This window comes from Nocardioides pantholopis, from assembly GCF_003710085.1.
Classification (GTDB): Bacteria; Actinomycetota; Actinomycetes; order Propionibacteriales; family Nocardioidaceae; genus Nocardioides; species Nocardioides pantholopis.
Genome location: NZ_CP033324.1, coordinates 1,644,376 through 1,700,722, shown reverse-complemented (window position 1 = coordinate 1,700,722; position 56,347 = coordinate 1,644,376). Strand labels below are relative to the sequence as shown.

At 72.6% G+C, this 56,347-nt stretch carries 53 protein-coding genes and 1 tRNA gene (2 of these 54 running past the window's edge); 12 read left to right on the top strand and 42 right to left on the bottom strand.

Translation table 11 applies throughout. The annotated features are described in order from the left end of the window. Window positions 1–1,527 carry the 5' end (the start) of an alpha-(1->3)-arabinofuranosyltransferase gene (locus EBO35_RS08145; protein ID WP_164477868.1) on the bottom strand. 2,619 nt of this gene lie to the left of the window's left edge, so 1,527 of the gene's 4,146 nt are visible here — the first part of the coding sequence; the start codon lies at window positions 1,525–1,527; its stop codon lies off the left edge, out of view. After that, window positions 1,524–2,276, bottom strand: a complete 753-nt coding sequence (locus EBO35_RS08140; RefSeq protein WP_122817272.1) for a class I SAM-dependent methyltransferase — start codon at window positions 2,274–2,276, stop codon at window positions 1,524–1,526. The genes EBO35_RS08145 and EBO35_RS08140 overlap by 4 nt, the downstream gene beginning before the upstream one ends. Before the next feature lie 65 nt (window positions 2,277–2,341). On the opposite strand from EBO35_RS08140, the gene EBO35_RS08135 reads away from it, so the two are divergent. Then, entirely contained in the window at window positions 2,342–3,508 is a 1,167-nt protein-coding gene (locus EBO35_RS08135; RefSeq protein WP_122817271.1) for a glycosyltransferase family 4 protein, read from the top strand. A gap of 55 nt (window positions 3,509–3,563) precedes the next feature. Here the strand turns inward: EBO35_RS08135 and EBO35_RS19420 are convergent, their stop codons facing one another. Together EBO35_RS19420 and EBO35_RS08130 are read right to left on the bottom strand one after the other, a co-directional pair. Further along, a complete protein-coding gene (locus EBO35_RS19420; RefSeq protein ID WP_164477867.1) occupies window positions 3,564–3,740 on the bottom strand; it encodes a hypothetical protein in 177 nt (58 codons plus the stop codon). Between the two features lie 56 nt (window positions 3,741–3,796). Then, entirely contained in the window at window positions 3,797–5,524 is a 1,728-nt protein-coding gene (locus EBO35_RS08130) for a hypothetical protein (protein WP_164477866.1), read from the bottom strand. Window positions 5,525–5,608: 84 nt separating this feature from the next. Here EBO35_RS08130 and EBO35_RS08125 point away from each other — a divergent pair, with 84 nt between their 5' ends. Next, window positions 5,609–6,880 carry an oligosaccharide flippase family protein gene (locus EBO35_RS08125; RefSeq protein WP_122817269.1) on the top strand — a complete coding sequence of 424 codons (1,272 nt, stop codon included), beginning with the start codon at window positions 5,609–5,611 and terminating at the stop codon, window positions 6,878–6,880. Window positions 6,881–6,889: 9 nt separating this feature from the next. Here EBO35_RS08125 and polA read toward each other — a convergent pair whose 3' ends face one another. Further along, complete coding sequence (polA, locus tag EBO35_RS08120; protein ID WP_122817268.1) at window positions 6,890–9,574, bottom strand: DNA polymerase I; 2,685 nt, start codon at window positions 9,572–9,574, stop codon at window positions 6,890–6,892. An 86-nt stretch (window positions 9,575–9,660) separates the two neighbouring features. Between polA and EBO35_RS08115 the strand changes: the two genes are divergently transcribed. Next, a complete protein-coding gene (locus EBO35_RS08115; protein ID WP_122817267.1) occupies window positions 9,661–10,101 on the top strand; it encodes a PaaI family thioesterase in 441 nt (146 codons plus the stop codon). 24 nt (window positions 10,102–10,125) lie between these two features. On the opposite strand, the gene EBO35_RS08110 is transcribed toward EBO35_RS08115, so the two are convergent. Next, complete coding sequence (locus EBO35_RS08110; protein ID WP_241153922.1) at window positions 10,126–10,701, bottom strand: GNAT family N-acetyltransferase; 576 nt, start codon at window positions 10,699–10,701, stop codon at window positions 10,126–10,128. 156 nt (window positions 10,702–10,857) lie between these two features. On the opposite strand from EBO35_RS08110, the gene EBO35_RS08105 reads away from it, so the two are divergent. Both EBO35_RS08105 and EBO35_RS08100 read left to right on the top strand, forming a co-directional pair. Further along, on the top strand, window positions 10,858–11,586 hold the full coding sequence (locus EBO35_RS08105; RefSeq protein WP_241153921.1) for a DUF554 domain-containing protein: 729 nt from the start codon (window positions 10,858–10,860) through the stop codon (window positions 11,584–11,586). Window positions 11,587–11,785: 199 nt separating this feature from the next. After that, window positions 11,786–13,015: an ABC transporter substrate-binding protein gene (locus EBO35_RS08100; protein ID WP_241153920.1), complete on the top strand. Its 1,230-nt coding sequence runs from the start codon at window positions 11,786–11,788 to the stop codon at window positions 13,013–13,015. A 409-nt stretch (window positions 13,016–13,424) separates the two neighbouring features. Here EBO35_RS08100 and EBO35_RS08095 read toward each other — a convergent pair whose 3' ends face one another. The 5 genes from EBO35_RS08095 to EBO35_RS08075 all read right to left on the bottom strand — a co-directional run bounded on the left by EBO35_RS08095 (window position 13,425) and on the right by EBO35_RS08075 (window position 18,255). Continuing rightward, a complete protein-coding gene (locus EBO35_RS08095) occupies window positions 13,425–14,207 on the bottom strand; it encodes an ABC transporter ATP-binding protein (protein ID WP_122817265.1) in 783 nt (260 codons plus the stop codon). Continuing rightward, window positions 14,204–15,109 carry an ABC transporter ATP-binding protein gene (locus EBO35_RS08090; RefSeq protein WP_122817264.1) on the bottom strand — a complete coding sequence of 302 codons (906 nt, stop codon included), beginning with the start codon at window positions 15,107–15,109 and terminating at the stop codon, window positions 14,204–14,206. The genes EBO35_RS08095 and EBO35_RS08090 overlap by 4 nt, the downstream gene beginning before the upstream one ends. After that, window positions 15,099–16,094 carry a branched-chain amino acid ABC transporter permease gene (locus EBO35_RS08085; protein WP_122817263.1) on the bottom strand — a complete coding sequence of 332 codons (996 nt, stop codon included), beginning with the start codon at window positions 16,092–16,094 and terminating at the stop codon, window positions 15,099–15,101. The genes EBO35_RS08090 and EBO35_RS08085 overlap by 11 nt, the downstream gene beginning before the upstream one ends. Before the next feature lie 9 nt (window positions 16,095–16,103). Continuing rightward, window positions 16,104–17,489, bottom strand: a complete 1,386-nt coding sequence (locus tag EBO35_RS08080) for a branched-chain amino acid ABC transporter permease (RefSeq protein WP_164477865.1) — start codon at window positions 17,487–17,489, stop codon at window positions 16,104–16,106. A gap of 139 nt (window positions 17,490–17,628) precedes the next feature. Then, window positions 17,629–18,255: an ANTAR domain-containing response regulator gene (locus EBO35_RS08075; RefSeq protein WP_263457647.1), complete on the bottom strand. Its 627-nt coding sequence runs from the start codon at window positions 18,253–18,255 to the stop codon at window positions 17,629–17,631. A 47-nt stretch (window positions 18,256–18,302) separates the two neighbouring features. Between EBO35_RS08075 and EBO35_RS08070 the strand changes: the two genes are divergently transcribed. After that, window positions 18,303–18,375 (top strand) — tRNA-Leu (locus tag EBO35_RS08070). A 203-nt stretch (window positions 18,376–18,578) separates the two neighbouring features. Here the strand turns inward: EBO35_RS08070 and pyk are convergent. From pyk to gltB, 3 genes are all read right to left on the bottom strand, one after another. After that, window positions 18,579–20,042, bottom strand: a complete 1,464-nt coding sequence (gene pyk / locus EBO35_RS08065; protein ID WP_122817261.1) for a pyruvate kinase — start codon at window positions 20,040–20,042, stop codon at window positions 18,579–18,581. An 83-nt stretch (window positions 20,043–20,125) separates the two neighbouring features. Then, complete coding sequence (locus EBO35_RS08060) at window positions 20,126–21,592, bottom strand: glutamate synthase subunit beta (protein WP_122817260.1); 1,467 nt, start codon at window positions 21,590–21,592, stop codon at window positions 20,126–20,128. Continuing rightward, complete coding sequence (gene gltB / locus EBO35_RS08055) at window positions 21,585–26,138, bottom strand: glutamate synthase large subunit (RefSeq protein WP_122817259.1); 4,554 nt, start codon at window positions 26,136–26,138, stop codon at window positions 21,585–21,587. The genes EBO35_RS08060 and gltB overlap by 8 nt, the downstream gene beginning before the upstream one ends. Before the next feature lie 294 nt (window positions 26,139–26,432). Between gltB and EBO35_RS08050 the strand changes: the two genes are divergently transcribed. Then, entirely contained in the window at window positions 26,433–27,299 is an 867-nt protein-coding gene (locus EBO35_RS08050) for a M14 family zinc carboxypeptidase (protein ID WP_122817258.1), read from the top strand. A gap of 45 nt (window positions 27,300–27,344) precedes the next feature. Here the strand turns inward: EBO35_RS08050 and lgt are convergent, their stop codons facing one another. From lgt to trpC, 5 genes are read right to left on the bottom strand one after another with little or no spacing between them, the layout of a single operon-like run. Continuing rightward, window positions 27,345–28,238: a prolipoprotein diacylglyceryl transferase gene (gene lgt / locus EBO35_RS08045; protein WP_206422709.1), complete on the bottom strand. Its 894-nt coding sequence runs from the start codon at window positions 28,236–28,238 to the stop codon at window positions 27,345–27,347. After that, entirely contained in the window at window positions 28,235–28,846 is a 612-nt protein-coding gene (locus EBO35_RS08040) for an SCO family protein (protein WP_122817257.1), read from the bottom strand. The genes lgt and EBO35_RS08040 overlap by 4 nt, the downstream gene beginning before the upstream one ends. After that, the gene (gene trpA / locus EBO35_RS08035) at window positions 28,839–29,636 is read right to left on the bottom strand and encodes a tryptophan synthase subunit alpha (protein ID WP_122817256.1); all 798 of its coding nucleotides are present in this window, start codon (window positions 29,634–29,636) and stop codon (window positions 28,839–28,841) included. Before trpA ends, EBO35_RS08040 begins: the two co-directional genes overlap by 8 nt. Then, on the bottom strand, window positions 29,633–30,910 hold the full coding sequence (gene trpB, locus EBO35_RS08030; RefSeq protein ID WP_122817255.1) for a tryptophan synthase subunit beta: 1,278 nt from the start codon (window positions 30,908–30,910) through the stop codon (window positions 29,633–29,635). Before trpB ends, trpA begins: the two co-directional genes overlap by 4 nt. Further along, window positions 30,907–31,689, bottom strand: coding sequence for an indole-3-glycerol phosphate synthase TrpC (gene trpC, locus EBO35_RS08025; protein WP_122817254.1), 783 nt, complete (start codon window positions 31,687–31,689; stop codon window positions 30,907–30,909). The genes trpB and trpC overlap by 4 nt, the downstream gene beginning before the upstream one ends. Before the next feature lie 142 nt (window positions 31,690–31,831). Here trpC and EBO35_RS08020 point away from each other — a divergent pair, with 142 nt between their 5' ends. After that, the gene (locus EBO35_RS08020; RefSeq protein WP_164477864.1) at window positions 31,832–32,176 is read left to right on the top strand and encodes a DUF4190 domain-containing protein; all 345 of its coding nucleotides are present in this window, start codon (window positions 31,832–31,834) and stop codon (window positions 32,174–32,176) included. A gap of 55 nt (window positions 32,177–32,231) precedes the next feature. Here the strand turns inward: EBO35_RS08020 and EBO35_RS19955 are convergent, their stop codons facing one another. The 6 genes from EBO35_RS19955 to EBO35_RS07990 form a co-directional block, all read right to left on the bottom strand. Beyond that, window positions 32,232–32,666: a DUF2752 domain-containing protein gene (locus tag EBO35_RS19955; protein WP_241153919.1), complete on the bottom strand. Its 435-nt coding sequence runs from the start codon at window positions 32,664–32,666 to the stop codon at window positions 32,232–32,234. A 15-nt stretch (window positions 32,667–32,681) separates the two neighbouring features. Further along, on the bottom strand, window positions 32,682–32,882 hold the full coding sequence (locus tag EBO35_RS08010) for an HGxxPAAW family protein (protein ID WP_122817253.1): 201 nt from the start codon (window positions 32,880–32,882) through the stop codon (window positions 32,682–32,684). Between the two features lie 69 nt (window positions 32,883–32,951). Beyond that, a complete protein-coding gene (locus EBO35_RS08005) occupies window positions 32,952–33,548 on the bottom strand; it encodes a Trp biosynthesis-associated membrane protein (RefSeq protein WP_164477863.1) in 597 nt (198 codons plus the stop codon). After that, window positions 33,545–33,910 carry a phosphoribosyl-AMP cyclohydrolase gene (gene hisI / locus EBO35_RS08000; protein ID WP_206422708.1) on the bottom strand — a complete coding sequence of 122 codons (366 nt, stop codon included), beginning with the start codon at window positions 33,908–33,910 and terminating at the stop codon, window positions 33,545–33,547. The genes EBO35_RS08005 and hisI overlap by 4 nt, the downstream gene beginning before the upstream one ends. Before the next feature lie 8 nt (window positions 33,911–33,918). Then, window positions 33,919–35,748, bottom strand: a complete 1,830-nt coding sequence (locus tag EBO35_RS07995; protein WP_122817250.1) for an ABC transporter ATP-binding protein — start codon at window positions 35,746–35,748, stop codon at window positions 33,919–33,921. Then, window positions 35,745–37,535, bottom strand: coding sequence for an ABC transporter ATP-binding protein (locus EBO35_RS07990; RefSeq protein WP_241153918.1), 1,791 nt, complete (start codon window positions 37,533–37,535; stop codon window positions 35,745–35,747). The genes EBO35_RS07995 and EBO35_RS07990 overlap by 4 nt, the downstream gene beginning before the upstream one ends. A 250-nt stretch (window positions 37,536–37,785) precedes the next feature. Between EBO35_RS07990 and EBO35_RS07985 the strand changes: the two genes are divergently transcribed. Both EBO35_RS07985 and EBO35_RS07980 read left to right on the top strand, forming a co-directional pair. Further along, entirely contained in the window at window positions 37,786–38,421 is a 636-nt protein-coding gene (locus EBO35_RS07985; RefSeq protein ID WP_122817249.1) for a TIGR03085 family metal-binding protein, read from the top strand. A 37-nt stretch (window positions 38,422–38,458) separates the two neighbouring features. After that, a complete protein-coding gene (locus EBO35_RS07980) occupies window positions 38,459–38,842 on the top strand; it encodes a VOC family protein (protein ID WP_122817248.1) in 384 nt (127 codons plus the stop codon). A 39-nt stretch (window positions 38,843–38,881) separates the two neighbouring features. Here EBO35_RS07980 and hisF read toward each other — a convergent pair whose 3' ends face one another. The 6 genes from hisF to hisD all read right to left on the bottom strand — a co-directional run bounded on the left by hisF (window position 38,882) and on the right by hisD (window position 44,107). Then, on the bottom strand, window positions 38,882–39,643 hold the full coding sequence (gene hisF, locus EBO35_RS07975; protein WP_122817247.1) for an imidazole glycerol phosphate synthase subunit HisF: 762 nt from the start codon (window positions 39,641–39,643) through the stop codon (window positions 38,882–38,884). Continuing rightward, window positions 39,640–40,374, bottom strand: a complete 735-nt coding sequence (priA, locus tag EBO35_RS07970) for a bifunctional 1-(5-phosphoribosyl)-5-((5-phosphoribosylamino)methylideneamino)imidazole-4-carboxamide isomerase/phosphoribosylanthranilate isomerase PriA (protein WP_122817246.1) — start codon at window positions 40,372–40,374, stop codon at window positions 39,640–39,642. The genes hisF and priA overlap by 4 nt, the downstream gene beginning before the upstream one ends. A gap of 93 nt (window positions 40,375–40,467) precedes the next feature. Continuing rightward, a complete protein-coding gene (hisH, locus tag EBO35_RS07965) occupies window positions 40,468–41,106 on the bottom strand; it encodes an imidazole glycerol phosphate synthase subunit HisH (RefSeq protein ID WP_122817245.1) in 639 nt (212 codons plus the stop codon). Then, window positions 41,103–41,711, bottom strand: a complete 609-nt coding sequence (gene hisB, locus EBO35_RS07960) for an imidazoleglycerol-phosphate dehydratase HisB (RefSeq protein WP_122817244.1) — start codon at window positions 41,709–41,711, stop codon at window positions 41,103–41,105. Before hisB ends, hisH begins: the two co-directional genes overlap by 4 nt. Further along, window positions 41,708–42,805: a histidinol-phosphate transaminase gene (locus EBO35_RS07955; RefSeq protein ID WP_122817243.1), complete on the bottom strand. Its 1,098-nt coding sequence runs from the start codon at window positions 42,803–42,805 to the stop codon at window positions 41,708–41,710. The genes hisB and EBO35_RS07955 overlap by 4 nt, the downstream gene beginning before the upstream one ends. Window positions 42,806–42,808: 3 nt before the next feature. Continuing rightward, window positions 42,809–44,107: a histidinol dehydrogenase gene (gene hisD, locus EBO35_RS07950; RefSeq protein WP_122817242.1), complete on the bottom strand. Its 1,299-nt coding sequence runs from the start codon at window positions 44,105–44,107 to the stop codon at window positions 42,809–42,811. A gap of 70 nt (window positions 44,108–44,177) precedes the next feature. Between hisD and EBO35_RS07945 the strand changes: the two genes are divergently transcribed. Together EBO35_RS07945 and ybaK are read left to right on the top strand one after the other, a co-directional pair. Further along, window positions 44,178–44,843 (top strand): LON peptidase substrate-binding domain-containing protein, encoded by a 666-nt coding sequence (locus tag EBO35_RS07945; protein ID WP_122817241.1) that lies wholly within the window; start codon window positions 44,178–44,180, stop codon window positions 44,841–44,843. 52 nt (window positions 44,844–44,895) lie between these two features. Beyond that, window positions 44,896–45,405 (top strand): Cys-tRNA(Pro) deacylase, encoded by a 510-nt coding sequence (ybaK, locus tag EBO35_RS07940; protein ID WP_122817240.1) that lies wholly within the window; start codon window positions 44,896–44,898, stop codon window positions 45,403–45,405. Between the two features lie 63 nt (window positions 45,406–45,468). On the opposite strand, the gene EBO35_RS19415 is transcribed toward ybaK, so the two are convergent. The 11 genes from EBO35_RS19415 to EBO35_RS07875 all read right to left on the bottom strand — a co-directional run. After that, window positions 45,469–47,229 carry a DUF3352 domain-containing protein gene (locus EBO35_RS19415; RefSeq protein ID WP_164477862.1) on the bottom strand — a complete coding sequence of 587 codons (1,761 nt, stop codon included), beginning with the start codon at window positions 47,227–47,229 and terminating at the stop codon, window positions 45,469–45,471. Between the two features lie 225 nt (window positions 47,230–47,454). Beyond that, entirely contained in the window at window positions 47,455–48,018 is a 564-nt protein-coding gene (locus EBO35_RS07920; protein WP_122817239.1) for a hypothetical protein, read from the bottom strand. Further along, window positions 48,018–51,572 carry a DNA polymerase III subunit alpha gene (dnaE, locus tag EBO35_RS07915; RefSeq protein ID WP_122817238.1) on the bottom strand — a complete coding sequence of 1,185 codons (3,555 nt, stop codon included), beginning with the start codon at window positions 51,570–51,572 and terminating at the stop codon, window positions 48,018–48,020. Before dnaE ends, EBO35_RS07920 begins: the two co-directional genes overlap by 1 nt. 209 nt (window positions 51,573–51,781) lie before the next feature. Beyond that, on the bottom strand, window positions 51,782–52,252 hold the full coding sequence (locus tag EBO35_RS07910; protein ID WP_206422707.1) for a GNAT family N-acetyltransferase: 471 nt from the start codon (window positions 52,250–52,252) through the stop codon (window positions 51,782–51,784). Further along, window positions 52,239–53,174: an RluA family pseudouridine synthase gene (locus EBO35_RS07905; RefSeq protein WP_122817237.1), complete on the bottom strand. Its 936-nt coding sequence runs from the start codon at window positions 53,172–53,174 to the stop codon at window positions 52,239–52,241. The genes EBO35_RS07910 and EBO35_RS07905 overlap by 14 nt, the downstream gene beginning before the upstream one ends. Then, entirely contained in the window at window positions 53,174–53,758 is a 585-nt protein-coding gene (gene lspA, locus EBO35_RS07900; protein ID WP_122817236.1) for a signal peptidase II, read from the bottom strand. Before lspA ends, EBO35_RS07905 begins: the two co-directional genes overlap by 1 nt. After that, window positions 53,731–54,324, bottom strand: a complete 594-nt coding sequence (locus EBO35_RS07895; protein ID WP_122817235.1) for a TraR/DksA family transcriptional regulator — start codon at window positions 54,322–54,324, stop codon at window positions 53,731–53,733. Before EBO35_RS07895 ends, lspA begins: the two co-directional genes overlap by 28 nt. Window positions 54,325–54,517: 193 nt before the next feature. Then, window positions 54,518–55,270, bottom strand: coding sequence for a DivIVA domain-containing protein (locus EBO35_RS20160; protein WP_263457646.1), 753 nt, complete (start codon window positions 55,268–55,270; stop codon window positions 54,518–54,520). 94 nt (window positions 55,271–55,364) lie between these two features. Beyond that, window positions 55,365–55,616 carry a YggT family protein gene (locus EBO35_RS07885; protein ID WP_241153917.1) on the bottom strand — a complete coding sequence of 84 codons (252 nt, stop codon included), beginning with the start codon at window positions 55,614–55,616 and terminating at the stop codon, window positions 55,365–55,367. 88 nt (window positions 55,617–55,704) lie between these two features. Beyond that, on the bottom strand, window positions 55,705–56,244 hold the full coding sequence (locus EBO35_RS07880; protein WP_122817232.1) for a cell division protein SepF: 540 nt from the start codon (window positions 56,242–56,244) through the stop codon (window positions 55,705–55,707). Between the two features lie 61 nt (window positions 56,245–56,305). After that, window positions 56,306–56,347, bottom strand: the 3' portion of a protein-coding gene (locus EBO35_RS07875; RefSeq protein ID WP_122817231.1) for a YggS family pyridoxal phosphate-dependent enzyme. Its footprint extends 690 nt past the window's final position; only the last 42 of its 732 coding nucleotides appear in the window; its start codon lies off the right edge, out of view — the gene reads right to left on this strand; the stop codon is at window positions 56,306–56,308.

Below are 56,347 nucleotides of genomic sequence, written 5' to 3'. Positions count from 1 at the left end.
CTCCACCCCGTCGAGCATCCGGATGTTGCCCGCCCGGGTCAGCGGGATGACGTTGCGAACCGCCCAGGGGGACTCGGCGAGGTACTGCAGCGGCTCGTCCTTGGGCGAGCCCCACAGGTACTCGCCGAAGGGCGCGCCGGGCACCAGCAGCGCGGTGGTCTCCTCGCCCTCCTCGGCGAGCCAGTCAGCGGTCTCGCTCCAGTAGTCGGGGACCTCCAGGTGGGCGCCCGCAGGCGTGACCCGGCCGGAGACGACCGGCAGCGTGGAGCCGAGCAGGGCGGTCAGCGCCATCGCCACGACCGCCACCCGGTTCACCCGCTCCAGCGTCATCGTGCCGCGGTCCGGGGCGCCGGCCGCGCTGGTGGAACGGGCGACTCGGCGGGCGAGGACCCGGTCCAGGACGACCGCGAACCCGATCACGAGCGGCAGCCGGACCAGCGGGTCGAACTTGTGGACGTTGCGCAGGGGCGCCAGCACCCCGTCGAGCAGGCCCCGCAGGTCGGCGGAGAACCAGCCCTCGACGGCACCCGCATGGCCGGCCCCGACCATCAGCACGCCCGTCAGCAGCGAGAGGACCAGGAACCGGCGGTGCGGGCACCACCGCCCCAGGAGCCCGACCAGCCCGAGCCCGAGCACGACCGCGCCGTTGAGGATCAGGTACGGCGTACGGAGCAGGTCGTTGCCCGCGCGCGATCCCGCGTCGACGTACGGAACCCAGTTCGAGGTGCCGCGCAGGACGTCGAAGAGCGTCGTCGGGAACGTCGTGACCGAGGTCGTCTCGATGTAGTCCAGGAACGGCGGGCTGTAGGCGCCCATCACGAAGAGCGGCACCAGCCACCACAGGGTCCCGAGCACCGTGAACACCGGCCACCACAGCATCAGCGCCCGGCGCCGCGGGCCGGGGGTGCGGGTCAGCAGCCAGATGGCGCCCATCGGGATGACCGCGAACGTCGCTGCCGCGTTGACGCCGCCGACCATCGCGACGGCCAGCGCCGAGAGCGCCGCCGCCCGGCGCGCCGAGCCGCGCTCGGCGCCGATCACCAGCGGCAGCAGGACCCAGGGCGCCAGCGCGCTGGGCCACGCCTCGATCGAGATCGGGCCCAGCGTCGTGAGCATCCGGGGCGAGAGCGCGAAGGCGAGGCCGGCCGCGATGCAGGCCAGGTCCGAGCGGACCCCCAGGGCGCGGGCGACCTTCGCAGCGCCCGTGAACGCGACGGTCAGCACCAGCGCCATCCACAGCCGCTGGACCACCCAGGCCGGGAGGCCGGCGGAGATACCGAGCCAGAAGAACGGGCCCATCGGCCACAGGTAGCCGTAGGCCTGGTTCTGCAGCTGCCCGAAGGCCCCCTCGCCGTCCCACAGGTGCAGCGCCCGGGAGAGGAACTCCCCCGGTGCGACCACCAGGTCGAACTTCGTGTCCGGGACGAGGAAGCCGGGGTCCTGGACGAACGCGAGGCCGACCAGCAGCGCGCACGCTGCCGCGATCCGGAACCGGAACCGGGTGCGCTCGTCCGTGGTGTCGCTCACCGCTTGCGGAGGACCAGGACGAGGTTCCATGTCACCAGCTCTCGCACGACCGGGACGCGCAGCAGCCACCACGACCAGCGCGGGTTGTAGCGCGGCAGCGTGGCGACCACCTCGGCGTCCCGCTGGGCCTCGACCCACCGCAGGCCGTCGCGCACCGTGACCGCGAAGAGCGACTCGCCGTACCGGTTCTTCGGCTCGTGCCCGTGCTTGCGCGCGTAGCGGCGGCGCGCGCGGCTGCCGCCGAGGAAGTGCCACGGGGCGGTCTCGTGGCCGCCCCACGGCCCGTACCAGACAGTCCAGCTGAGGAAGACCGTGCCGCCGGGCCTCGTCACCCGGACCATCTCCTCGGCCATCCGCCAGGGGTCGGGGACGTGCTCGAGGACGTTGGAGGAGTAGCAGACGTCGACGGAGTCGTCGGCGAACGGCAGGTTCATCCCCGACCCGACGACGGTTCCCGGCGCGATCTCGCCCAGTCCGGCCAGCTCTCCGGCGTCCGCGTCCAGGGAGTAGTAGGTGGCACCGGCGGCCGCGAAGGCGTCCCGGAAGTACCCGGGCCCGCCGCCCACGTCGAGCAGGGTCGCCCCGCGCAGGTCGACGAAGTGCGCGAGCTGGGCCGCCGAGTCCTCGGCCAGCGCGGTGTAGAACAGCGCCGGGTCGGACTGCTCGTGACCGAAGGCCCGGAACAACCGCACCGAGCGGCGCAGGGTGGGTCGCCACGGACCACGAACGGGAGTCTCCGGCCTCAGCACGCCGCGACCCTACCCGCTGGTACACACCGGTGGTGACAGGCCGAAGCGTCCTCTAGTCTTCGTCGATGCACGACCTGGCTGAGCTGTCCGGCAAGCACGTGGTGTTCCTCAGCTGGAGGGACACCCACAACCCCGAGGGCGGGGGCGCCGAGCGCTACCTGGAGAAGATGGCCCAGGGGCTCGTCGAGCGCAGCTGCACCGTGACGGTGTTCTGCGCGGCGTACGCGTCGGCGCCTCCCGAGGAGGTCGTCGACGGGGTCCGCTACGTGCGTCGCGGGTCCAAGCTCTCGGTGTACGCCGAGGGCATGCGGGCCCTGCGTCGCGGCCTGCTGGGCGCCCCGGACGTCGTGGTGGACGTGCAGAACGGGCTGCCGTTCTTCAGCCGGCTGGTGACCCGCCGTCCGGTGGTGGTGCTGGTCCACCACGTGCACCGGGAGCAGTGGCCGGTGGTCTACCCCGGCGCCCCCGGACGGATCGGGTGGTGGATCGAGCACCGGCTCGCCCCGTGGCTCTACCGCCGGTGCCAGTACGTCGCGGTCTCCCGCGCCACCCGTGGCGAGCTGCGCGACCTCGGGGTGCGCGGACCGCGGATCGCGGTGGTCCACAACGGCACCGACCCCTACGTCCCGGTGAACCCGGGGAAGTCCCCTGACCCGCTCGTCGCGGTGGTGGGCCGGCTGGTGCCGCACAAGCAGGTCGAGCACGCGGTCGACGCGGTCCTCGCCCTGCAGCCGGAGCTCCCGGGCCTGCGCCTGGCGGTCGTGGGGAGCGGCTGGTGGGAGGCGAAGCTGCGCGAGTACGTCGAGGAGCGCGGCGCCGGCGGCCTGGTCGACTTCCACGGCCACGTGGACGAGGAGACCAAGCACGAGCTCTACGAGCGCGCCTGGGTGCTGGCGCTGCCCTCGCTCAAGGAGGGCTGGGGCCTGGTCATCGGCGAGGCCGGCATGCACTCGACGCCCGCGGTCGCCTACCGGACCGCCGGCGGCACCCGCGAGTCGATCGCGGACGGCCGCTCCGGCCTCCTCGTGGACAGCCCGGACGAGCTGGTCGCGGCGCTGCGGCGGGTGCTCACCGACGCCGAGCTGCGCGACCAGCTGTCGGTGGGGGCGCTCGCGATGAGCAAGGAGTTCACCTGGCAGCACGCCCAGCAGTCCTTCGCCCTGGTGCTGGGCGCCGCCATCGCGGGGGTCTTCACCGACACCCAGGACCCCGAGGAGCCCCCCGAAATCTGACGACGGCCCGACCGGATGGTCGGGCCGTCGTCGACGGTGGTGCGGAACTGCTGGGTCAGCTGTTCGAGCCGTACTCGATCACCGAGCTGCGCGCCGGTGATTCCGACGGCTCCGGTGCCGCAGTCTGGCTGGACACGACGCCGATGATGGTCGCGGTCGCGACCACCCCGCCGAGCCCCACCGAACCGACAGTCGTGAGCAGTGTCGTTCCAAGTCCAAGTCCAAGTGCCACGCGTAACCCCTCCCTGAGTCGCCCAGAGCGTAGCAGCCTGTGACACCACACACACGTCAACAGGCTTTTCGGCCGGCCCGGCCTCGACCGGCGGGCTGCGTGACCCGGCTCCGGAGCCGACGCGACCGCACCAGCCAGCCCGCCAGGGCCACGACGAGGGGGCTCCCCCAGGCCAGCAGCGCGAGCGCCATGGCCACGGTCCACGAGGCGGGCAGGTCCCGCCGTGCCGGGTCGGCGAGCTCGAGCACCTGCAGGTCGGGTGACTCCCACAGCGTGCGGGCCTCGAGCGGCGGCGCGGTCCCGGGGGCCTCCCGGTCCACGACGACGACGCGGATGCCCAGCTCGGCCAGGCGCGCCGATCTCTCCCGCGCCGTCGGCAGCGCCAGAGCCTCCCCGGCCGCACCGGCCCGGGGGTCCTCGCCCGCGACGACGGTGCCCGACACGACGAGCTCGTCACCGGCCACGTAGTCGGGGGTCAGGTAGCGCCCGAGCGGGTCCAGCACCTTGACCCCGCCGTTCCACCCCGGCTGCCGGTAGCTGGACAGCGGCAGCAGGAGCACGTCTCCCGGCTGCCGGTCCACGGATCCGGACACCACCTGGCGCGCAGCCGCCCAGGTGTCGGGGAACGAGACCGCACGCAGGCTCGACGATGCGCCCCACGCGGCCGCGGGCAGCGCGGCCACCGGGGCGAGCACCAGCGCCAGCCCCAGCGCCGCCCGCGGCACCGCGGCTCCCGGCCGGTGCCGCCACAGGGTCGCCGCGCCGTCCGCCGCGGCGACGGCCAGCAGCGGCGCGCACAGGGCCAGCAGCCGGGCCCCGTCGCGGACCAGCCCGGCGCCGGGAACGGTGGCGACGAGCCAGCCGACCGCGTCCGGCGAGAGCCAGGTCAGCACGGCCAGCAGCCAGCCGGCGGACCAGCACCCGAGGTACGCCGCACGCTCACGGCCGTCGTGGCGACGCCACCAGCCCCGGGCGCCGATCCCGGCGAGCACCAGCAGGACGACGACGCCGAGCGCGGCGGCGGTCCCCCCGCCGGAGCCAGGCACGACCTCGGAGTTCCAGATGCCGCCGAGGCCGAGCGCGGCGACCGGCCCGGGGAGCCAGCCCTGGTCGTGCAGCGCGAACACCGACGCCCCGGCAGCGTCAGTGGTCGCGGTCGACGCATGCAGCAGCCCGGCCACCAGCCAGGGCGCGTTGCCGGCCGCGGCCAGCAGGACGGCGGGCAGCGTGCGCCGGCCGCCCGCGGCGAACGCGAGGAGCACGACAGCGGTGACCAGGCCGGCGCCGGCGCTCAGGCCGCCGAGCGGCACCAGCCACAGCAGCCGCAGCGGGAGCCGGCCCCCGCGGCGCCAGGCGGTGCCCGCCTCGATCACCCACGGCAGGACGGCGTACCCGACGAGCACCGGCCAGTGGCCGATCACGAGCCGCTCGACCACGAACGGGTTCCACACGTAGACCGTGACCGCGACCAGCCGGGGCACCAGCCCGGCCGGAGCCAGGCGGGACGCGCCGATCCCGGCACCGACCAGGGCGCCGAGCAGCACCAGCTTCTGGAGCATCATCCCGGGCACGATCTCGTCCGCGAGCGCGACGACCAGGTCCGACGGCACCGCGCGCGGCAAGCCGGACCCGAGCCCGAGGAAGCCCGGCCGCAGGGCCAGGTCGGGGACCCAGACCATGTCGTAGCTGAGCACGTATCCGGGCGCCAGGGCCGGCCCGAGGAGCAGCACGGCGAGGACCGCCGCCCACAGTTCGGGGACGCGGCGCCGCAGTGTCAACGCCACCCCTCCTCTTCTTGGGCCGTAGAGTGCGATGGGACAAACTACCGACGTCCCGCACCCCGATCACGCCAGACGCCGGAGGAACGTATGACCGCCCCCACCACGCCGGATCCCGGAGGGGCCCGCGGCGGCGGCTCGGTGGCGGTGGCCATGGGCGTGATGAGCGTGGCCTCCTACGCGTTCACGATCGTGGCCGCCCGGGTCCTGGGCACCCAGTCGTACGGCGCGTTCGCGGCCCTGATGGGCCTGCTCCTCGTCGTCAACGTCCTCGCGCTCGGGCTCCAGGCCACGGCGGCGCGGCGGATCTCCTCGGTGCCCGAGCACGCCCGCGAGATCGAGACCGTGATCATGCGGGTCAGCCGCCGCGCCGGCCTGGTCCTGGCGCTCGCCTGCCTGCTGCTCTCCCCGGTCACCGACGCCGTCCTGCGGCTGGACAGCCTGCCGACGGCGGCCCTGGTCGCCCTGGCGGCGTTCCCGCTCACGATGATGGGCGGCCAGGCCGGGATCCTCCAGGGCGAGCGGCGCTGGACCCAGCTGTCACTGCTCTACCTCAGCAGCGGCCTGGGCCGGCTCGCCGTCGGCGGCGTGCTGATCGCCTGGCGGCCCAGCGAGTTCGCCGCGATGCTCGGCGTCGCCCTCGCGGCGTACCTCCCGGTGCTGCTGGGCTGGTGGGCGCTGCGCCGGGGCGGGCCGCACGTGGACCCGGGCTCGGACGCGCCGGGCGCGCGGGAGCTGATCTCGGAGACCGTGCACAACTCCCACGCGCTGCTGGCGTTCTTCGCACTGTCCAACCTCGACGTGGTGCTCGCCCGCGCGATGCTCGACGGCCACGACGCCGGCCTGTACGCCGCCGGGCTGATCATGACCAAGGCGGTGCTCTTCCTGCCGCAGTTCGTGGTCGTCATCGCGTTCCCCGACATGGCCGCCTCCCGCAAGCGCAACGCGCACCTGCCGGCGCTGGGGGCGATCGCCCTGCTGGGCCTGCTGGTCACGGCGGGCACCGCCGTCCTCCCGGGCCTGGCCCTGATCTTCGTCGGTGGCGCCGACTACGAGGAGATCAAGCCGCTCATCTGGGCGTTCGCCGGCCTGGGGACCCTGGCCTCGATGCTCCAGCTGATGGTCTACGAGGCGGTCGCCCGGCAGCTGCGCAGCGCCCCGTTCGTGATGTGGGTGGCGCTCGGGGTGCTCGCGCTCGGCGCGCTGGCCGTCGACAGCGAGCGCCAGCTCGTCGTGGTCGTCGCCGCCGTGTACGCCGTGTGCCTGGCCGTCCTGATCGTGTTCACCGCCCGCCGCTCCCGGGCGGCGGCGGCCAACCGGGTCGACGAGCCCGCCGTCCGCGGAGTCTCCGCGGACGGCTGAGCCCCGCCCCTAGTGGGCGGCCTCGTGCCAGCTGCGGCCGGTGCCGACGGAGACGTCGAGCGGCACTGTCAGCTCGGCGGCGGCACCCATGTGGCGGCGCACCAGGGCCTCGAGCTCCTCGCACTCGCCGGGGGCGACCTCGAGCACGAGCTCGTCGTGGACCTGGAGCAGCAGCCGCGAGCGCAGCCCGGCCGCCGCGATCGCGCGGTCGACCTCGAGCATCGCGATCTTGATCAGGTCCGCGGCCGAGCCCTGGATCGGCGCGTTCAGCGCCATCCGCTCGGCCATCTCCCGGCGCTGGCGGTTGTCGCTGGTCAGGTCGGGCAGGTAGCGGCGCCGGCCCTTGATGGTCTCGGTGAAGCCGGTGCGACGCGCCTCGTCGACGACGCCCGCGAGGTAGTCGCGGATCCCGCCGAAGGTCTGGAAGTACTCGTCCATCAGCCCCCGGGCCTCGGCCGGCTCGATCGCGAGCTGCTGGGCGAGCCCGAACGCGGAGAGGCCGTAGGCCAGGCCGTAGTTCATCGCCTTGATCTTGGCCCGCATCTCGACCGTGACGTCCTCGGCCGGGACGTTGAAGACCCGGGCCGCGGTGATCGAGTGGAAGTCCCGGCCCGAGCGGAACGCCTCGATCAGCAGGGCGTCCTCGGACAGGTGGGCCATGATCCGCATCTCGATCTGGCTGTAGTCGGCAGTCATCAGCGACTCGTAGCCGGGGCCGACCACGAAGCCCTCGCGGATCCGCCGGCCCTCCTCGGTGCGGACCGGGATGTTCTGCAGGTTCGGGTCGGTGCTGGAGAGCCGCCCGGTGGCCGCGATCGTCTGGTTGAACGTCGTGTGGATCCGGCCGTCGCCGGCGACTGTCTTGAGCAGCCCCTCGATGGTCTGGCGCAGCCGGATCACGTCGCGGTGGCGCAGCAGGTGCAGCAGGAACGGGTGCTCGGTCTTGACGTAGAGGGCCTGCAGCGCGTCGGCGTCGGTGGTGTAGCCGGTCTTGGTGCGCTTGGTCTTGGGCATGCCGAGCTCGTCGAAGAGCACCACCTGCAGCTGCTTGGGCGAGCCGAGGTTGATCTCCTTGCCGATCACCGCGAACGCCTCGTCGGCAGCGCGGCGGACCTCCTCGCCGAAGTGCGCCTCGAGCGTCTCGAGGTGCTCGGCGTCGACGGCGATGCCGGTGCGCTCCATGGTCGCCAGCAGGTCGACCAGCGGCAGCTCGATGTCGTTGAGCAGGTCGGTGCCGCCGCGCTCCTCCAGCTCCTCGTCCAGGGCCGCCGCCAGGTCGAGCACGGCGCGGGCGTGCAGCATCTCCACCTCGCCGCCGGTGCCGCCGTCCTCGTCGAGGCCGAGGCTGAGCTGGCCGTCGTCGGCGCTGCCCTGCTTCAGCTCGCGCTTGAGGTAGCGCACGGTCAGGTCGGCCAGGTCGTAGGAGCGCTGGTCGGGGCGCGCGAGGTACGCCGAGAGCGCGGTGTCGCGCGCCAGCCCGGCCAGCGGCATCCCCCACGCGGCCAGCGCGTGCATCGGGCCCTTCGCGTCGTGGAGCACCTTCGGCTGGGCCGGGTCGGCCAGCCAGGCGGCCAGCGCGGTCTGGTCGGCCTCGACCAGGTCCTCGGCGAGAAGCCACGCGGCCGTGCCGTCGGTGGTCGCCAGCGCCACCGAGGTGACATCGCCGGTGCCGGCGCCCCAGCGGCCCGCGACGTGCACCCCCACGCGTTCGCCCGCGGCGCCGTGCTGGGCCAGCCAGGCGGCGAGCCCGCCGGGCTCGAGCGCGGTCATCGTGACGTCGAAGCCCGACTCGTCGACCTCCTCCTCCGAGGTGAGCGTCTCGAAGAGCCGGTCGCGCAGGACGCGGAACTCCAGGCCGTCGAAGAGCGTGTGCACCTCCTGGCGGTCCCAGGGCTGGAGGGCGAGGTCGTGCGGGCCGAGCTCCAGGTCGAGGTCGCGGACCAGCGCGTTGAGGTGCCGGTTGCGGATCACGTCGCCCAGGTGCGCGCGCAGCGCCTCACCCTTCTTGCCGGTGATCTGGTCGGCGTGCGCGATGACGTTGTCGAGGCCGTCGAACTGGTTGATCCACTTGGCGGCATAGCCCTGCCCCACGCCCGGCACGCCCGGCAGGTTGTCGGAGGTCTCCCCCACGATCGCCGCCAGCTCGGGGTAGCGCTGCGGCGGCACGCCGTACTTCGCCTCGACCGCCTCGGGAGTCATCCGGGCCAGGTCGGAGACGCCGCGCATCGGGTAGAGGACCGTCGAGCGGTCGGTGACCAGCTGCAGCGAGTCGCGGTCGCCGGTGAGCACCAGGACGTCCATGTCCTCAGCGAGCGCGCGGGTCACCAGCGTGGCGATGATGTCGTCGGCCTCGAAGCCGTCCTTCTTCAGGAACGGGATCCGCAGCGCGGTGAGCACCTCCTCGATCAGCGGGAGCTGGCTCTTGAACTCGTCGGGCGTCTTGTTCCGCTTGGCCTTGTACTCGGCGTACTCGGCGAGGCGGAAGGTCTGCCGGGAGACGTCGAACGCGACGGCGACGTGGGTGGGCTGCTCGTCGCGCAGGACGTTGATGAGCATCGAGGTGAAGCCGTAGACGGCGTTGGTGTGCTGGCCGGTCGTGGTGGAGAAGTTCTCGACCGGGAGCGCGAAGAAGGCGCGGTAGGCCAACGAGTGGCCGTCGAGGAGGAGCAGTCGCGGGGAGGTCGGCTCGGGCACCCGGCGACTCTATCCGGCGCCGGGGACAGCCCGCGCGTCGGCGACGGTGCGGGACAGCGCCGCCGCCGGGGGCGACAATGGGCGCCATGACGACCCAGGACACCACCCCGAGCATCGCCGAGTTCGTGGCGAGCCTGCCGCACGGCATGGGCCACCTCAACGACAAGATGGGGATCGAGCTCGTCGAGCTCTCCGCGGAGCGGGTGGTCGCGACGATGCCGGTCGCCGGCAACACCCAGCCGTACGGGCTGCTGCACGGCGGGGCCTCGGTGGTGCTCGCGGAGTCGCTGGGCTCCATCGGGGCCGGCCTGCACGGCCACCCCGACCGGGCGCCGGTCGGCGTCGACATCAACGCCACCCACCACCGCTCCGCCACCAGCGGCACCGTGACCGGGACGGCCACCGCGATCCACCTCGGCCGGACCAGCGCCAGCTACGAGATCGTCATCACCGACGAGCGCGGCAAGCGGGTCTGCACCGCGCGCATCACCTGCGCGCTGGTGCCGCTGGAGCGCGTCGGGCTCTAGCGGCGCCCACGGCTGGCGCCCTGCTCAGGCCTCGCGGGCGGCGTGCGCCCGGCGCATCGAGCGCCGCGCGGCCAGCACGTGCCCGAGCTGGCGCCCGCCGTGGCGCTGCAGCCCCGGCTGCTGGGCGGTGAGCCGGGCGCGGACCACGTGGGTCGGCGCCACCCGGAGCACCGCCAGCGGCCCCAGGGCCAGGCGCGCCATGAAGCGATTGGCGTCGCGGGACCCGGACGCGGCCGCAGTCGCGACGTGGTGCACGCCGACCTCCTCGGCGAAGGAGACCGCGGCCTCCATCAGGTGTCGGCCGATGCCGCGGCGCCGGTGCTCCGGCAGCACGTGCGGCGAGACCGCCTGCACGATCGGCTCGAGGTTCAGCCCGCTCATCGTCGTCACCCGCAGATACACGGCGCCGGCCGGGCACGCGTCGAGCTCGGCGACGAGCAGCCGGCACTCCGCGGACTCCTCGGCGGATTTGATCACGAGCTCGATGTCGGCGAGCTGCTCCTGGCGGTCCACGCGACGCAGGGTGTCCTTCCACAGCGTCGTCAGGAACGGGGCATCCGCCAGCGCGGCCTCACGCAGCGTCACGAGGGTACGGGTCACTGCTCTCTGCCTCCTGGCTCCAAGCTCGGTGCGCGACCGGTCCCGTGGCCGCGCATGCGGGTCGAGACTACGCTCAGCTCGCTGCGGATGGCAGGGGCGTGTGGCAAAGATCGGCGAGGCGCGAGGAGCGATGTGATCCCCGGTACAGGCACCGTCGTGAACGTCGCAGCCGTGCTGCTCGGGGCGCTGCTCGGCGTACTGCTCGGCAACCGGCTGCCGCAGCGGACCCGGGAGGCCGTGACCGACGGCCTCGGCCTGGTGACGCTGCTGATCGCGGGGACCTCCGCCGTCGCGGTCCTCTCCCCCGACCTCGCGGCCGAGGTCGGCGACAGCGCCCCGATGCTGATCGTCCTGACCTCCCTGCTCGTCGGCGGCATCGTGGGCAGCCTGCTGCGCCTCGAGGAGCGGGTGGAGTCGCTCGGCGGCCGGCTGCAGCGGCGCCTGGCCGGGGGCGCGGGGTCCGTGGAGCGCCGGCGCTTCGTGGAAGGTTTCGTGGCCTCCTCCCTGCTGTTCTGCACCGGCCCGCTCACGATCCTCGGCTCGCTCAACGACGGGCTCGGCAACGGTGCCGACCAGCTGCTGCTGAAGTCGGCCCTCGACGGGTTCGCGGCGATCGCGTTCGCGGCGTCGTTCGGCTGGGGCGTCGCCGCGAGCGCCATCACCGTCGTGGTGGTCCAGGGCTCGCTGACGCTGGTGGGCCTGGGCCTCGGCGACCTGCTGCCCGACGCGCACCTGGACGCGGTGACCGCCGTGGGCGGGCTGCTGCTCGTCGGGGTCGCCCTGCGGCTGCTGCGGATCCGCGACGTGCCGGTGGCCGACCTGCTGCCCGCCCTCCTGGTGGCCCCGGTGCTGGTGGCCGTCCTCGCGCCCGTGCTGGGCTCCTGACCGGCCCGTGCGGTGGAGTGTTGATAACGGAACGGCCACAAAAATCCCACGGACGTGAACCCGGTCACCAAACCCGCCACGGCCGACTAGGTTCTCCCTTATCCAAGGCTCCACCTGGCGCCCTGTGAGAACCGGAGGACAGATGAAGCGCAATTCGACGACTCTTCGCCTCGCCGCTGTCGCTGCTGCAAGCGCCCTGGTGCTTTCGGCCTGTGGCAGTGACGACTCGGGCGACGACAACAACGACGAGAGCGAAGCCCCGGCGGCCGCCGCCAAGGGCGACGGCACCTTCACCGTCGGCTCGCTGCTCCCCGCCACCGGCAGCCTGGCGTTCCTCGGCCCGCCCGAGTTCGCGGGCGTCGACCTCGCGGTCGCCGACATCAACGCCGCCGGCGGCGTGCTCGGCAAGGACGCCGTCCACGTGCGCGGCGACTCCGGCGACGCGGACAACGGCATCGCCCCCGCCGAGACCGACAAGCTCCTGGAGAAGAAGTCCGACGTCATCGTCGGCGCCGCTGCCTCGGGCGTGTCGCTGACCGTCATCGACAAGATCATGTCGGCCGGCGCCGTCATGTTCTCCCCGGCGAACACCTCGACCTCGTTCGACGAGGGCGACTACGCCGAGCCGGACAACTACTTCCGCACCGCTCCCTCGGACATCCTCCAGGGCGCCGTGCTCGCCAACCTGCTGCTGCAGGACGGACGCTCGAACGTCGCGATCATGGCCCGCCAGGACGCGTACGGCGAGACGCTGGCCTCCGAGGTCTCCAAGAACCTCGAGAACGCCGGCAGCGCCGTCGCCGCCACCGTGTTCTACGGCGAGAAGGCGCAGTCCTACGACTCGCAGGTCTCGGAGATCGCCGGTGCCGGTGCCGACTCGCTGGTGCTGATCGGCTTCGAGGAGACCACCACGATCATCCCGCAGCTGGTCCAGGCCGGTGCCGGCCCGAAGGACCTGCCGACGTACTTCGTCGACGGCAACACCTCCGACTACAGCAAGGACGGCACCACGTCGCTGCCGGCCGGGATGCTCGCGGGCACCAAGGGCACCATCCCGGGTGCGGACTCCGGTGAGGAGTTCAAGAAGCGGCTCGCGACTGTCGACCCGAACCTGAAGGACTACTCCTACTCGGCCGAGTCCTACGACGCCGTGATCGTCTCCGCCCTGGCGGCCATCGCGGCCGAGAACGACAACGGCGACGCCATCGCCAAGGAGATCCCGGGCGTGACCAAGGACGGCACCGAGTGCACGACCTTCGAGGAGTGCGCCGGCCTGCTGGCCGAGGGCGAGGACATCGACTACAACGGCATCTCCGGCCCGATCGAGCTCGGCGAGACCGGTAGCCCGACGGCCGCGTCCATCGGCATCTACGAGTACGACGCGCAGAACAAGATCAGCCCGGTCGACTACATCGCCGGCGAGATCTGATCCAGCACCACCACACGTTGGGCCCCGGAGCGACTCGCTCCGGGGCCCAATCTGTTGCCGGCCCGCCCGCGTCGCCCGCTCAGCCGACGACGACCGTGACCGTGCCGAGGGCGACGGGCTCCCCGTCGGCCGTGATCGTCAGCGTGACGGTGGTGCGGCCAGGCGCCACGGCCACCCAGGAGTGCGGGTGGCTCGGCCCCTGCGTCCAGTCGTCGACGGCCAGGGAGCCACCGTCGAGCGCACCGGCCAGCGGGTTCGCGGCGAGGTTCCGTCGCTCGGGCCGAGCCGGGCCTGATCCGACCCGGGGTCGCCCGCACGAAGCACGAAGCGCGCCCCCGGGAACCCGGGGACGCGCTTCGGTGCGCCGTTCGCGCCGTACCCGCACGAGAAGCCGAGCGGGGCGGCTGGCTCAGCCGGCCTTCTTGCCCAGCGTGCCGAGGTAGAGCTCGATGACCTTCGGGTCGTCGGCCAGCGACTTGCCGGTGCCGGTGTAGGCGTTGCGACCGGCGTCCAGGACGTAGCCGCGGTCGCAGATCTGCAGGCAGCGGCGTGCGTTCTGCTCGACCATGACGATCGAGACGCCGGCCCTGTTGATCTTGCGGGTCTGGACGAAGACCTCGTCCTGCATCACCGGCGACAGGCCCGCGGACGGCTCATCGAGGAGCAGCACGCTGGGGTCCATCATCAGGGCGCGGCCCATGGCCACCATCTGCCGCTCGCCACCGGAGAGCGAGCCGGCCCGCTGCTTGCGGCGGGTGCCGAGGGTCGGGAACAGGTCGGTGACGAACTCGAACCGCTCGTTGAAGGACTTGGGCCGCTGGTAACAGCCCATCTCGAGGTTCTCCTCGATGGTCAGGCTCGGGAAGACGTTGTTGGACTGCGGGACGAAGCCGATGCCCTGGGCGACCAGCTGGTCGGCGCGCAGGTTGGTGATGTCGTGCTCCTTGAGCAGCACCGTGCCCGTGTGCACCTTCACCAGCCCGAACATGGCCTTGAGCAGCGTCGACTTGCCGGCGCCGTTCGGGCCGATGATGCCGACCAGCTCCCCGGGCATGCAGTACAGGTCGGCGCCGTTGAGGATGTTCACGCCGGGCAGGTAGCCCGCGATCAGGTTGTCGGCGCGCAGCACCGCACCGTCCGCCGCCGCCAGGTGCGCGTCGCGCTCCGGGGTGTTGCCCGCCTGCTCGCTCATGCCTGCTCCCCCTCGATCTCGGCCAGTGCCTCGTGCTCGATCTCGGCCTCGTCGATCTCGGAGAGGTCGGTGTCGTGGTGGGCGCCGAGGTAGGCGTCGATGACCCGCGGGTCGGCCATCACCGACTCCGGGCGTCCCTCCGCCACGATCTGGCCCTGCGCCATCACGATCACCCAGTCCGAGATGTGGCGGACCATGTCCATGTCGTGCTCGACGAACAGCACGGTGCGGCCCTCGTCGCGCAGCGACTGCACGTGTCCCAGCAGCGACTGCTTCAGGGCCGGGTTCACCCCGGCCATCGGCTCGTCGAGCATGATCAGCTCGGGGTCGACCATCAGCGCGCGCGCCATCTCGAGGAGCTTGCGCTGGCCGCCGGAGAGCGACCCCGCGAAGTCCTCGCGCTTGGCGTCGAGCTTGAACCGCGCCAGCAGCTCGTCGGCGCGGGCGGTGATCTCCCGCTCCTGCCCGGCCCAGAGCCACTTGAACGGCGCCGTCCAGAACCGCTCGCCGCGCTGGCCGGTGGCGCCCATCCGCATGTTCTCGATCACGGTGAGCTTGGCCAGCACCTTGGTGAGCTGGAAGGTCCGCACCATCCCGAGCCGGGCGACCTTGTACGCCGGCACCTTCTGCAGCGGGCGGCCGTCGAAGCTCCACTCGCCGCTGTCCGGGGTGTCGAACCCGGTCAGCAGGTTGAACAGCGTCGTCTTGCCGGCACCGTTGGGCCCGATCAGCGCGGTGATGACGCCGCGCTGGATCTCGATGTGGTCCACGTCGACGGCCTTGAGGCCGCCGAAGGACCGGGTGATCGAGCTGCCGACGATCAGCGGGTCGGGCTTGCGCGCACCGGGGTCGGTGGGCACGTCGGCGAGCGCCGCCTGCGCGGCGGTGATTTCAGCGGCCATCGATCGCCAGCTCCCTTCGGTCGCCGAAGATCCCCTGTGGTCGGTAGATCATCAGCAGCATCAGCGCCAGTCCGGTCACGAGGAAGCGCACCAGGCTGGCCTGGGTGTCGTCCATCGCCCAGGTCGGCAGCAACGGGTCCTCCCCGCTGGTCGCCTGGGCGAAGAACGCGCCCAGGGCGGAGAGCAGGAACCAGTAGATCACCGCGCCGAGCACCGGGCCAAGGACCCGGGCGGCGCCGCCGACCAGGAGCGCGGTGTAGGCGAAGAACGTGAGCTGGGTGTTGTACTGGCTGGGCACCACGGAGGCCTGCTTCAGCGCGAAGTACAGGCCCGCCATGCCGCCGAACATGCCGCCGAGGATCAGCGCCTGCATCTTGTAGGCGAACACGTTCTTGCCGAGCGAGCGCACGGCGTCCTCGTCCTCGCGGATCGCGCGCAGCACCCGGCCCCACGGGCTGCGCATCAGCGCCCAGACCACCAGGCAGCTCAGCGCCACCAGGGCCCAGCCGACCGTGACGTTCCACAGGTCGTCGCGGCTGAAGCTGATCGCGCCGAGGTCGAGGCCCTCGGAGTAGGGGTTGAGGTCCTTGTAGGCGCTGGAGTAGCCGGTGAGGCCGTTGGAGCCGCCGAAGGTGTCCTTCATCTCGACCGACCCGAAGACCAGCCGGAGGATCTCCGCGGCGGCGATCGTCGCGATCGCCAGGTAGTCGGCCCGCAGCCGCAGGGTCGGGAACCCGAGCACCAGCGCGAGCGCGAACGCCGCGAGGAACGACATCGCCACGCCCGCCCAGAAGGGCAGGCCGACGATCACGACCGTGACCGCGAGGCCGTAGGCCCCGACCGCCATGAACCCGGCCTGGCCGAAGTTCAGCAGGCCGGTGTAGCCGAAGTGGATGTTGAGCCCGATGGCCGCGAGTGCGTAGACGATCGCGTTCGGGCCGAGCGCCTGGTTGAGCGCCGTTGTCAGGATGTCACCGAAGTCCACGTCTACCCCTTAACCGATCCGCTCACGACGACCGAGGATGCCCTGCGGCCGAACCAGCAGGATGAGGATCAGGATCACCAGCGCGCCGACCTCCTTGATCGAGGACGGGACGCCGAACAGCGGACCCATCTCGACCACGATGCCGATCACCATCGATCCGAACAGCGCTCCCCAGATGGTGCCGAAGCCGCCGAGCGTCACGGCCGCGAAGACCAGCAGCAGCAGCTTGAAGCCCATCTGGAAGTTGACCTGGCTGTTGACGGCGTACAGGACGCCGGCCAGGCCGGTCAGCGCGGTGCCGAGCACCCAGGCGGCGCTGATCACGCCGTCCACCCGCATGCCGGAGGACGCCGAGAGCGCCGGGTTGTCGGAGACCGCCCGCATGGCCTTGCCGAGGCGGGCCCGCATCATCGCCACGCAGGTCACCGCGATCACGACGACGGCGACCAGGATGATCGCGATCTCCTTGTCGGCCAGGGAGACCGGACCGAAGTCCCGCCGCTCCTGGTTGGTGTACTGCGAGAGCGACCTCGTCGAGCCGCCGAAGAGGTACTGGTAGATGCTGCGCAGGAACAGTCCGAAGCCGATCGAGACGATCATCATCGCGATCACGCCGGTGCCGCGGTGCCGCAGCGGGCGCCACAGCAGCCGGTCCTGGCCGTAGCCGAAGACCCCGCTCAGGATCGTGGCGACCACCCCGGCCAGGATCACCGAGAGGCCGAGGCCCTGGTTGAACACGTAGGTGAGCAGGCCGCCGAGGGTGATCAGCTCGCCGTGGGCGAAGTTGCTCAGCCCGGTGGCGCCGAAGATCAGCGACAGGCCGAGCGCCGCCAGGCCCACGATGAGGCCGAACTTCACACCGGAGACCAGTGCATCGCCGAACTTGTCGCCGAACGAGGCGGTGTCGGCGCTGACGACGCCGATCGGGAAGACGCCGAAGTTGTTGGGGCCGTCGAGGCGGACCGCGATCTCGATCTCCGTGCGCGCGCCCGAGTCGAGCTCGACGCCCTCGGGCAGCGTCGACTCGTCCAGGCTGACCGTGTAGGTGCCCTTCGCCGGCACCGCGATGATCGCGCGGCCCTGGGCGTCGGTGACCCCCTCGCCGACGTCGCCGCCGCCGTCGTCGGTGACCGTCAGCGTCACGCTGGGCACCGGGGTGGGGTTGCCCTCGTCGTCGAGGTTGGACTCATCGCGCAGCACCACGTTGATCGCGGTGACGTTCGGGTCGACCGGCGCCGCGGAGGGCGATGCCCCCGGGCTCGCCGCCCCGCTCGGGGTGGGGCTGCTGCTGGGTGTCTCGGTCACGCCGTCGGAGGCGTGGGCGGCCAGCGGTAGCGCGAGCGCCACCAGTGCCACCAGCAAGGACGCCAGGAGCGCCAACAATCGCGAACCCACACACACTCCTCGTTGTCGGGCCGGCCCCGTCGGGGGTCGGTCCAGGTCGGGCCGGTCAGCAGAGCACGGGCAGTCTAGGGGCACGTTGCGCAGATCACGTCGCCGGACGCGGACCGACACCAAACGGTTACACGGGAGATCAGGAACCGGCCCCGGCGACGCCCGGGCCGTGGGTGACGACGCCCTCGGCGACCTGCCGCATCGAGAGGCGCAGGTCCATGGCGGTCTTCTGGATCCAGCGGAACGCGTCGGGCTCGGAGAGGTTCAGCTGCTCCTGCAGCACGCCCTTGGCCCGGTCGACGGCCTTGCGGGTCGCCAGCCGCTCGCTGAGGTCGGCGACCTCGGCCTCGAGCATGCTGAGCTCGGCGAACCTGCTCACCGCCATCTCGATCGCCGGCATCAGGTCGGACTGGGTGAACGGCTTGACCAGGTACGCCATCGCGCCGGCGTCGCGGGCCCGCTCGACCAGCTCGCGCTGGGAGAACGCGGTCAACATCACCACCGGGGCGATCCGCTGCCGGGCGATCGCCTCCGCGGCAGCGATCCCGTCGAGGACCGGCATCCGGACGTCGAGGATGACCAGGTCGGGCCGCAGCTGCTCGGCGAGCTCGATCGCCTTGGCCCCGTCGCCGGCCTGGCCGACGACGTCGTACCCCTCCTCGGTCAGCATCTCCGCGAGGTCCATCCGGATCAGCACCTCGTCCTCGGCGATGACGACGGTGCGGGTGCTCGGGAAGGCTGAGTCGGAGGCCGGTGCGTGGGTCACGCCCACAGGTTATCCGCGTCACCGGGTCCGGTACGGTTTGGGCGCTCGCCCCGGTAGTCCAACGGCAGAGACACGGTGCTCAAACCACCGCCAGTGTGGGTTCGAATCCCACCCGGGGCACGTTGATCCACGGGCTCGTCCCCGGCTGCGGTGAGCCTGCCACCGTTCCGACCGGCACGCGCCGGGCAGCGGTGAGCCTGCCACCGTTCCCGTACGCCGAACCGTGGCACGCTCACCGCTGGCCAGGCGGACGCCCGCCAAACCGTGGCAGGCTCACCGCTGGCCCAGGCCAGCCCAGACCCGCAGGCCCGGGGCGGAGCGACCTACTGCGGGCGGCGGTACGCCGGGGCGACGCCCTTGATCGCGTCGCCCATCCGGTGGATGCGCAGGGCGTTGGTCGAGCCGGGGATGCCGGGGGGCGCGCCGGCGATGATGACCACCAGATCGCCCTCCTGGACGCGTCCGATGCGCAGCAGCTGCTCGTCGACCTGGCGGACCATCTCGTCGGTGTGCTCGACGGTGGAGGTCTTGAAGGTCTCCACGCCCCAGGTCAGCGCCAGCTGGGAGCGCACCGCCGCCTGGGGGGTGAACGCGAGCAGCGGGACGGGGCCGCGCAGGCGGGCCATCCGGCGCGCGGAGTCGCCGGACTGCGTGAACGCCACGACGTACTTGGCACCGGCGCGCTCGGCCACCTCGCCGGCTGCCTTGGCGATGATGCCGCCGCGGGTGTGGGGGTCCCAGTCGATCTCCCGCACGCCGCCGACCTTCTCACCGGACATGGCATGGCGCTCGGTGGCCTCGATGATGCGGGACATCGTCTCGACCGTGTGGACGGGGTACTCCCCCACGCTGGTCTCGCCGGAGAGCATCACGGCGTCGGCGCCGTCGAGCACGGCGTTCGCGACGTCGGAGGCCTCGGCCCGGGTCGGGGCGGGGTTGGCGATCATCGACTCCAGCATCTGGGTCGCCACGATCACCGGCTTGGCGTTGAGCCGGGCCTTCTCGATGACCTGCTTCTGCAGGAACGGCACGTCCTCCAGCGGGCACTCCACGCCGAGGTCGCCGCGCGCCACCATGACGCCGTCGAAGGCCGCCACCACCTCGTCGAGGTTCGCGATCGCCTGGGGCTTCTCGATCTTCGCGATGACCGGGAGGTGCACGCCCTCCTCGTCCATGATCTTGCGGACGTCGGCGGCGTCCTGGGCGTCGCGCACGAAGCTGAGCGCGATGAAGTCGACGCTCAGCCGCAGCGCGAAGCGCAGGTCGGCGATGTCCTTCTCCGAGAGCGCCGGCACCGAGACGGCGACGCCGGGCAGGTTGATGCCCTTGTGGTTGCTGACCTTGCCGCCGACCAGCACCTCGGTGAGCACGTCGGTGTCGTCGACCGACACCACGCGCAGCCGCACCTTGCCGTCGTCGATGAGCAGCGGGTCGCCGGGGGCGACGTCACCGGGCAGCCCGTGGTACGTCGTGCCGCACTCGGTGGCGTCGCCGGGGACGTCGCGGGTCGTGATCGTCCACTGCTGGCCGCGGCGCAGCTCGACCGGGCCGTCGGCGAAGGTCCCCAGGCGGATCTTCGGGCCCTGCAGGTCGGCGAAGATCCCCACGCCGTGCCCGCTGGCGTCGGCGGCCTCGCGGACCAGGCGGTAGGACTCCGCATGGTCGGCGTGGCTGCCGTGGCTCATGTTCAGTCGGGCGACGTCCATCCCGGCGTACACGAGCTCGCGGATACGGCGCGCGGACGCAGTGGCCGGGCCGAGGGTGCAGACGATCTTGGCTCTACGCACACTTCGAGCCTACCGGCCTTTAGATCGTTCCAACACCGGCCACCCGCGGGCGGGTGGCCGGTGCCAGAAGTGTCACATCGTGCTCAGACGACCAGCGGGCGCTCGGTCGGCTTGATCGGCGCCGGGAGCGTCGTGGAGCCGGTCAGGTACGCGTCCACGGCGGCGGCCGCGGCGCGCCCCTCCGCGATCGCCCACACGATCAGCGACTGGCCCCGCCCCGCGTCCCCGGCGACGAAGACGCCCGGGACCGAGGACATGTAGGAGTCGTCGCGGGCGACGTTGCCGCGCTCGTCGAGGTCGACCCCGAGCTGGTCGACCAGGCCGGCCCGCTCCGGACCCACGAACCCCATCGCGAACAGCACCAGCTGGGCCGGGATCTCCCGCTCGGTGCCCTCGAGCTCGACCAGGCGGCCGTCCTCGAAGCGCACCTCGACGATCCGCAGCGCCGCGACGTTGCCGTCGTCGTCGCCGAGGAACTCCTGGGTGGAGGCGGCGTAGACACGCTCGCCGCCCTCCTCGTGCGCCGAGGAGACCCGGAAGACCATCGGGTACGTCGGCCAGGGCTGGCCACCGGGCCGGTCGGTGGGCGGCTCCGGCATGATCTCCAGCTGGGTGACCGAGCGGGCGCCCTGGCGGATCGAGGTGCCGAGGCAGTCCGCTCCGGTGTCGCCACCGCCGATGATCACCACGTCCTTGCCGGCCGCGGTGATCTGCCCCTCGACGCTCTCCCCGAGCGCCGAGCGGTTCGCCTGGGGCAGGAACTCCATCGCCTGGTGGATGCCCCCGAGCTCGCGGCCCGGGACGGTGAGGTCGCGGGCGACCGTGGAGCCCATGGCCAGCACGACCGCGTCGTACCGGTCGCGCAGCCGCTCGGCGGTGAGGTCCGCGCCCACGTCGACCCCGGCCCGGAAGACGGTGCCCTCGCGACGCATCTGCTCCAGGCGCCGGTCGAGGTACTTCTTCTCCATCTTGAACTCGGGGATGCCGTAGCGCATCAGCCCGCCGACCTTGTCGGCGCGCTCGTAGACCGCGACCGTGTGCCCGGCCCGGGTCAGCTGCTGGGCCGCAGCCAGCCCGGCGGGGCCGGACCCGATCACCGCGACCGTGCGGCCCGAGAGCCACTCGGGCGGCTCCGGCCGCACGAACCCCGACTCCCACGCCTTGTCCGCGATCGCGACCTCGACGTTCTTGATGGTCACCGCAGGCTGGTTGATGCCCAGCACGCACGCGGTCTCGCACGGCGCCGGGCACAGCCGGCCGGTGAACTCCGGGAAGTTGTTCGTCGCGTGCAGCCGCTCGATCGCGTCCTCCCAGTCGTCGCGCCAGACCAGGTCGTTCCACTCGGGGATGAGGTTCCCCAGCGGGCAGCCGTTGTGGCAGAACGGGATGCCGCAGTCCATGCACCGACCGGCCTGCTCGGTGATGATCGGGAGCAGGGCACGCCCGGCGCTGCCGGGGTAGACCTCGTTCCAGTCGCGGACCCGCTCCTCGACGGGGCGGCGCTCGGCCACCTCGCGGGTCTTCTTCAGGAACCCCTTGGGGTCAGCCATGGAGCGCCTCCATCATCGCGTGTGCGGTCTCGTTCTCGTCCAGCCCGGCGGCCTCGGCCTTGGCCTTGGCCTCCAGGACGATGCGGTAGTCGCGCGGCATCACCTCGGTGAAGCGGGCCAGCGACGACGTCCAGTCGGCCAGCAGCTCCTCGGCGACCGGCGAGCCGGTCTCCTCCAGGTGGCCGCGGACCAGCTGCTCCAGCTCGAGGGCCGCCTGGCCCTCCACCGGCCCGAGCTCCACCAGCTCGGGGTTGACCCGGCGCTCGTCGAGGTCGAGCACCCAGGCGATGCCGCCGGACATGCCCGCCCCGAAGTTGCGCCCGGTCGGGCCCAGCACGGCGACCCGGCCGCCGGTCATGTACTCGCAGGCGTGGTCGCCGACGCTCTCGGTGACCGCCCACGCCCCGGAGTTGCGCACGGCGAACCGCTCGCCCGCGCCACCGCGGATGAACAGCTGGCCGGACGTGGCGCCGTAGGCGATGGTGTTGCCGGCGATGGTCTGGTCCTGGGACCGGAACGACGCCGCACGGTCGGGACGGATCACGATGCGACCGCCGGAGAGGCCCTTGCCGACGTAGTCGTTGGCGTCGCCCTCCAGCCGCAGCGTGATGCCCCGCGGCACGAACGCGCCGAAGGACTGGCCGGCCGAGCCGAGGAAGGTGATGTCGATCGTGCCGTCGGGCAGACCCTCGCCGCGGTAGCGCTTCGTGACCTCGTGGCCCAGGATCGTGCCGACCGTGCGGTGCACGTTGCGGATCGCCACCTGGGCCCGGACCGGCTCACCCCGCTCGAGGGCCGGCTGGGCCAGCGGCACCAGCTCGGTCAGGTCCAGCGACTTCTCCAGGCCGTGGTCCTGCGCGGTGACGTTGCGCAGCGCGGCGTCCTCGGGCAGGTCCGGACGGTGCAGGACCGGAGTCAGGTCGAGCCCCGCGGCCTTCCAGTGGTCGACGGCGCGCTCGACGTCGAGCATCTCGACCTTGCCGACCGCCTCGTCGATGGAGCGGAAGCCCAGCTCCGCGAGGAGCTCGCGGACCTCCTGCGCGACGTACTCGAAGAAGTTCACGACGTACTCGGCCTTGCCGGAGAACCGCTCCCGCAGGACCGGGTTCTGCGTGGCGACGCCCACCGGGCAGGTGTCGAGGTGGCAGACCCGCATCATGATGCAGCCCGACACGACCAGCGGCGCGGTCGCGAAGCCGAACTCCTCGGCGCCCAGCAGGGCGGCGATGAGGACGTCGCGGCCGGTCTTGAGCTGGCCGTCGGCCTGCACCACGATCCGGTCGCGCAGGCCGTTGAGCAGCAGCGTCTGCTGGGTCTCGGCGAGGCCGAGCTCCCAGGGTCCGCCGGCGTGCTTGAGCGAGGTCAGCGGGGAGGCCCCGGTGCCGCCGTCGTGGCCGGAGATCAGCACCACGTCGGCGTGCGCCTTCGACACCCCGGTCGCGACCGTGCCGACGCCGACCTCGGAGACCAGCTTGACGTGCACGCGGGCCGCCGGGTTGGCGTTCTTCAGGTCGTGGATCAGCTGGGCCAGATCCTCGATCGAGTAGATGTCGTGGTGCGGCGGCGGGCTGATCAGGCCGACGCCGGGCGTGGAGTGCCGGGTCTTGGCCACCCACGGGTAGACCTTGTGGCCCGGCAGCTGCCCGCCCTCGCCGGGCTTGGCACCCTGGGCCATCTTGATCTGGATGTCGTCGGCGTTGGTCAGGTACTCCGACGTCACGCCGAACCGGCCGCTCGCGACCTGCTTGATCGAGCTGCGGCGCTCGGGGTCGTAGAGCCGCTCGGGGTCCTCGCCGCCCTCGCCGGTGTTGGACTTCGCGCCCAGCCGGTTCATCGCGATCGCGAGGGTCTCGTGCGCCTCCTGGGAGATCGACCCGTAGGACATCGCCCCGGTGGAGAACCGCTTCACGATCTCGGAGACCGGCTCGACCTCGTCGATGTCGATCGGGGTGCGCCCGATCGCCCCGGCGTCCTTGAAGCGGAACAGGCCGCGCAGCGTCATCAGCCGCTCGGACTGCTCGTCGACGCGGGCGGTGTACTGCTTGAACACGTCGTAGCGGCCGGCGCGGGTGGCGTGCTGGAGCCGGAAGACCGTCTCGGGGTCGAAGAGGTGCGGCTCGCCGTCACGGCGCCACTGGTACTCGCCGCCAGTGGGCAGCGCGCGGTGCGCCGGGGAGATCCCGCCGCGGGGGTACGCCCGGGCGTGGCGCCGCGCGACCTCCTCGGCGATCGTGTCCAGCTCGATGCCGCCGAGCTTGGAGGTGGTGCCGGTGAAGTACTTGTCCACGACCGACTGGGAGAGCCCGACGGCCTCGAAGATCTGGGCGCCGGTGTAGGAGGCAACCGTGGAGACGCCCATCTTCGACATCACCTTGAGCACGCCCTTGCCGAGCGACTTGACCAGGTTCTTGACCGCCGCCTCCGGGTCGGCCTTGACGAAGTAGCCCTCGCGGGCCAGGTCCTCGACCGACTCCATGGCCAGGTAGGGGTTGACCGCGGCGGCGCCGTACCCGACCAGCAGGGCCACGTGGTGGACCTCGCGGACGTCGCCGGCCTCGACCAGCAGCCCCACCTGGGTGCGGGTCTTCTCCCGCACCAGGTGGTGGTGCACCGCGCCGGTGAGCAGCAGGGACGGGATCGGGGCCAGCTCGGCCGTGCAGTGCCGGTCGGAGAGCACGATGATCCGCGCACCCTCGGCGATCGCGGCGCTGACCTCGGCGCAGATCTCGTCGATCCGGGCCGCCATCGCCGCTCCCCCGCCCTCGACCTCGTAGAGGCCGCGGGAGACGTGGGTGATGAACCCGGGCATGTCGCCGTCGTGGTTGATGTGGCGGATCTTGGCCAGGTCGTCGTTGGAGATCACCGGGAACGGCACCACGACCTGGCGGCACGACGCGGGGGTCGGCTCGAGCAGGTTCGCCTCCGGGCCGATGGTGCCGTTCAGCGAGGTGACGAGCTCCTCGCGGATGGCGTCCAGCGGCGGGTTGGTGACCTGGGCGAAGAGCTGGCTGAAGTAGTCGAACAGCAGCCGCGGCTTCGCGCTGAGCGCCGCGATCGGGGTGTCGGTGCCCATCGAGCCGATCGGCTCCAGGCCGGTGTTGGCCATCGGGGTGAGCAGGATCCGCAGCTCCTCCTCGGTGTAGCCGAAGACCTGCTGGCGGCGGGTCACCGAGGCGTGCGTGTGCACGACGTGCTCGCGCTCGGGGATGTCGTCGAGGTGGACCAGCCCGGCGTGCAGCCACTCGTCGTACGGGTGCTCCGCGGCGAGCTCGGACTTGATCTCCTCGTCCTCGATGATGCGGTGCTCCTCGGTGTCGACGAGGAACATCCGGCCCGGCTGGAGACGGCCCTTGCGGACCACCTTCGCGGGATCGATGTCGAGGACGCCGACCTCGGAGGCCAGCACGACCAGGCCGTCGTCGGTGACCCAGTAGCGCGAGGGACGCAGGCCGTTGCGGTCCAGGACCGCGCCGATCTGCGAGCCGTCGGTGAAGACCACGCAGGCCGGCCCGTCCCAGGGCTCCATCAGCGCGGAGTGGAACTCGTAGAACGCCCGGCGGCGCGCGTCCATCTCGCCGTGGTTCTCCCACGCCTCGGGGATCATCATCAGCACCGAGTGCGGCAGCGAGCGGCCGCCGAGGTGGAGCAGCTCGAGCACCTCGTCGAAGGATGCCGAGTCCGAGGCCCCGGGGGTGCAGATCGGGTAGAGCCGCTCCAGGTCGCCGGGGATCAGGTCGGAGGCCAGCAGCGCCTCGCGCGCCCGCATCCAGTTCCGGTTGCCCATGACCGTGTTGATCTCGCCGTTGTGGGCGATGAACCGGAACGGGTGGCTCAGCGGCCAGCTGGGGAACGTGTTCGTCGAGAACCGCGAGTGCACCACGGCCAGCGCCGAGGTCATCCGCTCGTCGCGCAGGTCGGGGAAGACCTCGTCGAGCTGGGCCGGGGTGAGCATGCCCTTGTAGACCAGGGTCCGCGAGGACAGCGACGGGAAGTAGACGTCGGTCTCGCGCTCGGCGCGCTTGCGCAGGCAGAACGCGCGCCGCTCCAGGCCGATGCCGGTCACGGTCGCGCCCTTGCCGGCGACGAAGACCTGGACGAACGTCGGCATCACCGCGAGCGCCGTCTTGCCCAGCGAGGTCGGGTCGACCGGCACCTCGCGCCAGCCGAGGACGGCGAGGTCCTCCTCAGCGGCGATCTCCTCGATGCGCCGGCGGGTCTTCGCGACCTCCTCGGCGTCACCGGGCAGGAACGCGGTGCCGACGGCGTAGGCGCCCGGCCCGGGCAGCTCGAAGCCGGCCTCGGCGGTCACCGCGCGCAGGAACGCGTCGGGGACCTGGATCAGGATGCCGGCGCCGTCGCCCGAGTTGGGCTCAGCCCCGGCGGCACCGCGGTGGTCGAGGTTCAGCAGGGCGGTGACGCCCTGCTGGACGATCTGGTGGCTGGCTTCGCCGGTCAGGGTCGCCACGAACGCCACGCCGCACGCGTCGTGCTCGTGGCGGGGGTCGTAGAGCCCTTGGGGCGGCGGGAACGCGTGCTGATAGGGCACGGGATCCTCCCGTCGTCGTCAGTGCCGAGGAGACCGGCGACGACGCCCGAAGAGGAGAAAGGCGCTGTGCGGCTGCTCGGCAGAAGCTGATGGAGTTGCTGGGGACGACACTGGCCCACGCGCGAATCGCAATGTTACCAGCAGGTGACGGCTGTCAGCACCCCGCGCCCGGCGGTGCGGAACGTCACAACGCGGGACCTCGGGCGAGGGGCGCGCCGGGGCCGCTCAGGTTCGCCAGGTGCGGGCCGATCTCCTGGACACTCGGCGCCGGCACGAGGACCAACGAGGAGCACCATGACACAGAGCTCGACCGTCCGCACGTTGCTCGCCGCGTCGGCGGCAACGATGGCGCTGGCGGTGTCGGGGACCGCCTCGGGCGCGGACGTGGCCCACGCGGGCCCGACGGTCGGGCCCCACGCGGCGGACCCCGCGGTGCGAGCCGCCGAGGACGGGCGCGCGAGGAAGGTCGTCGAGAAGAGGGTCATCGGGCGCTCGGTCGAGGGACGAAAGATCGTGGCCTACCGCAAGGGCACCCCGAGCGCCACACGCACGGTGGTCGTCCTCGGCCCGATGCACGGTGACGAACGGGCCGGCGTGCAGACCGCGAACCACCTCATCAAGCGGGTCGCGGTCTCCCGGAAGGCCGACGTGTGGGTGATCCCGACCATGAACCCCGACGGGTACGCGCACGACACCCGGCGCAACGCCCGCGGGGTCGACCTCAACCGCAACTGGCCGATGAACTGGACGCGGACGGGCCGGGGCATCACCTACTCCGGTCCGCGAGCCGCCTCGGAGCCGGAGACGCGGGCGATGATGCGGTTCCTCAGGAAGGTGCAGCCGCGCTTCCTGTCCTCGATCCACCAGCCCTACGGCGAGGTGGGGCGCTACAGCGACAAGCCGCTGGGCTTCCAGCGCCGGCTCGCGAGGGGCCTCTCCCTGCCGCTGCGGGGGATCAGCGTCGGGCCCGACGAGCCGGCGGGCGATCCCGACGACAGCCTGCAGCCGGGCGGGCACGACAACGCCCCCACGCTGACCGGCTGGTACAACGCCCACTACCCCGGGACGGCTATCACCGTCGAGTACACCCGCAACCCGACCCACCGGTACCGGACCGTCAAGGCCGGCAACGCCATTCTGCGCGCGTCCCGGGCGCGCTGAGCGCCGGACCGGGCGCTGCGGAAGCCGCTACACAGGCCGCTGGGCTCAGCGCCCGGCCTCCGGCGCGACGGCGTCCTCGGGCTCGTGCCCGGGAACGTAGACGTGCTCCTCGCGGCCGGGGTGCCGGCGCGCGCTCCAGGCGAAGTACGCCGCGGCGGCCACGAACAGCACGATCGAGGTCCACACGTTGAAGCGCAGGCCGCCCACGTCGGCGAGCTGCACGGAGTCCACGCGCAGCATCTCGATCCAGGCCCGCCCGGCGGTGTAGGCCATCACGTACAGCGCGAGCACCCGCCCGTGGCCGAGCCGGAACCGGCGGTCGGCCCAGATCACCAGCGCGAACGCGGCGAGGTTCCACAGCGACTCGTAGAGGAAGGTCGGGTGGAAGGTGGTCCCGGGCGGATAGCCGGCGTCGATCGCTGTCGCGTCGCTCACCGAGAGCGCCCACGGCAGGTCGGTGGGCTTGCCGAAGAGCTCCTGGTTGAACCAGTTGCCCCACCGGCCGAGGGCCTGGGCGACCAGCACCCCGGGCGCCATCGCGTCGAGGACCGGCAGCAGCCGGATGCCCTTGAGCCGGGCCCCGATCCACACGCCGAGCGCGCCGGCGGCGACGGCGCCCCACACCCCGAGCCCGCCCTGCCACAGGTAGAGCGCGGTCCAGGGGCTGCGGCCCTCGCCGAAGTACAGCGAGTGGTCGGTCGCGACGTGGTAGATCCGGGCCCCGACGATGCCGAACGGCACCGCCCAGATCGCCAGGTCCTGCACGTCGCCGGGACGCCCGCCGCGGGCGACCCAGCGGCGCTCGCCGATCCAGATCGCGGCGAGGATGCCGAGGATGATCGCCAGCGCGTAGCCGCGCAGCGGCACCGGGCCGAGGTGCCACACGCCCTGGTCCGGGCTCGGGATCGTGAGCACCGTCAGTGCCCCGGCGATGCTCATGCGTCACCCAGCAGGGTCTCGAGGTCCGCGGCCAGCTCGGCCGAGGAGGTGTCCTGGTCCTGCCAGAAGATCGGCGCGGTGCCGTCGGCCTGGACCGCGAACACCTGGCTGCCGTGGCTGCCGAGGTCGTAGCCCCCGCTGGCCAGCTCCTCGGCGCCGGCGACGAAGACGCCCATGCTCTTGGCGAGCTCGACCACGGGGTCCAGGTCGCCGGTCAGGCCGGTGAACGTCGGGTCGAAGCGGTCCAGGTAGCGGCGCAGCACCGGGGCGGTGTCGCGGGAGGGATCGGTGGAGACGAACACCATGCCGACCTGCTCGCGCTCGGCGTCGTCGAGCCGGGTCAGCGCGGAGCTGATCGTCGCCATCGTGGCCGGGCAGACGTCGGGGCACTGCGTGTAGCCGAAGAAGACCAGCGTCAGCCGCTTGTCGAGGTCCTCGGCCAACGAGACCTGCTCGCCGTCGGTGTCGGTCAGCGGCGTCGCCGCGACCTCGAACGGCGGGTCCACCCGGGACCCGCTCAGCTCGGTCGTGGTCTTGTCCTCGCCGCCGCACCCGGCGAGCAGCACGGCCAGCACCAGGCCCAGCAGCGCCGCGGTCGCCCTACGCACGGCGTACCCCCGCAGCGAGGTCCTCGACGAGCGCGCCGAGGGCCCGCAGGCCGGCGGCGCGGTCGCCGGGATGGTCGAGCAGGCAGCGCACGAACGCCGAGCCGACGATCACGCCGTCGGCGTACCGGGCCAGCTCGGCGGCCTGGTCGCCGGTGCTGACGCCGAGACCGACGCCGATCGGGAGGTCGGTCGCGGCCCGGGTGCGGGCGACGAGCGGCTCGGCCAGGTCGCTGGTGGTGGTCCGGGCGCCGGTGACGCCCATGACGGCGGTGGCGTAGACGAACCCGCGGCAGGCCGCGGTGGTCATCGCGATCCGCTCGTCGGTCGAGGAGGGGGCGACCAGGAAGACCTTGTCCAGGTCGTGCCGGTCGGCCGCGGCGATCCACTCCGGCGCGAAGTCGGGGGTCAGGTCGGGGGTGATCAGCCCGGCCCCGCCCGCGCTGGCCAGGTCGGCGGCGAACCGCTCGACGCCGTACCGCTCGACGGGGTTCCAGTAGGTCATCACGACCGTCGGGGTCCCCGTGGCGGCCACTGCCTCGACCGTGCGGAGCACGTCGCGGGTGCGGACGCCGCCCTCGAGCGCCTGCTGCGCGGCGGCCTGGATGGTGGGCCCGTCCATGACCGGGTCGGAGTAGGGCAGCCCGATCTCGATCACGTCGCAGCCGGCGTCGACCATCGCGCGCAGGGCGTCGATCCCGCCGGCGACGTCGGGGAAGCCGGCCGGCAGGTAGCCGACCAGGGCGGCGCGGCCGTCGGCGCGCGCCTTCTCGAACGCGGTCCGGGTGGTCATGAGGGGTCCCCCACCGGCTCGGCGGTCACCCGGTCGGGGTCGCCGAGCCCGAAGTAGTCGACGACCGTTCCCATGTCCTTGTCGCCGCGGCCGGAGAGGTTGATGAGCACTGTCGCCTCGGGGCCCTTCTCCGCGGCCAGCCGCTCGGCGACGCGGAGCCCGCCGGCCACCGCGTGCGCGGACTCGATGGCCGCGATGATGCCCTCGGTGCGGGCGAGCATCGCCAGCGCCTGCATCGCCTCGTCGTCGGTGACCGGGAGGTACGCCGCCCGGCCGGTCGCCGCGAGGTGGGCGTGCTGGGGGCCGACGCCCGGGTAGTCCAGGCCGGCCGAGATCGAGTGCGACTCGACGGTCTGGCCGTCCTCGTCCTGCAGCACGTAGGTGCGCGCGCCGTGCAGCACGCCACGCTGCCCGGCGTGGATGGTCGCGGCGTGCCGGGGGGTGTCCACGCCCTCGCCGCCCGGCTCGAAGCCGTACAGCGCGACGTCGGCGTCGTCGAGGAACGCGGTGAACATGCCGATCGCGTTCGAGCCGCCGCCCACGCACGCCGCCACCGCGTCGGGCAGCCGGGAGAACCGCTCCAGGCACTGGGCCCGGGCCTCGTCGCCGATGCCGCGGGTGAAGTCGCGCACCAGGCTCGGGAACGGGTGCGGGCCCGCCGCCGTGCCGAAGAGGTAGGCGGTGTGGTCGACGCTGGCGACCCAGTCACGCAGCGCCTCGTTGATCGCGTCCTTGAGCGTCGCCGAGCCGGACTCCACCGGGACGACCTTCGCGCCGAGCAGGTGCATCCGGGCGACGTTGAGCGCCTGGCGGCGGGTGTCGACCGCGCCCATGTAGACGGTGCAGTCCAGGCCGAAGTACGCCGCGGCGGTCGCGCTGGCGACCCCGTGCTGGCCGGCCCCGGTCTCCGCGATCACCCGGGTCTTGCCCATCCGGCGGGTCAGCAGCGCCTGGCCGAGCACGTTGCGGATCTTGTGGGCGCCGGTGTGGTTGAGGTCCTCGCGCTTGAGCAGCACCCGGCAGCCGACCTGCTCGGAGAGCCGCTCGGCGAGGAAGAGCGGGCTGGGCAGCCCGGCGTACTCGCGCAGGATCGTGTCGAACTCGCCGACGAAGGCGGGGTCGGCCATCGCCTCGCGCCAGGCCTCGTCGAGCTCGTCGAGCGCCGCGATGAGCGCCTCGGGCATGAAGCGCCCGCCCCAGCCGGCCTCGGGGCCGCCGAACCAGCCGTGCGCGTCGGCGTCGTAGGAGGTGGTGTTCTCGGGCCTGGTGCTCACCGGGTGACTCCCGTCATCCGGGCGACGGCGGCGCGGGGGTCGCCGTCCTTGACCAGGGCCTCCCCGACCAGCACCGCGCGGGCGCCCTGGGAGACGAAGCGGGCGACGTCGGCCTCGGAGAAGATGCCGGACTCCGCGACCAGGACCCGGTCCTCGGGCACCAGCGGCGCGAGCCGGCCGAAGGCGTCCCCGTCGACCTCGAGGGTCTTCAGGTTGCGGGCGTTGACACCGACGAGCTCGGCGCCGAGCGCCACGGCCCGCTCCACCTCGGGCTCGTCGTGGGCCTCGACCAGCACGGTCAGCCCGAGCTCGCGGGCGACCTCGTACAGGCGCCGCAGCCGGTCGTCGTCGAGAGCGGCGACGATCAGCAGCACGAGGTCGGCGCCGGCCGCGCGGGCCTCGAGGAGCTGGTACTCGCTGACGATGAAGTCCTTGCGCAGCACCGGGACGTCGACGGCAGCACGCACGGCCACGAGGTCGGCGAGGCTGCCGCCGAAGCGGCGCTCCTCGGTCAGCACGCTGATCGCGGCCGCGCCGCCCGCGGCGTACTGCGCCGCCAGGTCGGCGGGGTCCGGGATCTCGGCGAGGTGGCCCTTGCTGGGGCTCCTGCGCTTGACCTCGGCGATCACGCTGCTGCCGGGGGCGCGCAGGTGCGGCATCGGGTCGCGGGGCGGCGGGGCGTCGGCGAGCGCCGCGCGGACCGAGGCGAGCGGGCGCCCGGCCTCGCGGGCCGCGAGGTCGAGCCGCACGCCGGCGACGATGTCGTCGAGCACGGACAAGGGGTCCTCCAGCGGGTGTGGGCAGGCGCACCCAGTCTCTCACCCTCCGCCACGGAGGTTTTGCTGGGGCCGCGGGACGGTACGGTCCCAGCCACACCGCCAGCGGAGCCGGTCCGCTGGCACGAAACGAAGGACGTTCTCCGTGAGCTACTCCGAACCCCCGCCGCCCCAGTACGGAGCCCCGCAGCCGCCCTACGGCGGCGGCGTGCCGCCGAAGACCTCCGGCATGGCCGTCACGGGCCTGGTCCTCGGCATCATCGGCGTGGTCCCGTGCTTCTGGGGCTGCTTCATCTTCTCGATCCTGGGCGTGGTCTTCGGCCAGCTCGGCAAGAAGGACATCCGCGAGTCCAACGGCGCGAAGACCGGCGACGGCCTGGCGAAGTGGGGCGTCATCCTCGGCATCGTCGGGATCGTCCTGGGCATCCTCTACTGGATCCTCGTCGCCACCGGCGTCATCGACATCACCTACACCAACGAGTTCGACTAGAGCGATCCGACCTCGGCCGGCGCGCTGACCCCGAGCGGGTCCCGCGCCGGCCGGGTCAGGGCGCCAGCCAGCTGCCCGCCGGCAGGTTGCGCAGCACCGAGAAGACCAGCAGCAGCACCAGCGCCGTGAAGGCCACCGGCTGGACGGCGGCGGCCGGGACCCGCAGCAGCGGCCGGCCGCGCCAGCGGCCCAGTGCCCACAGCGCGAGGCCGACGACCAGGAACGGCGCCGCGACCACGAACGCCAGGTTGCTCGACGCGGCCGCGGCCAGGTCGAGGTGGGTCAGGTCGTTGACCGCCCGCAGTCCCCCGCACCCGGGGCAGGCGAAGCCCATCAGCGCGGTCGGGCAGACGCCCCAGCTGCCGCCGACGTGCGGGTCGCGCACGTGCAGCGCCACGGTGGCGGCGCCCAGGCCGCCGATGGTGAGCGCCGGGGCGAGCATCCGCTCCCGCCGCGTCCGCGGCGGGTCGAGCGCGGCCCGCTGGCTCACCGGAACCGCATCAGCTCAGTGGTCGGACTCGTGCAGGCCGAGCCGGTCCATCACGACGAACACGACGAGGCTGCCCGCGGCGATGGCGGCGCCGATCCAGAACAGTGTCATGTTGACCGGCTCGAGCAGCAGCGCCACGGAGCCGACGAGGAAGCCGATCATGGCGACGGTGACGCCCGTCCAGGCTGCGGGGGTGTTGCCGTGGCTGGCCGACATGTGCTGCTCCTCGGAGGTCAGTGCTCGATCGGGACTGCTGGTGCTGCGGGCACAGTCTAGGCAAGGCGCTCAGGCCGTCGGGTCCTGGCCCTCGTCCATCGCCTTCCACAGGTCCAGGTTGGACCGGTCCTCCGGCGCGGCGGCCTGCTGCGGGGCCGCGCCGGTCGGCGCGTCGTAGCGGCTGCCCATCTCCGGCCAGGTCGGCACCAGGCGTACGGCGAGCACCGACGCGGCCAGCGACAGCACGGCGCCGATGAGCGCGGCCCAGTACCAGCCGGTGTGCCCGATTTGCGGCTCCAGGCCGAGCCCCTCCAGGTCGCTGCGCACCGCGTCGGCGGTGGAGGAGAACCCCACGACGACGCTGACGAGCACCCCGGCCGAGGCGAGGGCGGCCAGCACGGCCACGACCCGGCGGACCCGCCGCCGGGTCACCAGCACGACGCCCCAGCAGGCCAGGGCGACCAGGGCCAGGCCGGTCGCGGTCGGCATCTCGCCGCTGTCGAACATCAGCATCATCGCGCTCGTGGACTGGCTGTCGTCCTCGGCGACCGCCCACGGCTTGTTGCCGGCGACCGCCGCGAGCGCGCCGCCGGCCAGGCCGAGCAGCACGACCGGCCCGAAGGTACGCCGCCCCGCCGCCCGGGCGTCCCGGACCTCCTGGCTCACGGCGCGCCGCCGGGGCGGACCGGCTCGGCGAGGAGCAGGTCGGCGTCGAAGCAGGTGCGGTCGCCGGTGTGGCAGGCCGCCCCCTCCTGGTCGACGCGGACCAGCAGCGTGTCGCCGTCGCAGTCCAGGCGGACCTCCTTGACCCACTGCACGTGGCCGGAGGTCTCGCCCTTGACCCAGTACTCCTGGCGCGAGCGCGACCAGTACGTCGCGCGCCCGGTGGTGAGCGTGCGGTGCAGGGCCTCGTCGTCCATCCAGCCGAGCATCAGCACCTCGCCGGTGTCGTGCTGCTGCGCCACCGCGGGGACGAGTCCGTCGGAGGTGCGCTTGAGGCGGGCGGCGACGGCGGGGTCCAGGGGCATGGGGTCCATCATCCCCGATCCCCCGCGGAGCCGTGCTGGGCGACCCAGGAGCGGTGCAGCCCGGCGTACACCGACCCCTCCTGGCGGACCAGCTCGGCGTGCGGGCCGCGCTGGACCACGCGGCCCCGGTCGACCACGACCACCTCGTCGGCGTTCTCGGCGGTCGAGAGGCGGTGCGCGATCGTGACCGAGGTCCGCCCGCTCATCAGCCGCTCCAGGGCGCGGCCGATCCGCATCTCCAGGGCCGGGTCGACGGCGCTGGTGGCCTCGTCGAGGACCAGGAGGTCGGGGTCGGCCAGGTGGGCGCGCAGCAGCGCCACCAGCTGCCGCTCGCCGGCGGAGAGCGACTCGCCGCGCTGGCCGACCCGGGTGGCCAGACCCGCTGGGAGCCCCGCCAGCCAGTCCCCCAGGCCGAGCTCCTCGGCGCTGGCCGCGATGTCCTCGTCGGTGGCGTCCAGCCGGCCGTAGCGCGCGTTCGCGGCCAGCGTGTCGTCGAAGAGGAAGCCCTCCTGCGGGACCAGTACCACGCTGCGGCGCAGGGACGCGGAGGAGATCTCCCGGACGTCGACGCCGTCGAGCAGCACCGCGCCCTCGGTGGGGTCCATCAGCCGGGTCAGCAGCTTGGCGATCGTGGACTTGCCCGACCCGGTCTCCCCGACCACGGCGAGCCGGGTGCCGGCGGCGATGTCGAGGTCGACCTCGCGCAGCACCGGCGGTCCGCCGGGGTAGGCGAACGTGACGCGGTCCAGGCGTCCGTCGATCGGCCCCGCCGGCAGCACCCGGCCTTCGGGGCCCGGGTCGACCAGGTCCGCGGGGGTGTCCAGGATGCCGACCACCCGGCGCCAGCCCGCGATCGCGTTCTGGGCGTCGGTGATGATCTGGGTGCCGGTCTGCACCGGGCCCACGAACAGGCTGACCAGGAACGCGAACGCGAGCACCTCGCCGGCGGTGATCTTCCCGGCGAAGCCGAGCCAGATGCCGATCACCAGCACCCCGGCGTTCGCGAGGCCGGCGGAGACGCCGCCGAGCGAGAACGAGAACGCCGTGAAGCCCTGGGCCCGGGTGCTCGCGCGCTGCTGGGCACGGATCGCCTCGTCGATGCGGCGCTGGGTGCGGGCCTCGACGGCGTAGGAGCGGACCACGGCGGCGCCGACGACGGGCTCGGCGATCGCCGAGAGCGTGATGCCCACCTGGCGGCGCACCGTTCCGTAGGCGTCGGAGAGCTTGCGCTGGAAGTAGCGCAGCGAGGCGAACAGCGGCGCGAAGCACAGCCACACCACGACCGTGAGCTCCCAGCTGTAGACGAGCATCACGACGGTCGCGAGCACGACCTGACCGACGCTGACCACCAGCAGCAGGCCGCCGTACGTCAGGAACTGCGTGACCTGGTCGACGTCGCTGGTGACCCGAGAGACCAGCGCGCCGCGCCGCTCGGTGCTCTGGGTGAGCAGCGGCAGGTCGTGCACGTGCCGGAACGCCTTGATCCGCAGCGTGGCGAGGCCGCGCTCGGAGGTGCGGAAGAGCCGCGCGGTCATCGCGTACGACGCCCAGCTGGTGACGACGAGCGCCGCGGCGGCCGCGACGCCCATCAGCACCACGAAGGAGACGTCCGGGCCGCCGGGGCCGTTGATGCCGCGGTCCATCGTCTGCTGGACGACGATCGGGACCACGACCTGGCCGACCGAGGCGAGCACCGCCAGCGCGACGGTGCCCCAGATGCCCTCCAGGAGCTCCGGGGAGTAGCGCAGCCCCCGGCGCACGGTCTCCCAGGCGCCGATGTCCTCGCCGGTGCTCATCACGGTGCCGCTGGTGCCCGTGGTGGTGTCGGTGGTGCTCATGCGCCCTCCTGGACCGGCTCGTGCTCGGTCTCGTAGGCGTTGACCAGCGCGGCGTACGCCGGGTCGCGAACGAGGAGCTCCTCGTGGGTGCCGCGGTCCACGACGCGTCCGCCGTCGAGGTGGACCACCTCGTCGGCGAGCGCGATCGTGCCCTTGCGGTAGGCGACGACGAGCAGGCTGCCGCTGGTGGCGCCGCTGCGCAGCGCCTCCAGGATCCGGGCCTCGACCTCGGGGTCAACGGCCGAGGTCGCGTCGTCGAGGATCAGCAGCCGGGGTTGGCGGACCAGGGCGCGGGCCAGCGAGATCCGCTGCCGCTGCCCGCCGGACAGCGAGGCGCCACGCTCCCCCAGCCGGGTGTCCAGGCCCTGCGGGAGCGCTGCCACGAAGCCCTCGGCCTGGGCCGCCCGCAGCGCCGCCCAGACCTCGTCGTCGGGGATCTCGGCACCCAGCGTGATGTTGCCTCGCACGGTGTCGTCGAAGAGGAACGCGCTCTGCGGCACCAACGCGAGCGTGCGGGCCAGCTCGCCGGGGGCGAGGTCGCGCAGGTCGGTGCCGTCGAGCAGGATCTCGCCCCGGTCGGGGTCCACCAGCCGGGAGACCAGCATCGTCAGCGTGCTCTTGCCCGAGGCGGTCGCGCCCACCAGCGCGACGGTCCGGCCGGGCTCGACGGTGAAGTCGACCTGGCGCAGCAGCGGCTGGTCGGGGTCGTAGGCGAACCCGACGCCGCGCAGCTCCAGGCGGGCGCCGACGCCGACGGCGGGCAACGACCGCTCGCCGTACTGCATCTCGCCGGTGGCGCGCAGGACCGCGTCGGCCCGCTCGTAGCCGACGACGCTGCGGGGGAACTCCCCGAGCAGCCAGCCGATCGAGCGGATCGGGAACGAGACGATCGTGAGCAGGTAGGCGATCGTGACCACGTCGCCGGCGTCGGCGGCGCCGTCGAGCACCCGGGCCACGCCGAGGGCGAGGACCACGAGCACGCCGAGGTTGGGCAGCGCCGCGAGCGTGGGGTCGAACGCCGCGCGGATCCGGCCGGCGCGGGTGTTGACGTCGCGCAGCTCGTGGGCGACTGCCTCGAAGCGCCGGGTCTCCTCGGCCTCGCGGCCCAGGGTCTTGACCACCATCGCGCCGTCGAAGGACTCGTGGGCGATCTCGCTGAGCTCGGCGCGCAGCTGCTGGGCCCGGGTCATCAGCGGCGAGGCGAGCCGCTGGTAGGCGAGGTTGGCCAGGACGACCGCCGGGAAGACCAGCAGCCCGACCACGGCGAGTACGAGGTCGGCGAGCAGCATCTGGGCGACCGCGATCACCATCATCGCCAGCGTGCCGACAGCCATCGGCAGCGGCGCGATCGGCGCCCAGGCCGCCTCGACGTCGGAGTTGGCGTTGGAGAGCAGCTGGCCGGTCGGGTGCCGCTGGTGCCAGGCCATCGGCAGCCGGAGGTACTGGCGGGTCACGGCGCGGCGGGTGTGCGCCTGCATCCGGTACTGCATGACGCCGGCGCCGAGGCGGCGCGCGACGATCCCGACCGCGCGCAGCAGCGCGACGCCGAGGAACAGCGCCACGACCGCCACCAGCATGCTGGCCCCGATCTCGCCGTCGTCGAAGGCCGGCAGCACGACATGGTCGGTCGCCCATCCCAGCACCCACGCGTCGGCGACCGTGAGCGCCCCGAACAGGACGCTGCCGAGCGTCGAGAGCGTGAAGATCCACGGCTCCCGCCGGATCGCCACCCCCAGGACGCGGAACCCGGCGATCGTCGTGCCCCGTCTACCGTGCTGCTCCGCCACCGTGCTCCCGTCCTCGTCCTCGCCCCCCTGAACCCGGGCGACCCGCCAGGTTATTCCGCCGCTCGGGTGCGCCCCAAGCCGGTGCGGTCTTCGCCTGGGATCCCCGGTACACCGGGGATCCCCGCGCATCTCGGGCACTGCAGTGCCCGAGATGCGCGAGAGGTGCCCGAGAAGTCACCGCCCCCGGCCCGGCCCCGACCACCGCGCGGACGCGGGTGCGTACGGCGCCCGGACGCCCTAGGGTCACGCCATGAGCGGCGAACCCCTGTCCCGGCGCGAGCGCCGGGCTCTCTGCGACCTGGCACTGCTCCTCGGCGAGGACGCCCCGACGCTGTGCGAGGGGTGGGAGGCCAAGGACCTGGTCATCCACCTGCTGGTGCGTGAGCGACACCCGCTGGCGGCGGTCGGCACCGCCGTTCCCCGGCTCGGCCGGCTCGCCGAGGGGACCACCGCCCGGCTCGAGGCGACCGACCTCTCGGTCCTCGTGGAGCGGCTCCGCTCGCCGAGCCGGACGCCGTTCGCCGTGCCCGCGGTCGACCAGGCGGCGAACTCCATCGAGATGTTCGTCCACCACGAGGACCTGCGGCGGGCCCAGCCGGACTGGTCGCCGCGTGCGCTCGACCGCGCCGACGCCGACCTGCTCTGGCGGGGCCTCGGCGGCATCGGACGGCTGCGGGTCCGCTCGGCCGGCGTGCCGGTGCGCGTCGTGCGCTCCGACACCGGCGAGAGCACGACGCTGCGTGGCGGGCCCTACCCGGTCACGCTCACCGGCCCGGTCAGCGAGCTGCTGCTGCTCGTCTTCGGGCGCGCCGCGGTCCGCGACGTGGAGTACGCCGGCCCGCCGGAGCGGCAGGCGGCGCTGCGCTCCGCCCTGCTCGGCTCCTGACCCGGCGGAGCGCGGCCGTTGGGTGCACGATGGCTCCATGATCGATCACCTGGGCATCAGCTGCCGTGACCTGGCCGCCTCGGCCGCCTTCTACGACCGGGTCCTCGGGGTGCTGGGCCACCGGCGGGTCCTCGACGTCGAGGTCGCCATCGGCTACGGCACCGAGGGTCCGGACTTCTGGATCAGTGCGCAGCCGCCGACCGGCCCCGCTTCGGGACCCAACCGCGAGGTGCACGTCGCGTTCACCGCGCCGGACGCCGACACGGTCCGGGCGTTCTTCGCGGCCGCCACCGAGCTGGGCGCGGAGCCGCTGCACGAGCCCCGGCTGTGGCCGGAGTACCACCCGGCCTACTTCGGGGCCTTCGTGCGCGACCCGGACGGGAACAACGTCGAGGCGGTCTGCCACACCGGGGACGCCTGAGGCCCCGGCCCGGGGCGGCGTTCCTCGGTCGGCGCCGGCTCAGCGAACGGCGTGCCCGGCCGCGGACAGCGACTGCTTGACGTCGCGGATCCGCAGCGTCCCGAAGTGGAAGACGGTCGCGGCGAGCACCGCGTCGGCCCCGGCGTCGACGGCCGGGGCGAAGTGCTCGACGGCGCCGGCGCCGCCGGAGGCGATGACCGGGATGGAGACCTCACGGCGTACGGCGCGGATCAGGTCCAGGTCGAAGCCGTCCTGGGTGCCGTCCGCGTCCATCGCGTTGAGCAGGATCTCCCCGGCCCCCAACTCGGCGGCCCGCGCCGCCCACTCGATCGCGTCCAGGCCGGCGGACCGACGGCCGCCGTGCGTGGTCACCTCGAAGCCGGAGGCCGTGCCGGCCGCGCGCCGGGCGTCCACCGACAGCACCAGCACCTGGTTGCCGAACCGGTCGGCGATCTCGGCGACCAGCTCGGGACGGGTGATCGCCGCGGTGTTGACCGCGACCTTGTCAGCCCCGGCGCGCAGCAGCCGGTCGACGTCCGCGACCGAGGAGACTCCCCCGCCGACGGTGAGCGGGATGAAGACCTGCTCGGCGGTCGCGGAGACGATCTCCATCGTCGTGGCCCGGCCCTCGTGGGAGGCGGAGATGTCGAGGAAGGTCAGCTCGTCGGCGCCCTCCGCGTCGTAGGTCCGCGCCAGCTCCACCGGGTCGCCGGCGTCGCGCAGCTCACGGAAGTTGATGCCCTTCACCACGCGCCCGGCATCGACGTCCAGGCACGGGATCACGCGCACCGCGAGGCTCACGACGAGGCGCCCCGGGTCAGCGCGAGGGCGTCCTCGAGGGTGAACCGGCCCTCGTAGAGCGCGGTCCCGGCGATGGCGCCCTCGACGCCGATCGGGACCAGCTCCATGAGCGCCGCGATGTCGCTGAGCTCGGTGACCCCGCCGGAGGCGACGACCGGGCGGTCGGTCGCCGCGCAGACGTCCCGGAGCAGCTGCAGGTTGGGGCCCTGGAGCATGCCGTCCTTGTTCACGTCGGTGACGACGTAGCGCGCGCACCCCTCGGCGTCGAGCCGCGCCAGGGTCTCGTAGAGGTCGCCGCCGTCCTTGGTCCACCCGCGGGCGGCCAGCGTGCGGCCGCGGACGTCGAGGCCGATCGCGATCCGGTCGCCGTGCTCGGCGATCACCTTCGCGCACCACTCCGGCTGCTCCAGCGCCGCGGTGCCGATGTTGACCCGCCGGCAGCCGGTCGCCAGGGCGGCCTCGAGCGACTCGTCGTCGCGGATGCCGCCGCTCATCTCGACGTCGATGTCGAGGGCGCCGACGATCTCGGCCTGGAGCTCCCGGTTGCTGCCGCGGCCGAACGCCGCGTCGAGGTCCACCAGGTGCAGCCACTCGGACCCGGCGTCCTGCCAGCGCCGCGCCGCGGCCACCGGGTCGCCGTACACCCGCTCGGAGCCGGCCACGCCCTGGGCGAGCTGGACGGCGCGCCCCTCGGTGATGTCGACGGCGGGCAGCAGCTGCAGGTGGGTCATCGGGATCTTCCTCGGAGTACGACAAAGTGGGCAGGACGGGATCGACGCGGCCGCGCCGGCCGGGTCGGTGCGGGCTGGTGGGTCAGGCCCGGGTCACAGGGACTGCACCCAGTTGCGCAGCAGCGCGGCTCCGGCGTCCCCGGACTTCTCCGGGTGGAACTGGGTGGCGCTGAGCGGGCCGTTCTCGACGGCGGCCACGAACCGGTCGCCGCCGTGCTCGGCCCAGGTCACCAGCGGCGCCCGGGTCCGGTCGTTGGTGACGAGGTCCCAGGAGCGCACCCCGTAGGAGTGCACGAAGTAGAACCGCTCCTCGGCGAGGCCCTCGAACAGCGTGCTGCCCCCGGGCACCTCGACGTTGTTCCAGCCCATGTGCGGGACCACCGGCGCCTGCAGGCGCTCCACGGTGCCCGGCCACTCCCCGCAGCCCTCGGTGAGCACGCCGTGCTCGGCGCCGTGCTCGAAGAGGATCTGCATCCCCACGCAGATGCCGAGCACCGGCCGGCCGCCGGCCAGCCGGCGGCCGATCACCTCGTGGCCGCGGACCGCGCGCAGGCCGGCCATGCACGCCTCGAACGCGCCGACGCCGGGAACCAGCAGCCCGTCGGCCTCCGCGGCGAGCTCGCGGTCCGAGGTCAAGGTGACCTCGGCGCCCGCGCGCTCCACGGCGCGCACGGCGGAGCGGAGGTTGCCCGACCCGTAGTCGAGGACGGCGACGGACTTCTTGGTGCTCAGAGCGAGCCCTTCGTGCTCGGGACCCCGGTCTCCCGGGGGTCCAGTGCGATGGCGTCCCGGAAGGCCCGGGCGAACGCCTTGAACTGGGTCTCGACGAGGTGGTGCGGCTCCCGGCCGGCCAGGACCCGCACGTGCAGCGCGATCTGGGCGTGGAAGGCCAGGGACTCGAAGACGTGCTGGGTCAGCGAGCCGAGGTACGCCGCGCCGGTGCCGCCGAGCTGGACGTACTGCTGCCCCTCCGGCTCCCCGGTGTGCACGCAGTAGGGCCGTCCCGAGACGTCGACGACGGCCTGGACCAGCGCCTCGTCCAGCGGGACGGTGGCGTCGCCGAAGCGGCGGATGCCCGACTTGTCGCCCAGGGCCTGGCGCAGCGCCTGGCCGAGCACGATCGCGGTGTCCTCGACGGTGTGGTGGGCGTCGATGTGGGTGTCGCCGTCGGCCTGGACGGTCAGGTCGACCAGCGAGTGCCGGGCGAACGAGATCAGCATGTGGTCGTAGAAGCCGACGCCGGTGGCGACGTCGTGGCGGCCGGAGCCGTCGAGGTCGACCTCGACGAGCACCTTGGACTCGCTGGTCTGCCGCTCCAGGCGGGCGGTCCTGCTCATGCCGGTCCCTCTTCCATCACATCGGTCAGTGCTTGCTTGAACGTCGCCATCTCCGCAGGTGTTCCGACCGAGACCCGCAGCCAGCCGTCGGGGCCGACCTCGCGGATCAGGACGCCCCGGTCCAGGAGACCCTGCCAGACGGCGTGCCGGTCGGGGAACGTCCCGAAGAGCGCGAAGTTCGCGTCGCTGTCGGCCACCCGCAGGCCCCGCTCGCGCAGCCAGGCCACCAGGTCGTCCCGCTCGGCGCGCAGCTCGTCGACGCGGCCGAGCAGCTCGGGGGCGTGCCGCAGCGCCGCGAGCGCGACGGCCTGGGTGACCGCGGAGAGGTGGTAGGGCAGCCGGACCACGCGGATCGCGTCGCAGATCGCGGGGTCCGCGGCCAGGTAGCCCAGCCGCAGCCCCGCCGCCGCGAACGCCTTGCTCATCGTCCGGGCGACCACCAGGTTGCGGTGCTCGGGCAGCAGCTCGACGGCGCTGGGCGTCCCGCTGCGCCGGAACTCGCCGTACGCCTCGTCGACCACGAGCACGCCGTCCGCGCCGACCGCCTCGCACAGCACGCCGACCGCCTCGGGCGGCAGCGCGGTGCCGGTGGGGTTGTTCGGCGAGGGCAGCAGCACCACGCTCGGCCGCTCGGCCTCGATCAGCGAACGGGCAGCGTCGAGGTCGAGGCTGAAGTCCTCGGCGCGCCGGCCCTGCACCCACCTGGTCATCGAGTCACGGGCGTACTCGGGATACATCGAGTACGTCGGGGCGAAGCTGAGCGCGGTGCGTCCCGGTCCGCCGAAGGCCTGCAGCAGCTGCAGCATCACCTCGTTGGAGCCGTTCGCCGCCCAGACCTGCTCCGGCACCACGCCGTGCGGGGTGTCGCGGGAGAGGTACGCCGCGAGCGCGGTGCGCAGCTCGGTGAACTCCCGGTCCGGGTAGCGGTTCAGCGTGGTCGAGGCCTCGGCCACCGCCGTGGCGATGTCGGCCACGCACGCGGCCGAGGGACCGTAGGGGTTCTCGTTCACGTTGAGCTGGACGGGGACGTCGAGCTGCGGGGCGCCGTAGGGCTGCAGGCCGCGCAGCTCCTCGCGCAGGGGAGGAAAGCTCATCGGTCAGTCCTGGAACCGGACGCGCACCGCGGCGCCGTGCCCGGGCAGGTCCTCGGCCTCGGCGAGCGTCACCACGTGGTCGGCGACCTCGGCCAGCGCCTCGCGGGAGTAGTCGACGACGTGCACCGACTTGGTGAACGCGCGCACCGACAGGCCCGAGGAGTGGCAGGCGCAGCCACCGGTGGGCAGCACGTGGTTGGAGCCGGCGCAGTAGTCGCCCAGCGAGACCGGAGCGGAGGCGCCGACGAAGATCGCGCCGGCGTTGCGGACCCGGGCCGCCCACGCGGCGGCGTCGACGGTCTGGATCTCGAGGTGCTCGGCGGCGTAGGCGTCGACCACGGCCAGACCCTGCTCCAGGTCGTCGACGAGCACGATGCCCGACTGCGCCCCGGACAGCGAGGTGCGGATCCGGTCGGTGTGCTTGGTGGCCGCGACCTGGTCGATCAGCTCCGCCTCGACGGCCTCGGCCAGCGCCACCGACGGGGTCACCAGGACCGCGGCGGCCAGCGGATCGTGCTCGGCCTGGCTGATCAGGTCGGCGGCGACGTGGGACGCGACAGCTGTGTCGTCGGCCAGGATCGCGACCTCGGTCGGACCCGCCTCGGAGTCGATGCCGATCTCGCCCTTGAGCAGCCGCTTCGCGGTGACCACGTAGATGTTGCCGGGGCCGGTGACCAGGTCGACGCGCCGGCACGGGCCGGTGCCGTAGGCGAACATCGCGATCGCCTGCGCGCCGCCGACGGCGTACACCTCCTCGATCCCGAGCAGGGCGCACGCGGCCAGGATGTTCGGGTGCGGGAGCCCGCCGAAGTCCTTCTGCGGGGGGCTGGCCAGCGCGATCGAGCCGACGCCGGCGGTCTGGGCCGGGACGACGTTCATCAGCACGCTCGAGACCAGCGGGGCCAGCCCGCCGGGGACGTAGAGCCCCACCCGGTCGACCGGCACCTTGCGGTGGGTGACCCGGGCCCCGGGGCCGAGGTCGGTGACGACGTCGTGCTCCAGCTCCGCGGCACAGGTGGCCCGGAGCCGGCGGACGGACTCCTCCAGGCCGCTGCGGATGTCGGGGTCGAGCGCCTCCAGGGCGTCGGTCAGCGCGGCCGCCGGCACCCGGATGTCGCCGACGGCGACCCCGTCGAACCGCTCGGAGAGCTCCCGGATCGCCTCGAGGCCGCGGGTGCGCACCGCCTCGAGGATCGGGACGACCGCATGCGTGGCCGCCTCGACGTCGAACTCGGCGCGCGGCACGGCGGCGCGGTAGTCGACGGGGCCCGTGGCCCCACGCAGGTCGATCCGGCGAATCATGGGTCCGATTCTACGAGCGTGCCGCCCCGGCGGCCGAAACCCCGACGCCTGCTGGACTACTGTCGCGCCTGTGAGCCGCACGCTGCCGATGTTCCCGCTGAACGCGGTGTTGTTCCCGGGCGTGAGCGTGCCGCTCCGGGTGTTCGAGGACCGCTACCGCGCCCTGATCCACCACCTGATGCGGATCGAGGACCCCACCGACCGGATCTTCGGCACGGTCGGCATCCGGGAGGGCTACGAGGTCGGCGACCACGGGGCCCAGTCCCTGTTCCGGGTCGGCGTGCGGGTGCGGGTGACCGAGGTCGAGGCCCACGAGGACGGCACGTTCGACCTGGTCGGCGTGGGCCTGGACCGCATCGAGCTCCAGCGCCTGGAGGCCGGCGGACCGTTCCCGGTGGGCCACGTCGTCGAGCGCCCCGAGGCCACCGCCGGGGTCTCCGAGGAGGTCCTGGAGCAGGCCCGCGCGACGTTCACGGCCTACCGCGCTGCGCTGGCGGGCATCCGGTCCGACCCGTACGACGGCCCGCTGCCCACGGACCCGACGTACCTGTCCTGGACCCTCGCCGCCTGCGCGCCGCTGCCGATGGCCGAGCGGCAGGCGCTGCTGGAGGCCGAGGACGCTGGCGACCGGCTGGTGCTGGTCACCGACCTGCTGCGCGCGGAGCTGCGGGCGATGAACGTGATCCCCTCGCTGCCGGCCACCGAGGTGGCGCGCACCCGCTGGTCGCCCAACTAGCCAGGACCGGCCCCGCCGCTCCCCCGAGCTCCCGCCCGGCGAGAATCCCGGCATGGCCAAGAAGAGCACCGGCGCGACGCCGGCCGCCCGGGCGCTGACCCGCGCCGGGGTGCCGCACACGCTGCACGAGTACGACCACGACCCCCGCGCGGAGTCCTACGGGATGGAGGCGGCGACGGCGCTCGGGCTCGACCCCGCCCGGGTGTTCAAGACGCTGATGGCCAGCGTGGACCGGCTCCCCGGCACCGGCCGGCCCGGCCTGGTCGTGGCGGTCGTGCCGGTCTCGGGGCAGCTGGACCTCAAGGCGCTGGCCCGCGCGGTGGGGGCCGGCAAGGCGCAGCTGGCCGATCCCGGGGCCGCCGAGCGGGCCACCGGGTACGTCGTCGGCGGCATCTCGCCGATCGGCCAGAAGCGGCAGCACCCGACGGTCGTGGACGCCTCCGCGCTCGACCACCCGACGGTCTTCGTCTCCGGCGGACGGCGCGGTCTGGACCTGGAGATCGCCCCGGCCGACCTGGTGGGAGTCACCGGGGCGACCACGGCGCCGGTGGGACGGCCCTGAGGCAGTCCCACCGGGCCCACCGGGCCCACCGGGCCCACCGGGCCGGCTCGGTAGCCGGACCGGTCAGTCGGTGGTGATCCGCAGCACGCCGTGCGAGACGTCGTCGTCGACCCAGGAGGTCATCCCGAGCGCCGCCAGCGGCTCCAGGTTCGCGCGCACCTCGTCGTCGTCACCCAGGCCGGAGCCGATCAGGTTCAGCATCGCGTCGAGGTCGAGGTAGAGCACGCCACCGGCGTCGTCGGCGTCCCGGATCACGCTCTTGAACTTCTCCGTGCCGCCGAGGTCGCCGTCGCCGAGCACCTCGTCGCGCCAGTCCTCGTCGAGGCCGGCCGCCACGGCGCCGTCCTCGCTGGCCGCCTCGAGGATGCCGTCCGGCGCGCCGCTCGCGCTGCGCAGGTCGTCGAGGACCTCGGTGATCGCGTCGGTGTCGCCGAGCACCTTCAGGGCGATCGGCAGGCCGGCGGGATCGGAGAACTCCTCGAAGTCCAGGCCCGGACCGATCGCCAGCACGGCCGACTCGCCGGTCAGCGTCTCCACGTCCTCGGGCAGCTCCAGGCCGGTTTCGGCCTCGGCCTCCTCCAGCAGCGAGTCGGTGTCCTCCCCGGTGGTCTCGCCGACGTAGTCCATCAGCGACCCCAGCCATCCCTCGCGCATCCCGAGCCCGAGCGCGGCCACGGTGTCGTCGGGCAGGGAGGACATCGCGTCGGCGCCGGTGTCGCCGGTCAGGTCGCGGAGCGCCTCGACCCCGGCGTCGCCGGCCATCTCCAGCTCGAGCGCGCCCCCGTCGAACCGCAGGGTCATGGCCATGCCCTCGAAGTCCTCCAGCGCCGCGGTCAGCTCCTCGTCGCCGAGCTCCTCGTCGAAGTCCTCGTCGAAGTCCTCGTCAAGGTCGTCGCCGAACCCGTCGTCGCTGGGGTCCTCGCTGGGCTCCCAGTCGGGCGACTCCGTGGCGCTCGGGCTGGGCATCTCGCCGGGCGTCTCGCTGGCCAGGGGGTTCTCGGGAATCTCGACGAGCTCCTCGGAGAAGCTCGCCTGCCCGTCGTACACGACGTCGGGACCGCCGAGGCCACGCCCCGCGCCGACGACCTCCTCGGCGATGAACGGTCCCGCGGCGGGCGCGGCGTACACCGAGGCGATGCCGGCGCCGCCGGCCTCGTCGATCCAGCGCTGGAAGGTCTCGTCGTCGGCCAGGCTGCCCTCCTCGGTCGCCTCGGCGACCTTCTCGGCGATCTCCTGGTTCTGGGCGACCAGCATCCAGTCGCCGACCACGACCCGCCCGGTGGGCTCGCTGGTGCCGCCGGCGCACTCGTCGAGGGTCTCGACCCCCTCCTCGGCTGCGTCGCCGTCGGTGACCTGGACCACGAAGACCGACACCGGCTCGTCCTCGCCGGCGTCGACGAGGCCCATCGCGAGGCGGTCGCCCAGCCAGGGCTCGACGTCGTCGGCGTAGTCGAGGCCCTCGCAGCCCGACTCGCTCTCGATCAGCTCGACGACCTTCTGGGCGACGTCGATGTCACCGACGTCGCCATCGAGCCCGAACTCATCGGCGATGGCGGGGAACTTCTTCAGCGTCCGCAAGGCGTCGAGCTTCTGCCCACCACTGGGATCCAGGTCGAGCGAGGCGTAGCCCAGGGTGGAGGCCGGCAGGGCCTCCGCAGGTTGCGGACCGGTGGCGCTGTACCACCAGGCGCCGACCGCACCGGCGCCGAGCAGCGCGGCCGCGGCGACGCCGCCGCCGATCCACCAGAGCTTGCGGCGTCCGCCGCCCGACCGGGTCCGCGGCGGCTGCGGGGGCAGCGGCCCCCCACGACCGTGCTCGAGCACCTCGGCCCGCCCGGGGACGCCCGGCGGCGGACCCGCCGGCGGCGGCCCGGTCGGCGGACCCGCGGGCGGCGGCCCTGCGGGGGGCGGCCCTGCCGGCGGCGGCCCGGCCGGCGGCGGCCCGGCCGGCGGCGGGCCCGAGGGCGGAGGGCTGGACGGCGGCGGGCCCGACGGACCGGGCGGCTGAGAGCTGGACACGGCCGCAGTGTAACCAGGGCCGAGCCCGGATCAGCGGGATCGCGCGGGCCACTCCCGAGGCACGATGAAATAGACCAGCACCAGCGCGAGCAGCCCGCCGAACGGCATCACGACGTAGGGGCTCACCCCGACGACCTGCAGGTCGTCGGGCAGGCGGGTGCCGACCTCGGCGGACGCCGCGAGGGCCTCGGGGTCCGCGGGACCCAGCCAGACGCCCACCCGGGCCATGACCACGCCGGCCACGGCGGTGCCGAGCAGCAGGGCTCCGAGCGTCACCAGCTCCGAGCGCCGCGCAGCCAGCGACGCGACCAGCCCGGCGACCAGGCCGGCCCCCAGGGCCACCAGCGTGTACAGCGCGGTGCCGCTGAAGTCCCCGGCCCGCCCGGTCTCGGGGGGCGTCGGGGTCCAGCACTGCTCCGCGGGGGCACAGCCCGGGCTCGCGACGACGACCCCCTGAGCGGGATTCCACAGCTGGTACCAGAGCAGGCCCCCGAGCACGCCGAGGACCAGGCAGCCCACCACGACCAGCAGGCCCTGGCGCACCAGTGCGCCCGTGGAGTCGTCGCTCCGCACGGAGTCGTGGGGGGCGCTCATCAGCCGGTCAGGCAACCGGGGCCCAGGAGCTGCTTGAGGTCGGCGAACAGCGCCGAGCTGGGCGTCACGCGGTGGTCCAGGGCCATGACCAGAGTCTTATCCCGGTTCAGCAAACGCAGGCGCACCTCGGTCATCCCCCGGTGGGTCCCGAGGACGTCCTTGAGCTGGGCCACGACCGGCGGCGTGCACCGGGTCTGCGGCAGGCTGATGACGACCGGTCCGCTGGGCCCCTCCGAGATGTCGGGGACCGAGATCTCCTGGCCGTGGATCTCCGGCTGGTCCTTGCTCTTGGAGAGCCGCCCCCGGACCGTCAGGATCGCGTCCTCGACCAGGTAGGTGCTGGCCAGCTGGTAGGCGCTGGGGAACAGCAGCACGTCGATCGCGCCGTCGAGGTCCTCCAGCGTCACCATCGCCCACGCGTCGCCGCGCTTGGTGATCTTGCGCTGCACCGAGGTGACCAGGCCGCTCACGCAGATCGGGGAGCCGTCGGCGCGCTCCTCGTCGAGCATCAGCTCGCCGATCGAGCAGTCGGTGCCGGCGGAGAGCACGTGCTCGAGCCCCAGCAGCGGGTGGTCGGAGACGTAGAGGCCGAGCATGTCCCGCTCGTGGCCGAGCAGTGTCATCTTGTCCCACTCGGGCAGGTCCGGGATCGTCACGCTGATCCCGAAGCCGCCCCCGCCGTCCTCCTCCAGGCCTCCGAAGAGCGAGTCCTGCCCGATCGCCTCGTTGCGCTTGATGTCGACGTACTGGTCCACGGCCGTCTCGTGGATCGCGACCAGCGACCGGCGCAGGTGCTGCATCTCGTCGAAGGCGCCAGCCTTGATCAGCGACTCCACGACCCGCTTGTTGCACACGTGGACGGGGACCTTGGCCATGAAGTCGTTGAAGTCGCTGTAGCGGCCCTTCTCCTCGCGGGCGGCCACGATGCCCTCGACGACGTTGCTGCCCACGTTGCGCACCGCGGTGAGCCCGAAGCGCACGTCGGTGCCGACCGGGGTGAAGTCCGCCGCGGAGGAGTTGACGTCCGGTGGCAGCACCTGGATCTTCATCCGCCGGCACTCGTTGAGGTAGATCGCCGACTTGTCCTTGTCGTCGCGCGTGGAGGTCAGCAGCGCGGCCATGTACTCGGCCGGGTAGTTCGCCTTCAGGTAGGCGGTCCAGTACGAGACCAGGCCGTACGCCGCGGAGTGCGCCTTGTTGAAGGCGTAGTCGGAGAACGGCAGCAGGATGTCCCACAGCGTCTTGACAGCGGCCATCGAGTAGCCGCGCTCCTGCATGCCGGCCGAGAAGCCCGCGAACTGCTTGTCCAGCTCGGACTTCTTCTTCTTGCCCATGGCGCGGCGCAGGATGTCGGCCTGGCCCAGCGTGTAGCCCGCGAGCTTCTGGGCGATCGCCATGACCTGCTCCTGGTAGACGATCAGGCCGTAGGTCTCCCCCAGGATGTCGGCGAGCGGCTCGGCCAGCTCGGGGTGGATCGGCTCCACCGGCTCGCGGCCGGTCTTGCGGCGGGCGTACTTGTTGTGCGAGTCGGCACCCATCGGACCGGGCCGGTACAGCGCGCCGACCGCGGAGATGTCGGCGAACGTGTCGGGGCGCATCGAGCGCAGCAGCGCCCGCATCGGGCCGCCGTCGAGCTGGAAGACGCCGAGGGTGTCGCCGCGCTGGAGCAGACCGAACGTGGCCTCGTCGGTGAGCGGCAGGTCCTCCAGGACGATCGTCTCGCCGCGGTTGGCGGCGATGTTCTTGACCGCGTCGTCGAGCACCGTGAGGTTGCGCAGCCCCAGGAAGTCCATCTTGATCAGGCCGAGGCCCTCACAGGTGGGGTAGTCGAACTGGGTGATCATCGCGCCGTCGGCCGGGCGCCGCAGCAGCGGGATCACGTCGACCAGCGGCTCGCTGGACATGATCACGCCGGCGGCGTGCACGCCCCACTGCCGCTTGAGGCCCTCGATGCCGATCGCGGTGTCGACCACCCGGCGGACGTCGGCGTCCCCGTCGTAGAGGGTGCGGAACTCCCCGCCCTCACCGAAGCGCTTGTGCTCGGGGTCGAAGATCTCCTTGAGCGGGACGTCCTTGCCCATCACCGCCGCGGGCATGGCCTTGGTGATCCGGTCGCCCATCGCGAACGGGTAGCCGAGGATGCGGCTGGAGTCCTTGACCGCCTGCTTGGCCTTGATGGTGCCGTAGGTGACGATGTAGGAGACCCGGTCGTCGCCGTACTTGTCGGTGACGTAGCGGATCACCTCGCCGCGCCGGCGCTCGTCGAAGTCGATGTCGAAGTCGGGCATCGAGACCCGGTCGGGGTTGAGGAAGCGCTCGAAGATCAGGCCGTGCTCGAGCGGGTCGAGGTCGGTGATCCGCATCGCGTACGCGACCATCGAGCCGGCGCCGGAGCCGCGGCCGGGACCGACCCGGATGCCGTTGTCCTTGGCCCAGTTGATGAAGTCGGCGACGACCAGGAAGTAGCCGGGGAACCCCATGCTGGTGATGACGCCGATCTCGAACTCGGCCTGCTTGCGGACCTTGTCCGGGATCCCCTGCGGGTAGCGGACCCGCAGCCCGCGCTCGACCTCCTTGACCAGCCAGGAGTCCTCGCTCTCGCCCTCGGGGACCGGGAACTTCGGCATGTACTTGCCGACGCCCTCGGAGAACTCCACGTCGCAGCGCTCGGCGATGAGCAGGGTGTTGTCGCAGGCCTCGCGCAGGTCGTACTTGTCGACCCACAGCGCCCGCATCTCCGCGGGGCTCTTGATGTAGTAGCCGTCACCGCTGAAGGCGAAGCGCTGCCCCGGGCCGTCGCCGGCCGGGATGTCCATCGTCGAGCCGGAGTTGATGCACAGCAGGTGCTCCTGGGACTTGGCGTCCTCGCGCATCACGTAGTGCGAGTCGTTGGTCGCCAGCAGCGGGATGCCGAGGTCCTTGCCGAGCCGGAGCAGGCCGTCGCGGACCCGGTTCTCGATCGAGAGACCGTGGTCCATCAGCTCCAGGAAGTAGTTCTCCTTGCCGAGGATGTCCTGGTAGTCGCTGGCCACCTGGCGCGCGGCGTCGTACTGGCCGTAGCGCAGGTGCACCTGGATCTCGCCCGAGGGACAGCCGGTGGTGCCGATGATGCCCGCGGAGTGCTGGGCCAGCAGCTCGCGGTCCATGCGCGGCTGCTTGAAGAACCCGTCGCGCCAGGCGCCGGTGGAGAGCCGGAAGAGGTTGTGCATCCCCTCGGTCGACTCGCTCAGCAGCGTCATGTGCGTGTACGCGCCGCGGGCCGAGACGTCGTCGGGCCCGCCGTCGTAGAAGTTCACGCCGCGCTTCTCGAACCGGGAGATGTTCGGCGCGAAGTAGGCCTCGATGCCGATGATCGGCTTGACGCCGGCGTCCTTGGCCTTGCGGTAGAACTCGTAGGCGCCGAACACGTTGCCGTGGTCGGTCATCGCGATCGCGGGCATGCCGAGCTCGGCGGTGCGCTCGGCCATCGCACCCAGCCGCGCGGCACCGTCGAGCATGGAGTACTCGGTGTGCACGTGGAGGTGGACGAACGAGTCCTGGGAACCGGTCGACATCGTCGCCTGGGGGTCCTTCCTGGCAGCACTGAGCACCGCCCTGGTGGGCGGTCGGGATCTCTCGGGGAAGAGTGTCAGCCTAACCTGCCAGGGACCACCGACACCGCCGGCCGACCGTGTCGCCGGCACTCGTGTGCGGCACCTCACCGGCGGCCCGACGGACGACCCGACGAGGGCCGACGAGGGCCGACGAGGGCCGCGCACCGGGGTCAGGCGGGCTGCCAGACGACCCGGATGTCGGGCGAGCGCTCCTCGTTCTCGGAGCCGTCGGTGCGCTCGACCTCGACCAGGCCGTGGCGGGCGTAGAAGCGCCGGGCCGGGGCGTTGATCTCGAAGACCCACAGCCCGAAGCCGGCGGGCCGCAGCTGCTTGGCGAGCTCGAGCAGCGCGGTCCCGATCCCGTGCCCGGCCTGGCCGGGTACGACGTACAGGTCGTCGATCCAGTCCCCGCTCAGCCGCAGGTAGGCCACCACGGCGCCCGCGACCTCGGCGACCCAGACCTCGTCGGTGGCGAGGCGGCCGCGCAGCCACGGCAGTGCCTCGGCGTCCGGGTGCGCCGCGGGCGGCATCGTGCCCGCCCGGACCGCGCTGCGCCGCGAGGCGAGGTGGACCGCAGCGACCGCCGGGGCGTCCTCGATCCCCGCGGGCCGCAGGAGCAGCTCGTCCTCAGCTGGCGTCACGAATCACGTCGAGGGCGTGGGCCAGGTCCGCAGGGTAGGACGACTCGTACTCGACCTGCGCCCCGCTCTCGGGGTGCTCGAAGCCCAGGCGCACGGCGTGCAGCCACTGGCGCTCCAGCCCCACCCGGCGCGCCAGCGTCGGGTCGGCGCCGTAGGTCAGGTCACCGACGCACGGGTGCTTCAGCGCGGACATGTGCACCCGGATCTGGTGGGTGCGCCCGGTCTCGAGGTGCACCTCGAGCAGGCTCGCGAAGCGGTGCGCCTCGAGGGTCTCGTAGTGGGTGACGCTCGCGCGGCCGTCGGCCATCACCGCGAACTTGTAGTCGGCGCGCGGGTGCCGGCCGATGGGGGCGTCGACGGTGCCCTGCAGCGGGTCCGGGTGGCCCTGGACGAGCGCGTGGTAGGTCTTCGCGACAGTCCGGTGCCGGAACGCGTTCTTCAGCACCGAGTAGGCGCGCTCGGACTTCGCGATCACCATGACGCCCGAGGTGCCGACGTCGAGGCGCTGGACGATCCCCTGCCGCTCCGAGGCGCCGCTGGTGGCGATCCGGAACCCGGCACCGACCAGGTGCCCGACGACGGTGGGGCCGTTCCAGCCCGGGGAGGGGTGGACGGCGACGCCGACCGGCTTGTCGATCACCACGATCGAGTCGTCGTCGTGGATGATCTTGATGCCGTCGACGACCTCCGGGACCACCGCGAGGGGGTCGGTCAGCGCCGGGATCGTGACCTCCAGGGTCGACCCGGGCAGCACCCGGTCGCTCTTGCCGATCTCGGCGCCGTCGAGGCGCACCAGCCCCTCCGTGATCAGGTCGGCTGCGCGGCTGCGGGAGACGCCGAACATCCGGGCGATCGCGATGTCCACCCGCTCCCCCGCGAGACCATCCGGGACGGTCAGCGACCGGTGCTCCGAGCCCGCCATCACGCGACCCGGGTGCCGTCGAGCCGGATCCCGCGGAAGGCCAGGACGATGATCAGCGCGGCCGCGAGGTTGATGCAGATGTCGGCGACGTTGAAGACCGGCCAGTTCGGCAGCATCAGGAAGTCGATGACGTGACCGCGCAGCGGCCCGGGCGAGCGCAGGATCCGGTCGGTGAGGTTGCCGGCGACCCCCGCGAGGAGCACCCCGAGGGCGACCCCCCAGGCGTTGCTGCGCACCCGCAGCGCCGCCACGCAGATGGCCACCACGGCGGCGATCGAGATCAGGCTGAGCACGACCGTGTACTCGGTCCCGGTGCTGAACGCGGCTCCGGGGTTCCGGACCAGGTGCAGGACCAGCAGGTCGCCGACGACCGGGACGTCGGGGCGGTCCTGGAGCCTCGCGACGGCGAGCACCTTGGTCGACACGTCCACGACGTACCCGACCAGGGCCACCGCGACGAGCAGCAGCCGGGGTCGCCGCCAGCGCGATCGCGCCTCGGCCGTGGGCCGGCGCTGGTCCTCGTGGTCGTCCGAATCGGCTGTCTCACCTGCGCCGTTCAGCGACGCTCCTCCCGCTGCTTGCATGTCAGGCACAGTGTCGCACGCGGGAAAGCCATCAACCGCATCTTCCCGATCGCCTGGTCGCAGGTCTCACAGGCGCCGTAGGTGCCGTCCTCGATGCGTCCCAGGGCCCGGTCGATCTGGGCCACCTTGTCGCGCTCGCTGGTCAGCACGTGCAGCTCGTGGTCACGCTCGAACGTCGTCGAGCCGACGTCCGCCTGGTCCTGGCCGGCTCCGTCGCCGGCGTCGCGCATCAGGCCGCTCAGCTCGTGCTCGTGCTCCCCCACGATCGTCAGGCTGCGCCCGCGCTGGGCCTGGAGCTCGGCGAGCACCTCCGCCAGCTCCGTCGAGGTCCACGCGCTCTCGCCCTCCTTCACGACCAGGACGGTGGCGTGCTGCGCGGAGGACCCGGACCTGCTCCCCCGGCTCGCCGAGGTCTTCTTCGCGGCGGCCTTCCTCGGCGCGGGCTCCTTGGCGGCGGGGGCCTTGCGCGCCGGGGAGCCCGGGGCAGCGCCCGCGACCTTGCCGTTCACGTCCCGTGCCGCGCTCGCGGACTTGTCGTCGGGTGAGGTGGTCTTGCTGCGAGCCATCACGGGCCTCCTCAGGCGCCGGGATTTGTGGCCTGGGCCACAACCGAGTTCACGGACAGTAACCACTTCCCCGCCCTGCCGCCACCCCGTTGTGGAAACCGCGGCGGGCAGGACGCAGCAAAACGCGACGCGGCCGACCCCCTCAGGGGCCGGCCGCGTCGCGGTGAGGCTGTTCTCGTGCTGTGCTGCTCGCTCAGCTCTCGTCGTCGCCGAGGATCGAGCGCAGGCGCTTGGGCGCCGGCTGCTCGTCGGTGGGCGCGGGAGTCTCGGCGGCGCCGTTGAGCGCCTCGAGCTGCTGGGTGAAGTAGGTCTTCAGGCGCGAGCGGTACTCGCGCTCGAAGGACCGCAGCGTCTCCACCTCGTTCGTGAGGCGGTCACGCTCCCGCTCGAGCTCGCCGAACAGCGTCTGGCGCCGCTCCGCGGTCTCGGAGTCCAGCATCTGCGCACGGGTACGGGCGTCGGCCTCGAGCCGGTCCGCCTTGCTCTTCGACTCCGACTCCAGGCGCTCGGCCTTGGTCCGAGCCGCACCGACGATCTTGTCGGCCTCGTTCTTCGCGTCCTCCATGACCTCGTCGGCGTTCCGGGTCGCGATCTCCAGCAGCCGCGCTGCGGCACTGGAGGCCTCGGGGACCGTCTCGACCCGGATGGTCTGGATCGAGCCAGACCCGGGGGCGTACGGCGCCGGGGCGGGCGTCGGAGCAGGAGCAGGCTCGGGAGCCTTCTCCTGGACGACCGGCTCGGGAGCCTTCTCCGCCGGCGCGGGGGCCGGAGCACCCGACTGTGCGGCGGAGAGCTTCGCCCGGAGGTCGTCGTTCTCCTTGGTCAGCCGCGCGAGCTCGGCCTCCACCTCGTCGAGGAACTGGTCGACCTCGCCCATGTCGTAGCCCTCACGAAGCCGGACGGGCGTAAAGCGCTTGTTGCTCACGTCCTCAGGCGTCAGCGGCATGACCTCACCCATTCATTCATCGGTTGCTGATGTGTCCGTCGAACAATAGCGCCTGCGGTGTGACTGGTGTGACCCGCCGGGCACCCGGCCCGCCTCACGCGAACACGCCACGGATGACCGAGAGCAGCACGTAGGTGCAGACCATGACGATCAGGAAGCTGAGGTCCAGGGCGAAGTTGCCGATGCGCAGCGGGGGAATCACGCGGCGCAGCGCCTTGATCGGCGGGTCCGTCACCGTGTAGACGGTCTCCAGCACGACCAGCAGCAGCCCCCGCGGGGACCAGCCGCGCGCGAAGACCTGGACCCAGTCCACGATGAACCGGATCCAGAGCATGGCGAAGAACACCAGGACAACGACATAGAGAAGAACACCAACGGCCTGCACGTGCGGACTTCGCTCCTGCTCGTGAACGAGCCGATACCCCTGACGGGCCTCAGCTCTGGTTGAAGAATCCGCCCTCGGCGATCCGCTGCTTGTCCTCGGAGGAGACCGAGACGTTGGCCGGCGAGAGCAGGAAGACCTTGTTGGTCACGCGCTCGATGGTGCCACGCGTCGCGAAGACCAGGCCCGCCGCGAAGTCCACGAGGCGCTTGGCGTCGGCGTCGTCCATCTCGGAGAGGTTCATGATCACCGGCGTCCCGTCGCGGAAGTTCTCGCCGACGGTCCGGGCCTCGTTGTACGTGCGGGGGTGCAGGGTGAGGATCCGCGAGAGCTCCGCGACCACCCCGACCGGACCGACCGTTCCGGCGGCGCCGGCGGGCACCGGACGGCGGCGCTCGGCGAGGTCCGCGACCGGCGCCGGACGCGCCTCGCGCCGGGCCTCGCGGGTCTTGGGCCGCGACGCCGGCATCGCCTGGGTCTCGGCGCCGTAGCCGTCCCCGTCGTCGTACTGGCCGTCGACCTCGTCGTCGTAGCGACCGGTGTCCTCGACCAGGCCGAGGTACTCGCCGATCCTGCGCATAGCGCCGCTCATGAGTGTTCCCCTTCGGAACTGTGGCACCCGAGTCCGGGTGCACGTGACGGTGATTCGGACACTACTTGGTTTCCGGTCTCGAACCGAGGACCGCCGAGCCGAT

What these genes read in the sequence shown, in the direction of transcription:
- EBO35_RS08010 (WP_122817253.1), bottom strand. Translation starts at nt 32,882, where the DNA reads ATGTCGGCCAGCCACGGCAACACCCCCGCAGCCTGGACGGGCGTCACC.
- EBO35_RS07980 (WP_122817248.1), top strand. Translation starts at nt 38,459, where the DNA reads ATGATCGATCACCTGGGCATCAGCTGCCGTGACCTGGCCGCCTCGGCC.
- hisI (WP_206422708.1), bottom strand. Translation starts at nt 33,910, where the DNA reads ATGCCCCTGGACCCCGCCGTCGCCGCCCGCCTCAAGCGCACCTCCGAC.
- hisB (WP_122817244.1), bottom strand. Translation starts at nt 41,711, where the DNA reads ATGAGCAGGACCGCCCGCCTGGAGCGGCAGACCAGCGAGTCCAAGGTG.
- hisD (WP_122817242.1), bottom strand. Translation starts at nt 44,107, where the DNA reads ATGATTCGCCGGATCGACCTGCGTGGGGCCACGGGCCCCGTCGACTAC.
- EBO35_RS07955 (WP_122817243.1), bottom strand. Translation starts at nt 42,805, where the DNA reads ATGAGCTTTCCTCCCCTGCGCGAGGAGCTGCGCGGCCTGCAGCCCTAC.
- lspA (WP_122817236.1), bottom strand. Translation starts at nt 53,758, where the DNA reads ATGCAAGCAGCGGGAGGAGCGTCGCTGAACGGCGCAGGTGAGACAGCC.
- EBO35_RS07995 (WP_122817250.1), bottom strand. Translation starts at nt 35,748, where the DNA reads ATGAGCACCACCGACACCACCACGGGCACCAGCGGCACCGTGATGAGC.
- EBO35_RS08125 (WP_122817269.1), top strand. Translation starts at nt 5,609, where the DNA reads ATGACCGCCCCCACCACGCCGGATCCCGGAGGGGCCCGCGGCGGCGGC.
- EBO35_RS08060 (WP_122817260.1), bottom strand. Translation starts at nt 21,592, where the DNA reads ATGGCTGACCCCAAGGGGTTCCTGAAGAAGACCCGCGAGGTGGCCGAG.
- ybaK (WP_122817240.1), top strand. Translation starts at nt 44,896, where the DNA reads ATGGCCAAGAAGAGCACCGGCGCGACGCCGGCCGCCCGGGCGCTGACC.
- EBO35_RS07985 (WP_122817249.1), top strand. Translation starts at nt 37,786, where the DNA reads ATGAGCGGCGAACCCCTGTCCCGGCGCGAGCGCCGGGCTCTCTGCGAC.
- EBO35_RS08135 (WP_122817271.1), top strand. Translation starts at nt 2,342, where the DNA reads ATGCACGACCTGGCTGAGCTGTCCGGCAAGCACGTGGTGTTCCTCAGC.
- trpA (WP_122817256.1), bottom strand. Translation starts at nt 29,636, where the DNA reads ATGACCACCCGGACCGCGTTCGAGAAGGCGCGCGCCGACGGCCGCGCC.
- EBO35_RS07905 (WP_122817237.1), bottom strand. Translation starts at nt 53,174, where the DNA reads ATGGCGGGCTCGGAGCACCGGTCGCTGACCGTCCCGGATGGTCTCGCG.
- lgt (WP_206422709.1), bottom strand. Translation starts at nt 28,238, where the DNA reads ATGAGCATCGCCGGGGCACTGACGGTGCTCACGATCCCGAGCCCGGAC.
- EBO35_RS08050 (WP_122817258.1), top strand. Translation starts at nt 26,433, where the DNA reads ATGACACAGAGCTCGACCGTCCGCACGTTGCTCGCCGCGTCGGCGGCA.
- priA (WP_122817246.1), bottom strand. Translation starts at nt 40,374, where the DNA reads ATGACCCACCTGCAGCTGCTGCCCGCCGTCGACATCACCGAGGGGCGC.
- dnaE (WP_122817238.1), bottom strand. Translation starts at nt 51,572, where the DNA reads ATGTCGACCGGTTCCCAGGACTCGTTCGTCCACCTCCACGTGCACACC.
- EBO35_RS07880 (WP_122817232.1), bottom strand. Translation starts at nt 56,244, where the DNA reads ATGAGCGGCGCTATGCGCAGGATCGGCGAGTACCTCGGCCTGGTCGAG.
- EBO35_RS07920 (WP_122817239.1), bottom strand. Translation starts at nt 48,018, where the DNA reads ATGAGCGCCCCCCACGACTCCGTGCGGAGCGACGACTCCACGGGCGCA.
- EBO35_RS08090 (WP_122817264.1), bottom strand. Translation starts at nt 15,109, where the DNA reads ATGGCCGCTGAAATCACCGCCGCGCAGGCGGCGCTCGCCGACGTGCCC.
- EBO35_RS08095 (WP_122817265.1), bottom strand. Translation starts at nt 14,207, where the DNA reads ATGAGCGAGCAGGCGGGCAACACCCCGGAGCGCGACGCGCACCTGGCG.
- EBO35_RS08115 (WP_122817267.1), top strand. Translation starts at nt 9,661, where the DNA reads ATGACGACCCAGGACACCACCCCGAGCATCGCCGAGTTCGTGGCGAGC.
- EBO35_RS20160 (WP_263457646.1), bottom strand. Translation starts at nt 55,270, where the DNA reads ATGCCGCTGACGCCTGAGGACGTGAGCAACAAGCGCTTTACGCCCGTC.
- EBO35_RS07895 (WP_122817235.1), bottom strand. Translation starts at nt 54,324, where the DNA reads ATGGCTCGCAGCAAGACCACCTCACCCGACGACAAGTCCGCGAGCGCG.